Annotated in this window: 55 protein-coding genes, 4 tRNA genes and 1 pseudogene (1 of these 60 only partly in view); 40 read left to right on the forward strand and 20 right to left on the reverse strand. The window is 63.3% G+C overall.

Annotated elements, in window-relative coordinates; all coding sequences use genetic code 11:
- Positions 1-12: 12 nt before the first annotated feature.
- Both ACVWY1_RS22485 and ACVWY1_RS22490 read right to left on the reverse strand, forming a co-directional pair.
- Positions 13-89, reverse strand: a tRNA-Met gene (locus ACVWY1_RS22485).
- A 136-nt stretch (positions 90-225) separates the two neighbouring features.
- Positions 226-302 (reverse strand) — tRNA-Met (locus tag ACVWY1_RS22490).
- 210 nt (positions 303-512) lie between these two features.
- Here ACVWY1_RS22490 and dinB point away from each other — a divergent pair.
- Positions 513-1,571, forward strand: coding sequence for a DNA polymerase IV (dinB, locus tag ACVWY1_RS22495; protein WP_198754993.1), 1,059 nt, complete (start codon positions 513-515; stop codon positions 1,569-1,571).
- A 36-nt stretch (positions 1,572-1,607) separates the two neighbouring features.
- Here dinB and ACVWY1_RS22500 read toward each other — a convergent pair whose 3' ends face one another.
- The 3 genes from ACVWY1_RS22500 to ACVWY1_RS22510 all read right to left on the reverse strand — a co-directional run bounded on the left by ACVWY1_RS22500 (position 1,608) and on the right by ACVWY1_RS22510 (position 5,771).
- On the reverse strand, positions 1,608-2,561 hold the full coding sequence (locus ACVWY1_RS22500; protein WP_139673133.1) for a hypothetical protein: 954 nt from the start codon (positions 2,559-2,561) through the stop codon (positions 1,608-1,610).
- 21 nt (positions 2,562-2,582) lie between these two features.
- Positions 2,583-4,298, reverse strand: a complete 1,716-nt coding sequence (locus tag ACVWY1_RS22505; RefSeq protein WP_046856771.1) for a proline--tRNA ligase — start codon at positions 4,296-4,298, stop codon at positions 2,583-2,585.
- A 156-nt stretch (positions 4,299-4,454) separates the two neighbouring features.
- Positions 4,455-5,771, reverse strand: coding sequence for an OprD family porin (locus tag ACVWY1_RS22510; RefSeq protein WP_102681674.1), 1,317 nt, complete (start codon positions 5,769-5,771; stop codon positions 4,455-4,457).
- Between the two features lie 761 nt (positions 5,772-6,532).
- On the opposite strand from ACVWY1_RS22510, the gene ACVWY1_RS22515 reads away from it, so the two are divergent.
- Both ACVWY1_RS22515 and ACVWY1_RS22520 read left to right on the forward strand, forming a co-directional pair.
- On the forward strand, positions 6,533-6,952 hold the full coding sequence (locus tag ACVWY1_RS22515) for an HIT family protein (protein ID WP_102681675.1): 420 nt from the start codon (positions 6,533-6,535) through the stop codon (positions 6,950-6,952).
- A gap of 2 nt (positions 6,953-6,954) precedes the next feature.
- On the forward strand, positions 6,955-7,167 hold the full coding sequence (locus tag ACVWY1_RS22520; protein WP_258701081.1) for a SlyX family protein: 213 nt from the start codon (positions 6,955-6,957) through the stop codon (positions 7,165-7,167).
- 19 nt (positions 7,168-7,186) lie between these two features.
- On the opposite strand, the gene ACVWY1_RS22525 is transcribed toward ACVWY1_RS22520, so the two are convergent.
- Complete coding sequence (locus ACVWY1_RS22525; protein ID WP_023628702.1) at positions 7,187-7,780, reverse strand: cold-shock protein; 594 nt, start codon at positions 7,778-7,780, stop codon at positions 7,187-7,189.
- 280 nt (positions 7,781-8,060) lie between these two features.
- Here ACVWY1_RS22525 and ACVWY1_RS22530 point away from each other — a divergent pair, with 280 nt between their 5' ends.
- The 18 genes from ACVWY1_RS22530 to ACVWY1_RS22615 all read left to right on the forward strand — a co-directional run bounded on the left by ACVWY1_RS22530 (position 8,061) and on the right by ACVWY1_RS22615 (position 21,625).
- Positions 8,061-8,534 carry a Dps family protein gene (locus ACVWY1_RS22530; protein ID WP_028690591.1) on the forward strand — a complete coding sequence of 158 codons (474 nt, stop codon included), beginning with the start codon at positions 8,061-8,063 and terminating at the stop codon, positions 8,532-8,534.
- Positions 8,535-8,729: 195 nt separating this feature from the next.
- A complete protein-coding gene (locus tag ACVWY1_RS22535; protein ID WP_102681730.1) occupies positions 8,730-9,056 on the forward strand; it encodes a ribbon-helix-helix domain-containing protein in 327 nt (108 codons plus the stop codon).
- Positions 9,057-9,144: 88 nt separating this feature from the next.
- The gene (locus ACVWY1_RS22540) at positions 9,145-9,366 is read left to right on the forward strand and encodes an FmdB family zinc ribbon protein (protein ID WP_046856766.1); all 222 of its coding nucleotides are present in this window, start codon (positions 9,145-9,147) and stop codon (positions 9,364-9,366) included.
- A gap of 94 nt (positions 9,367-9,460) precedes the next feature.
- Positions 9,461-11,236: an aspartate--tRNA ligase gene (aspS, locus tag ACVWY1_RS22545; protein ID WP_046856765.1), complete on the forward strand. Its 1,776-nt coding sequence runs from the start codon at positions 9,461-9,463 to the stop codon at positions 11,234-11,236.
- Between the two features lie 93 nt (positions 11,237-11,329).
- Positions 11,330-12,082 (forward strand): YebC/PmpR family DNA-binding transcriptional regulator, encoded by a 753-nt coding sequence (locus ACVWY1_RS22550; protein WP_023628700.1) that lies wholly within the window; start codon positions 11,330-11,332, stop codon positions 12,080-12,082.
- Between the two features lie 133 nt (positions 12,083-12,215).
- The gene (ruvC, locus tag ACVWY1_RS22555; protein WP_023628699.1) at positions 12,216-12,740 is read left to right on the forward strand and encodes a crossover junction endodeoxyribonuclease RuvC; all 525 of its coding nucleotides are present in this window, start codon (positions 12,216-12,218) and stop codon (positions 12,738-12,740) included.
- A 108-nt stretch (positions 12,741-12,848) separates the two neighbouring features.
- Complete coding sequence (gene ruvA / locus ACVWY1_RS22560) at positions 12,849-13,466, forward strand: Holliday junction branch migration protein RuvA (protein ID WP_102681676.1); 618 nt, start codon at positions 12,849-12,851, stop codon at positions 13,464-13,466.
- Positions 13,463-14,509 (forward strand): Holliday junction branch migration DNA helicase RuvB, encoded by a 1,047-nt coding sequence (gene ruvB, locus ACVWY1_RS22565; RefSeq protein ID WP_023628697.1) that lies wholly within the window; start codon positions 13,463-13,465, stop codon positions 14,507-14,509. The genes ruvA and ruvB overlap by 4 nt, the downstream gene beginning before the upstream one ends.
- Before the next feature lie 125 nt (positions 14,510-14,634).
- Positions 14,635-15,087, forward strand: a complete 453-nt coding sequence (gene ybgC / locus ACVWY1_RS22570; protein ID WP_023628696.1) for a tol-pal system-associated acyl-CoA thioesterase — start codon at positions 14,635-14,637, stop codon at positions 15,085-15,087.
- A 2-nt stretch (positions 15,088-15,089) separates the two neighbouring features.
- Entirely contained in the window at positions 15,090-15,785 is a 696-nt protein-coding gene (gene tolQ / locus ACVWY1_RS22575) for a protein TolQ (RefSeq protein ID WP_023628695.1), read from the forward strand.
- A 14-nt stretch (positions 15,786-15,799) separates the two neighbouring features.
- Positions 15,800-16,252 carry a protein TolR gene (tolR, locus tag ACVWY1_RS22580; protein WP_023628694.1) on the forward strand — a complete coding sequence of 151 codons (453 nt, stop codon included), beginning with the start codon at positions 15,800-15,802 and terminating at the stop codon, positions 16,250-16,252.
- Complete coding sequence (tolA, locus tag ACVWY1_RS22585) at positions 16,252-17,328, forward strand: cell envelope integrity protein TolA (protein ID WP_139673124.1); 1,077 nt, start codon at positions 16,252-16,254, stop codon at positions 17,326-17,328. Before tolR ends, tolA begins: the two co-directional genes overlap by 1 nt.
- Positions 17,329-17,375: 47 nt before the next feature.
- Positions 17,376-18,626 carry a Tol-Pal system beta propeller repeat protein TolB gene (gene tolB, locus ACVWY1_RS22590; protein WP_046856761.1) on the forward strand — a complete coding sequence of 417 codons (1,251 nt, stop codon included), beginning with the start codon at positions 17,376-17,378 and terminating at the stop codon, positions 18,624-18,626.
- Between the two features lie 54 nt (positions 18,627-18,680).
- The gene (gene pal / locus ACVWY1_RS22595) at positions 18,681-19,178 is read left to right on the forward strand and encodes a peptidoglycan-associated lipoprotein Pal (protein ID WP_008090230.1); all 498 of its coding nucleotides are present in this window, start codon (positions 18,681-18,683) and stop codon (positions 19,176-19,178) included.
- 6 nt (positions 19,179-19,184) lie between these two features.
- Positions 19,185-19,994 (forward strand): tol-pal system protein YbgF, encoded by an 810-nt coding sequence (gene ybgF, locus ACVWY1_RS22600; RefSeq protein ID WP_023628691.1) that lies wholly within the window; start codon positions 19,185-19,187, stop codon positions 19,992-19,994.
- Positions 19,995-20,154: 160 nt separating this feature from the next.
- Positions 20,155-20,802 carry a 7-carboxy-7-deazaguanine synthase QueE gene (gene queE, locus ACVWY1_RS22605; protein ID WP_277503117.1) on the forward strand — a complete coding sequence of 216 codons (648 nt, stop codon included), beginning with the start codon at positions 20,155-20,157 and terminating at the stop codon, positions 20,800-20,802.
- A gap of 10 nt (positions 20,803-20,812) precedes the next feature.
- Entirely contained in the window at positions 20,813-21,487 is a 675-nt protein-coding gene (gene queC / locus ACVWY1_RS22610) for a 7-cyano-7-deazaguanine synthase QueC (RefSeq protein ID WP_457378781.1), read from the forward strand.
- A 62-nt stretch (positions 21,488-21,549) separates the two neighbouring features.
- Positions 21,550-21,625, forward strand: a tRNA-Lys gene (locus ACVWY1_RS22615).
- A gap of 72 nt (positions 21,626-21,697) precedes the next feature.
- Here the strand turns inward: ACVWY1_RS22615 and ACVWY1_RS22620 are convergent.
- The 6 genes and pseudogenes from ACVWY1_RS22620 to ACVWY1_RS22645 form a co-directional block, all read right to left on the reverse strand.
- Complete coding sequence (locus ACVWY1_RS22620) at positions 21,698-22,984, reverse strand: NAD(P)/FAD-dependent oxidoreductase (protein ID WP_457378782.1); 1,287 nt, start codon at positions 22,982-22,984, stop codon at positions 21,698-21,700.
- A gap of 53 nt (positions 22,985-23,037) precedes the next feature.
- Positions 23,038-24,591: an amino acid permease gene (locus ACVWY1_RS22625; RefSeq protein ID WP_457378783.1), complete on the reverse strand. Its 1,554-nt coding sequence runs from the start codon at positions 24,589-24,591 to the stop codon at positions 23,038-23,040.
- A 7-nt stretch (positions 24,592-24,598) separates the two neighbouring features.
- A complete protein-coding gene (locus tag ACVWY1_RS22630; protein WP_146022577.1) occupies positions 24,599-24,856 on the reverse strand; it encodes a hypothetical protein in 258 nt (85 codons plus the stop codon).
- Positions 24,857-25,147: 291 nt separating this feature from the next.
- Positions 25,148-25,903, reverse strand: coding sequence for a methyl-accepting chemotaxis protein (locus tag ACVWY1_RS22635; RefSeq protein WP_371926761.1), 756 nt, complete (start codon positions 25,901-25,903; stop codon positions 25,148-25,150).
- A gap of 102 nt (positions 25,904-26,005) precedes the next feature.
- Positions 26,006-27,274 (reverse strand): annotated as a pseudogene (locus ACVWY1_RS22640) (PDC sensor domain-containing protein); the annotation flags it as partial.
- 56 nt (positions 27,275-27,330) lie between these two features.
- The gene (locus ACVWY1_RS22645) at positions 27,331-28,683 is read right to left on the reverse strand and encodes an APC family permease (protein WP_457378784.1); all 1,353 of its coding nucleotides are present in this window, start codon (positions 28,681-28,683) and stop codon (positions 27,331-27,333) included.
- A gap of 425 nt (positions 28,684-29,108) precedes the next feature.
- On the opposite strand from ACVWY1_RS22645, the gene ACVWY1_RS22650 reads away from it, so the two are divergent.
- Positions 29,109-30,620 carry a YdgA family protein gene (locus ACVWY1_RS22650; protein WP_457378785.1) on the forward strand — a complete coding sequence of 504 codons (1,512 nt, stop codon included), beginning with the start codon at positions 29,109-29,111 and terminating at the stop codon, positions 30,618-30,620.
- A 244-nt stretch (positions 30,621-30,864) separates the two neighbouring features.
- Positions 30,865-31,923 (forward strand): quinolinate synthase NadA, encoded by a 1,059-nt coding sequence (gene nadA / locus ACVWY1_RS22655; protein ID WP_102681685.1) that lies wholly within the window; start codon positions 30,865-30,867, stop codon positions 31,921-31,923.
- Between the two features lie 59 nt (positions 31,924-31,982).
- Here the strand turns inward: nadA and ACVWY1_RS22660 are convergent, their stop codons facing one another.
- Entirely contained in the window at positions 31,983-33,419 is a 1,437-nt protein-coding gene (locus tag ACVWY1_RS22660; protein ID WP_046856749.1) for a M48 family metalloprotease, read from the reverse strand.
- 106 nt (positions 33,420-33,525) lie between these two features.
- Here ACVWY1_RS22660 and ACVWY1_RS22665 point away from each other — a divergent pair, with 106 nt between their 5' ends.
- Positions 33,526-33,765 carry a sulfurtransferase TusA family protein gene (locus ACVWY1_RS22665; protein ID WP_023630920.1) on the forward strand — a complete coding sequence of 80 codons (240 nt, stop codon included), beginning with the start codon at positions 33,526-33,528 and terminating at the stop codon, positions 33,763-33,765.
- Between the two features lie 163 nt (positions 33,766-33,928).
- Entirely contained in the window at positions 33,929-34,999 is a 1,071-nt protein-coding gene (locus tag ACVWY1_RS22670) for an AI-2E family transporter (protein WP_102681686.1), read from the forward strand.
- A 142-nt stretch (positions 35,000-35,141) separates the two neighbouring features.
- On the opposite strand, the gene ACVWY1_RS22675 is transcribed toward ACVWY1_RS22670, so the two are convergent.
- Together ACVWY1_RS22675 and ACVWY1_RS22680 are read right to left on the reverse strand one after the other, a co-directional pair.
- The gene (locus ACVWY1_RS22675; RefSeq protein ID WP_102681687.1) at positions 35,142-35,615 is read right to left on the reverse strand and encodes a peroxiredoxin; all 474 of its coding nucleotides are present in this window, start codon (positions 35,613-35,615) and stop codon (positions 35,142-35,144) included.
- A 10-nt stretch (positions 35,616-35,625) separates the two neighbouring features.
- Complete coding sequence (locus ACVWY1_RS22680) at positions 35,626-36,186, reverse strand: glycine cleavage system protein R (protein WP_038705592.1); 561 nt, start codon at positions 36,184-36,186, stop codon at positions 35,626-35,628.
- 260 nt (positions 36,187-36,446) lie between these two features.
- Between ACVWY1_RS22680 and dapA the strand changes: the two genes are divergently transcribed.
- The 7 genes from dapA to ACVWY1_RS22715 all read left to right on the forward strand — a co-directional run bounded on the left by dapA (position 36,447) and on the right by ACVWY1_RS22715 (position 41,096).
- Complete coding sequence (gene dapA, locus ACVWY1_RS22685) at positions 36,447-37,334, forward strand: 4-hydroxy-tetrahydrodipicolinate synthase (protein ID WP_457378786.1); 888 nt, start codon at positions 36,447-36,449, stop codon at positions 37,332-37,334.
- 17 nt (positions 37,335-37,351) lie between these two features.
- Positions 37,352-38,467, forward strand: a complete 1,116-nt coding sequence (gene bamC, locus ACVWY1_RS22690; RefSeq protein ID WP_102681689.1) for an outer membrane protein assembly factor BamC — start codon at positions 37,352-37,354, stop codon at positions 38,465-38,467.
- On the forward strand, positions 38,468-39,226 hold the full coding sequence (locus tag ACVWY1_RS22695; protein ID WP_046856745.1) for an MBL fold metallo-hydrolase: 759 nt from the start codon (positions 38,468-38,470) through the stop codon (positions 39,224-39,226). It begins immediately after the preceding gene.
- A 29-nt stretch (positions 39,227-39,255) separates the two neighbouring features.
- Positions 39,256-39,966, forward strand: a complete 711-nt coding sequence (gene purC, locus ACVWY1_RS22700; protein ID WP_016392503.1) for a phosphoribosylaminoimidazolesuccinocarboxamide synthase — start codon at positions 39,256-39,258, stop codon at positions 39,964-39,966.
- Between the two features lie 91 nt (positions 39,967-40,057).
- Positions 40,058-40,147, forward strand: a tRNA-Ser gene (locus ACVWY1_RS22705).
- A 215-nt stretch (positions 40,148-40,362) separates the two neighbouring features.
- Complete coding sequence (locus ACVWY1_RS22710; protein ID WP_028692998.1) at positions 40,363-40,842, forward strand: hypothetical protein; 480 nt, start codon at positions 40,363-40,365, stop codon at positions 40,840-40,842.
- Positions 40,843-40,853: 11 nt separating this feature from the next.
- Positions 40,854-41,096: a hypothetical protein gene (locus tag ACVWY1_RS22715; protein WP_102681691.1), complete on the forward strand. Its 243-nt coding sequence runs from the start codon at positions 40,854-40,856 to the stop codon at positions 41,094-41,096.
- Positions 41,097-41,163: 67 nt separating this feature from the next.
- Here ACVWY1_RS22715 and ACVWY1_RS22720 read toward each other — a convergent pair whose 3' ends face one another.
- Both ACVWY1_RS22720 and ACVWY1_RS22725 read right to left on the reverse strand, forming a co-directional pair.
- On the reverse strand, positions 41,164-41,454 hold the full coding sequence (locus ACVWY1_RS22720; protein ID WP_457378787.1) for a DUF3077 domain-containing protein: 291 nt from the start codon (positions 41,452-41,454) through the stop codon (positions 41,164-41,166).
- A 26-nt stretch (positions 41,455-41,480) separates the two neighbouring features.
- Complete coding sequence (locus ACVWY1_RS22725) at positions 41,481-41,717, reverse strand: hypothetical protein (RefSeq protein WP_102681693.1); 237 nt, start codon at positions 41,715-41,717, stop codon at positions 41,481-41,483.
- 491 nt (positions 41,718-42,208) lie between these two features.
- Between ACVWY1_RS22725 and ACVWY1_RS22730 the strand changes: the two genes are divergently transcribed.
- The 7 genes from ACVWY1_RS22730 to mqo all read left to right on the forward strand — a co-directional run bounded on the left by ACVWY1_RS22730 (position 42,209) and on the right by mqo (position 52,541).
- Complete coding sequence (locus ACVWY1_RS22730; RefSeq protein WP_023630554.1) at positions 42,209-42,400, forward strand: DUF4223 family protein; 192 nt, start codon at positions 42,209-42,211, stop codon at positions 42,398-42,400.
- Positions 42,401-42,773: 373 nt separating this feature from the next.
- Positions 42,774-44,591, forward strand: coding sequence for a hypothetical protein (locus ACVWY1_RS22735; protein ID WP_198754985.1), 1,818 nt, complete (start codon positions 42,774-42,776; stop codon positions 44,589-44,591).
- Between the two features lie 12 nt (positions 44,592-44,603).
- Positions 44,604-47,024: a hypothetical protein gene (locus tag ACVWY1_RS22740; protein WP_457378788.1), complete on the forward strand. Its 2,421-nt coding sequence runs from the start codon at positions 44,604-44,606 to the stop codon at positions 47,022-47,024.
- Positions 47,021-47,764, forward strand: a complete 744-nt coding sequence (locus ACVWY1_RS22745; protein ID WP_102681696.1) for a phytanoyl-CoA dioxygenase family protein — start codon at positions 47,021-47,023, stop codon at positions 47,762-47,764. The genes ACVWY1_RS22740 and ACVWY1_RS22745 overlap by 4 nt, the downstream gene beginning before the upstream one ends.
- Positions 47,761-48,927, forward strand: a complete 1,167-nt coding sequence (locus ACVWY1_RS22750) for a hypothetical protein (protein WP_457378789.1) — start codon at positions 47,761-47,763, stop codon at positions 48,925-48,927. The genes ACVWY1_RS22745 and ACVWY1_RS22750 overlap by 4 nt, the downstream gene beginning before the upstream one ends.
- A 34-nt stretch (positions 48,928-48,961) precedes the next feature.
- Complete coding sequence (locus ACVWY1_RS22755) at positions 48,962-50,650, forward strand: hypothetical protein (protein WP_457378790.1); 1,689 nt, start codon at positions 48,962-48,964, stop codon at positions 50,648-50,650.
- Between the two features lie 253 nt (positions 50,651-50,903).
- The gene (gene mqo, locus ACVWY1_RS22760) at positions 50,904-52,541 is read left to right on the forward strand and encodes a malate dehydrogenase (quinone) (RefSeq protein ID WP_102681699.1); all 1,638 of its coding nucleotides are present in this window, start codon (positions 50,904-50,906) and stop codon (positions 52,539-52,541) included.
- Between the two features lie 121 nt (positions 52,542-52,662).
- Here the strand turns inward: mqo and ACVWY1_RS22765 are convergent, their stop codons facing one another.
- The gene (locus tag ACVWY1_RS22765; protein ID WP_102681700.1) at positions 52,663-52,998 is read right to left on the reverse strand and encodes an ArsR/SmtB family transcription factor; all 336 of its coding nucleotides are present in this window, start codon (positions 52,996-52,998) and stop codon (positions 52,663-52,665) included.
- A 52-nt stretch (positions 52,999-53,050) separates the two neighbouring features.
- Here ACVWY1_RS22765 and xenA point away from each other — a divergent pair, with 52 nt between their 5' ends.
- Positions 53,051-54,142, forward strand: coding sequence for a xenobiotic reductase XenA (gene xenA / locus ACVWY1_RS22770; RefSeq protein ID WP_102681701.1), 1,092 nt, complete (start codon positions 53,051-53,053; stop codon positions 54,140-54,142).
- A 162-nt stretch (positions 54,143-54,304) separates the two neighbouring features.
- Here xenA and ACVWY1_RS22775 read toward each other — a convergent pair whose 3' ends face one another.
- Entirely contained in the window at positions 54,305-55,549 is a 1,245-nt protein-coding gene (locus ACVWY1_RS22775) for an NAD(P)/FAD-dependent oxidoreductase (protein ID WP_457378791.1), read from the reverse strand.
- 3 nt (positions 55,550-55,552) lie between these two features.
- Positions 55,553-55,812, reverse strand: partial view of an aldehyde dehydrogenase (NADP(+)) gene (locus ACVWY1_RS22780; RefSeq protein ID WP_457378792.1) — the 3' portion only. 1,318 nt of this gene lie beyond the right edge of the window; 260 of the gene's 1,578 nt are visible here — the last part of the coding sequence; the start codon falls outside the window, past its right edge; its stop codon occupies positions 55,553-55,555.

A 55,812-nucleotide genomic window follows, 5' to 3' on the forward strand; every position in this document is an offset into this window, starting at 1 on the left:
TTTTCTTGAATCTGGTTGCGGGAGCCGGATTTGAACCGACGACCTTCGGGTTATGAGCCCGACGAGCTACCAGGCTGCTCCATCCCGCGCCTGTGGAATCGAATTGTACGGATTTCCCTACCGTTGTCAAGCGTTACTGCTTGATTTTTCGTAGGTTTTTCTTTCGTTAGAAATATAGAGGCAATAAAAAAGGCCACTGCGTAAACAGTGGCCTTTTCTTGAATCTGGTTGCGGGAGCCGGATTTGAACCGACGACCTTCGGGTTATGAGCCCGACGAGCTACCAGGCTGCTCCATCCCGCGCCTGTGAGATCGAATTCTACGGATTTTCCTTTGGCTGTCAAGCATTTCCTCAAGAAAATCCTTTTTCGTTCAAACCCTTAGCGTGCCAGATCGCGCCGCAGCTCAGTGGCGACGGGGCTTGCAGGCCGATTGTCCGGTCCAGGCTGTCTCGTCCGTTGGCCATACGGTAATATCTGTATGAATTTACAGTAGTGGCTGTCATCCATGTCCTTGCGCAAGATCATCCACATTGATTGTGACTGCTTCTACGCCGCCATCGAGATGCGCGATGACCCACGCCTGGTCGGTCGCCCCATGGCCGTGGGTGGGCAGCCAGGTCAGCGTGGCGTGATCGCTACCTGTAACTACGAGGCGCGTGCCTACGGCGTGCGGTCGGCTATGGCATCGGGGCATGCGATGAAGCTGTGCCCCGACCTGGAAATCGTCAAGCCGCGTTTCGAGGCTTACCGTGAGGCGTCCCGGGAGATTCACGCGATCTTTCGCGACTACACCGAGCTGATCGAACCGCTGTCGCTGGACGAGGCTTACCTGGATGTCAGTGACAGCCAATGGTTTGCCGGCAGCGCCACGCGGATTGCCGAGGACATTCGCCGGCGGGTCGCCCAGCAACTGCATATCACGGTGTCCGCAGGTGTGGCGCCGAACAAGTTCCTGGCCAAGATCGCCAGCGATTGGCGCAAGCCCAATGGTTTGTTCGTCATTACCCCGGATCAGGTGGAGGAATTCGTTGCGCAGCTACCGGTGGCGCGCTTGCATGGGGTTGGCAAGGTGACTGCGGATAAGCTCTCGCGGTTGGGAATCGACACATGCCTGTCGCTGCGTGATTGGCCGCGGTTGGCATTGGTTCGCGAGTTCGGCAGCTTCGGCGAGCGCTTGTGGGGGCTGGCGCGGGGGATCGACGAGCGTGCGGTGCACAACGACAGTCGGCGGCAGTCGGTCAGCGTCGAGAACACCTACGATCATGATTTGCCCGACCTGAGCAGTTGCCTGGAGAAGCTGCCTGACCTGCTCGCCAGTCTGAATGAGCGGATTGCGCGCATGGATAGCAGCTATCGGCCCGACAAGCCTTTCGTCAAGGTCAAGTTCCATGACTTCAGCCAGACCACGCTGGAGCAGGCGGGGGCGGGGCGGGACCTGGAGAGTTACCGGCAGTTGCTCAGCCAGGCGTTTGCCCGGGGTGGCAAGCCGGTGCGGTTGCTGGGGGTGGGGGTGAGGCTGCGGGATCTGCGCGGGGCGCATGAGCAGTTGGAGTTGTTTCGGGACATATAAAGAAGAAGGGGCCACAGTTGGCCCCTCCTTTTGGTTTTACTGCACGCCCGGATCGGCAACCAGTCGCCCGGTGGCCTTGGTCAGTGCCTGCAGAAATTCCTGCTGCAGCTCCGGATCGTTGCGCGTGAGTTCGATCAGGCTCTGTTCCAGTTCGCTGGCTTCTTCTTCCAGGCCCAGCTCCGACAGGCGCTTGACCCGATGTACCCACTGGCCGACATCGTCGTCCTCGAGGTCATCGAAAATCAGCTCGTGGGCCTCGAGCAACTTGCCGCGCAAATTGCCGCTGACCAGCAGGCTGGCATCGCCTCGTACCTGGTTTTCCTCATCCACCACCTGCAGGTGCAGGGTGCCGATATGGTTGAGGTTCTGCTCGGAGAACGGGCTGTCGAGCAAGTTCAGGCGCAGTACGCCATGCTTGTCGGTGGTCAGCTCGTGGGTCATCTTGCCGGCCTTGACCTCGACCAGGCGCTCGTTCCAGGGCAGGCTGATGGACTCTTCGCGCTTGCCCTTCTCGACCTCGTCGATGCCCGCCAGGTTCTGCTGGGCACGGCCGTTGGACGGTACGTTCATGAACGGGTTGACGCCCGCCACGCCATAGCTCAGCCAGTCGTGGGTGATGCTGTCCGGCAGGTTGCCCAAGGCGAACACATTGGCCACATTGGCGCCGATGCCTGCCACCACGGCCACCGCGCCCAGCGGGATCTCGTAGACCTCCCGCCAGGGTTGGTAGGGGGTGTAGCGGTCGTAGCGGCGGGTCACTTCGAATTCGGTGACCTCGAAACGCTTGAGCTCATGAATGCGCACGCGTCGCTGCGGAAGCTCCATCACCTTCGGCTCGCCGACATCGATCTGCAGACTGTGCTCGAGCAGTTTGCGCTCGACGCGCTCCTCATGGTCGCTGCGCTGGGACATCTGGTTGGCGCAGCCGCCGAGGAACAGGGCGCCGCACAGTGCGGCGCCCCCCAGGGTGTAGGTACTTCGCTTGGACATGATCACTCGCGTAACGGGTTATCAGCGGCGGATGCGGGCCTGCAGGAAGGTCAGCACTTCATTGAGCGGCAGTGCCTGGGCCTCCGACTCGGTGCGGTGCTTGTATTCCAGGTTGCCATCGGCCAGGCCGCGGTCGCTGACGACGATGCGGTGGGGGATGCCGATCAGTTCCATGTCGGCGAACTTGATGCCGGGGCTGGTCTTCTTGTCGCGGTCGTCCAGCAGGACTTCGAAACCGGCGGCGGTCAGTTCGGCGTACAGCTTGTCGGTAGCTTCACGGACCACATCGGTTTCGTAGCGCAGCGGCACCAGGGCGATCTGGAACGGGGCCAGGGCGTCGTTCCAGATGATGCCCTTGTCGTCGTGGTTCTGCTCGATGGCGGCGGCGACCACACGGGACACGCCGATACCGTAGCAGCCCATCGACAGGACTACAGGCTTGCCGTTCTCACCCAGCACCTGGCACTTGAGCGCTTCGCTGTACTTGGTGCCGAGCTGGAAGATGTGGCCGACTTCGATGCCGCGCTTGATGACCAGGGTACCCTGGCCGTCCGGGCTCGGGTCGCCCTCGACCACGTTGCGCAGGTCGGCGACCTGCGGAACCGGCAGGTCGCGTTCCCAGTTCACGCCGAAGTAGTGCTTGTCGTCGATGTTGGCACCGATGCCGAAGTCGCTCATCAGGGCGACCGAGCGGTCGATGATGCACTCCAGCGGCAGATTCAGCGGGCCGAGGGAGCCTGCGCCGGCACCGATGGCGGCACGCAGTTCGGCGTCGGTGGCCATCACCAGCGGGTCGGCGACCTGCTCCAGCTTGGTGGCCTTGATTTCGTTGAGCTCGTGGTCGCCACGTACGATCAGCGCGACCAGCTTGCCTTCCTCGGCGCCATGCACGATCAGGGTCTTGACGGTCTTCTCGATCGCCAGGCCGAAGTTTTCCACCAGTTGCGCGATGGTCTTGGCGTCCGGGGTATCGACCAGGCGCAGCTCTTCGGTCGGCGCCGGACGCACGGTTTCGCGCGGAATGGCCTCGGCCTTCTCGATGTTGGCGGCGTAATCGGAGCTGTCGCTGAAGATCACGTCGTCTTCGCCGGAGGAGGCGAGCACGTGGAATTCGTGGGAATAGCTACCACCGATCGAGCCGGTGTCGGCCTGCACTGGACGGAAGTCCAGGCCCAGGCGGGTGAAGATGTTGGAGTACGCCAGGTGCATGCGGTCGTAGGTTTCCTGCAGGGAAGCCTGGTCGGCATGGAAGGAGTAGGCGTCCTTCATGATGAACTCGCGGCCGCGCATCAGGCCGAAGCGCGGGCGGATCTCGTCGCGGAACTTGGTCTGGATCTGGAACATGTTCAGCGGCAGCTGCTTGTAGCTGGACAGCTCGTTGCGCGCCAGATCGGTGATGACCTCTTCGTGGGTCGGGCCGACGCAGAATTCGCGCTGGTGGCGGTCTTTCAGGCGCAGCAGCTCGGGGCCGTACTGCTCCCAGCGGCCGGATTCCTGCCACAGTTCAGCCGGCTGGATGCTCGGCATCAGCACCTCGAGGGCGCCGGCGGCGGTCATTTCCTCGCGTACCACGGCTTCGACCTTGCGCATTACCCGCAGGCCCATCGGCAGCCAGGTGTACAGGCCGGAGGCCAGCTTGCGGATCATGCCGGCGCGCAGCATGAGCTGGTGGCTGATGACCACTGCATCGGCCGGGGTTTCTTTCTGGGTGGCGAGCAAATATTGACTGGTGCGCATGGTGAGCCGTGTCGATTGCCTGAATGTGAAATGACCCCGCATTGTACGGGGGCGAAACGAAAGCGTACAGAATGCAGCACTGGCGCGGTTCTGTCAGCCAAGAAAAAGCCCGGCGATCGCCGGGCTTCTTCATCTTTGGGCGTCGCAAACCTGGGTTTACAGGATGCTCAGCGGGTACTCGACGATCAGGCGCAGTTCGTCGATGGAGTTGGAGCCGTAGTACACGCCGTCCGCGGAGCGGTAGGTAGCTTGACGCACGCGCAGGCTCAGGTCCTTGGCCGGGCCGCTTTGCAGGACGTACTTGACGTCGATGTCGCGTTCCCATTCCTTGCCGTTGTCGGTGGTGCGGGTGGTAGCACCGGTACCACGAGCGTAACGGGTCATGAAGGTCAGGCCTGGGATGCCATACTCGGCGAAGTTCAGGTCGTAACGGGCCTGCCAGGATTTCTCGTCTTCGGCGTTGAAGTCGGAACGGGCGATGGAGTTGGCCAGGAACACGGTGCCGCCACCGTCGACGCCATAGGCGTAGTCACCGTCGCCGCTGACTTTCTGGTAGGCCAGGGTGAAGGTGTGGGCGCCGATGTTGTAGGCGGCCGAGAGGCTGGCGGCGATGTTGTCGAGCTCGTTGGTGCCATCCGATTTCGTTACGAAGGCGCCGGTGCGGTTTTCACCAATGGACTTGGTGTCATAGATGTTGAAGTCGAACACCAGGCCTTGCTTGTCGCTGATCGGCAATGCCCAGTTGACGTTGCCGTACCACTTGCGGAAGTGATCCTCGACGCGCGAATAGTAGAGGGTGGTACTCAGGCTGTCGGTAATCGCGTAGGTGCCACCGAAGACGTTTGCTTCGGTCAGGCCCGGGCGCTTCTCGCGCGCATCGTTGAGGCCGCCGATGCTGTCCTTGTAGCTTGCCGCCTGAGCATCGAGACGGGTGAAGTGACCGGCGTTCAGCTCCAGGCCCTTGATTTCCTTGCTGGTCAGCAGGAAACCTTCGGCAACTTCAGGCAGCAGGCGGCTGTCGTCGGTAGCAAAGACCGGCATGGCGGTGTACTGGCCGCCGTATTTCAGGACAGTGTCGGAAATACGGAATTTCACCGCGCCGTAGCCCTTGGAGTAATCGTCTTGCGAACGGCCGTCAGAGCCGGTGGGGAACAGGCCGGTGCCGGCACGGCCCTTGCCGCTGTCGACCTTGACGCCCAACAGGCCGATGGCGTCGACGCCGACGCCGACGGTGCCTTGGGTAAAGCCGGATTCGAAGGTGCCGTGGAAGCCCAGGCCTGTTTCTTCTACGCGGCTCTGGTCGCCGGCGGGGGCATTACGGAAGTCACGGCTGAAATACAGCATCCGGGTCTTGACGCTGAGCTTGCTGTCTTCGACGAAGCCCTTGGATTCATCCTGCGAAGAGGCGACAGCCATCTGCGAAGTCCCTGCCGCTACGGCCAGGGCGATCATGCTCCACTTCATCACGCGCATCGTGATTTGCTCCTTTGGTTTTTAGGAAGAGTACCGCCGCACCCAAGTGTTTTAGTTATAGGGCCGGCTCTTTCTTGTTATGTCGGCGAAAATGTATATCACGCGGACTATTCTTGGCGATATGGGCAGAAACAACCTTTCGGTAACTTTATGGCCATGTCGCTGTCAGTTGTCTCCATGTCGCAAATCACGCCTGTCATATAAAGGCGTACAACGCCAGCGCTGTCTCGAAACCGTCATTTTTGTATAAATACAAAGTACGGCTTGTGAAACTCCCTGGTTATCCGATGCCGCTGTTGTTATTTGTCGCATTCATCCTGCAGTGCAGGGAGCGTGCCGACTTGGCGAGTAACGAATGCAACAAGCATGCTCAAAATCACGAACCTTTGATGAAATTTTCACAAAGGCCCTGCCTGTAGCCGGAAAACCTCCGAAAACACGGGCTGCGACCGGTTTGGCGGCGGTTCACGGTGATCTCTGGCGTATGGGTGTGAAGCTGCCTTCCAAGTCAAGGTGTTACCGACGATTGTTTATCCTGGCTGTTTTATGTGACGGATGTGTGGTGGAGGTCTGACGAGCGGCATCATTTTGGTGCGAAAAGTAGCGCTGTGTTACCGAAGCGGGGCGTCGATGTTGTCATTCGCGTGCTACAAATGGCTCGAATCGACGTCGCCGGGTGTGGCAAATGCCGAAGCAGAGTATCCTTGCGCCCCTGTGCCCGGCCGGTTGGAAGGGCTGTATCGCTAGTAAGGAGGTTTGCCGTGTTCACCCTCGATTCGCGTCTGCAGGAGGATTCCCTGGTACTGGGCGACCTGCCACTGTGCCGCCTGCTGCTGAGCAAGGATGCCAACTACCCGTGGTTCATCCTGGTGCCGCGTCGCGCCGATATCACTGAAGTGTTCGAGCTCGAGGAAGCGGACCAGCAGCAGTTGTGGGTCGAGACGAGCGCCCTGGCCGAGGCGTTGAAGGATGCCTTTGCCGCCGACAAGATGAACGTCGCGGCCCTGGGCAATGTGGTCAGCCAGTTGCACATGCATGTGATCGTGCGTCAGCGTGGTGATGCCGCCTGGCCCGCCCCGGTCTGGGGCAAGGTGGCGGCCATCGGCTACACCCAGGAGCAGCTCGATGGTATTCGCCAGCAAGTGCGTGCGCTGCTGGGTGAGAGCTTCAAGGAGGCTTGAGGATGTCGCAGGAACTGGAAATGCGCATGATCGAGCTGGAGACCCGCCAGGCGTTTCAGGATGACAGCTTGCAGGCGCTCAATGATGTGGTTGTCGAGCAGAGCCGAGTGATCGAACGCCTGCAATTGCAGATGGCGGAGCTGATCAAACGCTACGAAGAGGTGGCCGGCCAGCAGGGCGGCGGGGAAGAGGAAGCGCCGCCGCCTCACTATTGAGCACGGCGGCGGCAAAGGGTCAGCGGCGCGCGACGGCGACCACGTCTTCAGCCTGCAGGCCTTTGTCGCGGTGCATCACCGAGAACTCCACGCGCTGGCCTTCGACCAGCACCCGGTGGCCTTCGCCGCGGATGGCGCGAAAGTGCACGAAGATATCGTCACCGGAGTCGCGGGAGATGAATCCGAAGCCCTTGGAGGTGTTGAACCACTTCACGGTACCGGTATCGCGCTGGCCGGCCTCCGTGGGATTGCCCTGGCTGGCGCGGGCCTTTCGCGTGCCGCGAACGAAGCCGGCCACCAGGTGCAGCACGCTGGCGAGGAAGGCGCAGGCCAGTGCTGGCAGGTTGCCAAGCTCCGGGCGGGCCAACAGGGTGAGGGTCTGCAGGACCACGGCCACGACCAGCAGGATACTGGTGGCGTGTTGCAGCTGTTGGCGCATGCCTTTGTAGTACTGCGGCAGTACGGGGGCAATCACCAGGTTGAGCAGGCCGAGCAGCGCCAGGTAGACAGCCTCGGGTTGCTGCAGGAAGGGTGTTGCGTCAGTTTTCAAGGTGGGTATGAGCGATAGCAGCAAAGCCGCCACGCCCGTCACCAGATGGACGATCTTGAACATTGGGTTTGGCTCACGTTGATAAGGCCGATCACAGGATGAGCTGGTCGCACGGTGCGCGTGAACTGTAGGCGCGAAAACGTGACGGGCCAGCCTATGCACCCGGCACTGACAATCCGCACGGGTGGCACACTGCCTATTTAACAGCAAAGACGGGGGCTTCTCAAACCGATTGGCGCCGACGGCTGTCCATGCAGCCTTGTGCCGCATGCGCCGGCGGGCAACTCTTGTTAGAGTGGTTGCTGCCCGCTTGATGATCAAGCCTTATGGAAAGGGGAGCTTCATGGCAATCGATATCGGTATCAGTGAAGAAGATCGCAAGTCCATCGTCGATGGGTTGTCCCGCCTGTTGTCGGATACCTATGTGCTGTATCTGAAAACCCATAACTTCCATTGGAACGTCACCGGTCCGTCGTTCCGCACCCTGCACCTGATGTTCGAGGAGCAATACAACGAACTGGCCCTGGCGGTCGACTCGATTGCCGAGCGCATCCGTGCCCTGGGCTTCCCGGCGCCGGGTTCCTATGCCTTTTATGCCCGCCACTCCTCGATCAAGGAAGAGGAGGGCGTGCCGCCTGCCGAAGAGATGATTCGCCAGCTGGTTCAGGGGCAGGAAGCCGTTGTGCGCACCGCTCGCAGCATCTTCCCGGTGGTGGACAAGGTCAGCGACGAGCCGACTGCCGACTTGCTGACCCAACGCATGCAGGTGCACGAAAAAACAGCATGGATGCTGCGCGTCTTGCTCGACGGGAACTGATTGCCGCTTGACCGTCGTTTGATCCAGCCAAGCCAGGCCCGATGCCTTCCCCGGTGTCGGGCCTGCACGTTTGCAGGGAAGGCTTTGCCGCTGCTATCGGCATGACCGGGTGGCGCTTCATGAAACACATGGATCCGTTCGCAGGGCGGGCGGGGTGTGGTTTCGAGATGATGGAGCGGTGCGGTGGACAATCCGATGTGTGGTATCGACGGCAATGCGAGGCACAGGCAGGGCGCGGGCAGCCCGCGGATCGATCCGTTCAGGCGGGACTTCGACATGGCGCAGGCGGGGCCTGTATCACGCTCGGTACGGCTCAACGGTTTCGCCACCTGCCTGCGTCTGGAGGTAGTTTATTGGCGCATCCTGGAGCGCATCGCCCAGGCCAACCGCTGCTCGGTGAGCGCGGTGCTGTCCTATGTGGACCGCGAGGTGCACCTGCGCCATGGCGGGGTGAGGAATTTCAGCGGGCTGGTCCGGGTGATCTGCGTCACCTGGTTGCAGGAAGCGCGGGACGTACACTGATCGCCGGGCTGCACAGCACTCCTTAACCATATATAATCCCGCTTTTTGCTGCCTTGGGCAGCGTGCGATGTGGTTGACGAGAGACGCCATGCCCCTTTACGACTATCAATGTGCATCCTGCGAACACCGCATGGAGGTGTTGCAGAAGATCAGTGCCGCGCCGCTGACCGATTGCCCGGCATGCCAGGCGCCGGCATTGAAGAAGCAGCTGTCGGTCCCCGGCTTCCGCCTGAGCGGCAACGGCTGGTACGAGACCGACTTCAAGACCGGGGCGAAAAAGAATCTGGCAGGCGGCGACAAGGCCGACTGAGTTGAATTGCACCGACCAGGTCTTGCAGTATTAGCCCCTTGGGCGGCCAAGACCTCCACCGAACATACGAATCACGAGAAGCGAAACCACGACCATGATGCGCAGCCATTATTGCGGCCAACTGAACGAGTCCCTGGACGGCCAGGAAGTCACCCTTTGCGGCTGGGTCCATCGTCGCCGCGACCACGGCGGGGTGATTTTCCTCGATATCCGTGACCGCGAAGGCATGGCCCAGGTGGTGTTCGATCCGGATCGCGCCGAAACCTTCGCCGCCGCCGACCGTGTGCGCAGCGAATACGTCGTGCAGATCACCGGCAAGGTACGCAAGCGCCCGGATGGCGCAGTGAACGCCAACATGGCCTCCGGCGCCATCGAGATCCTCGGTTACCAGCTGACCGTGCTCAACGAGGCCGAAACGCCGCCGTTCCCGCTGAACGAATACTCCGACGTGGGCGAGGAAACCCGCCTGCGCTACCGCTTCATCGACCTGCGTCGCCCGGAGATGGCCGACAAGCTGCGCCTGCGTTCGCGCATCACCAGCAGCATCCGTCGCTTCCTCGACGAGAACGGTTTCCTCGACGTCGAGACGCCGATTCTCACCCGTGCCACGCCGGAAGGCGCCCGTGACTACCTGGTACCGAGCCGTACCCACGCTGGCAGCTTCTTTGCCTTGCCGCAGTCGCCACAGCTGTTCAAGCAGTTGCTGATGGTCGCTGGCTTCGACCGCTACTACCAGATCGCCAAGTGCTTCCGCGACGAAGACCTGCGTGCCGACCGCCAGCCGGAATTCACCCAGATCGACATCGAGACCAGCTTCCTCGACGAGTCCGAGATCATGGGCCTCACCGAGAGCATGATCCGCAAGCTGTTCAAGGAAGTCCTGGATCTGGAGTTCGGTGACTTCCCGCACATGACCTACGAAGAGGCCATGCGCCGCTACGGCTCCGACAAGCCGGACCTGCGTATCCCGCTGGAGCTGATCGACGTTGCCGACCAGCTCAAGGATGTCGACTTCAAGGTCTTCGCCGGCCCCGCCAACGATCCGAAGTGCCGCGTCACTGCCCTGCGTCTGCCGGGCGGCGCCAGCATGCCGCGCAGCAAGATCGACGAGTACACCAAGTTCGTCGGCATCTACGGTGCCAAGGGCCTGGCCTACATCAAGGTCAACGAGCGCGCCAAGGGTGTCGAGGGTCTGCAGTCGCCGATCGTCAAGAACATCCCCGAGGCCAACCTCAACACCATCCTCGACCGCGTTGGCGCGGTCGATGGCGACATCGTGTTCTTCGGCGCCGACAAGGCCAAGATCGTCAGCGAAGCCCTGGGCGCGCTGCGTATCCGCCTGGGTCATGACTTCGAGCTGCTGACCTGCCAGTGGGCGCCGATGTGGGTCGTCGACTTCCCGATGTTCGAAGAGAACGAAGACGGCAGCTTCACCGCGCTGCACCACCCGTTCACCGCGCCGAAGTGCACCCCCGAGGAGCTGGAGGCCAATCCGGCCACCGCGCTGTCGCGTGCCTACGACATGGTGCTCAACGGCACCGAGCTGGGTGGCGGTTCGATCCGTATCCACCGCAAGGAAATGCAACAGGCGGTATTCCGCCTGCTGGGTATCGAGGCGGCGGAACAGGAAGAGAAGTTCGGCTTCCTGCTCGACGCCCTGAAGTTCGGCGCACCGCCTCACGGTGGCCTGGCCTTCGGCCTGGACCGCCTGGTCATGCTGATGACCGGCGCGCAGTCGATCCGTGAAGTGATCGCCTTCCCGAAAACCCAGAGCGCCGCGTGCGTCATGACCCAGGCCCCGGGCATGGTCGACGCCAAGGCCCTGCGCGAGCTGCACATCCGTCTGCGCGAGCAGACCAAGGTCGAGTAACCTCGACTACGGGCGCACGTGTTGCGCCCACGTATTCATGCGTTCCGCCCTTCGGGGCGGAACCTGTTTCTGTTTCAAGGATTTGGAGTCGTTATGGCCGGTCATTCCAAGTGGGCGAACATCAAGCACCGCAAAGAACGCCAGGATGCCAAGAGAGGCAAGATCTTCACCAAGTGGATTCGCGAACTGACCGTCGCTGCCAAGCAAGGTGGTGGTGATCCGGCGTCCAACCCGCGCCTGCGCCTGGCGCTGGACAAGGCCCTGGGTGCCAACATGAGCCGCGACATCATCGACCGCGCCGTGGCCCGCGGTGCCGGCACCAACGAAAGCGACAACGTCGAAGAGCTCAGCTACGAGGGTTACGGCCCGGGCGGCGTGGCGATCATGGTCGAAGCCATGACCGACAACCGTAACCGTACTGCCGCGGCCGTGCGGCATGCCTTCACCAAGTGCGGCGGCAACCTCGGTACCGACGGTTCGGTGGCCTACCTGTTCGAGCGCAAGGGGCAGATCAGCTTCGCTGCCGAGCTGAACGTGGACGAGGATGCGCTGATGGAAGCCGCGATGGAGGCCGATGCCGACGATGTGGTGGTCAACGACGACGGCTCCTTTGACGTGTTTACCTCGTTCAACAGTTTCTATGCCGTGCGCAATGCCCTGGAAGAGGCCGGCTTCAAGGCGTCCGACGCCGAGATCGTGATGCAGCCGACCACCAGCGCCGAGCTAGACCAGGACGGTGCGGAGAAGGTGCTCAAGCTGATCGACATGCTCGAGGACCTGGATGACGTGCAGAACGTCTACTCCAACGCACAGATCTCCGATGAGATCATGGAAACGCTGGGCTGATCGTTTCGGCTATCGGCTGTAGCGCGGGGCAAGCCCGCTCCCACAAGGCCTGCGCCAGATTGCGGTGTAGCCTTTGTGGGAGCGGGCTTGTCCCGCGATAAGGCCGGCAAATTCGCACACCTTTGTAGGCGCTATGACTCTCATTCTTGGTATCGACCCCGGCTCGCGCATCACCGGTTTTGGCGTGGTCCGCCAGACTGCCCGTGGCTGCGAGTACGTGGCGTCGGGCTGTATACGCACTGGCGGCGGTGAGCTGCACGAGCGTCTGCAGATCGTCTTTCGCGGTGTCAGCGAGATCATCCGCCAACATGAGCCGGTGACCATGGGCATCGAGCGGGTGTTCATGGCGCGCAACGCCGATTCGGCGCTCAAGCTTGGCCAGGCCCGGGGGGCAGCCATCGTCGCCGCCGCCGAGGCCGGCCTGGAGATCGCCGAATACACCGCCAGCCAGGTCAAGCAGGCCGTGGCCGGTACCGGCGGCGCCAACAAGGAGCAGGTGATGATGATGGTCATGCACCTGCTCAAGCTGACCCAGAAACCGCAGATCGATGCCTCCGACGCCCTGGCCATCGCCCTGTGCCATGCCCATACCCGCTCCAGCCTCATCCCCCACGGGTTGGCGACGGCTCGGCGTCGTGGCGGCCGCTTGCGTCTGTAACCGCTTCATGCGGTGATACACATTTTGTCCGGGTGAAGCACTTTCCCGGCGCATTTGCTGATAGGGTGGACCGGTTTTCGACCGGCACCCCAGAGGAAGGATCGGAACGTGATTGGACGTTTGCGTGGCACCCTGGCGGAAAAACAGCCGCCGCACCTGATTGTCGACATCAACGGCCTGGGCTACGAGCTCGAAGTGCCGATGACCACGCTGTACCGTCTGCCCAAGCTGGGCGAGACCGTCACCCTGCACACCCATCTGGTGGTGCGTGAAGACGCCCATCTGTTGTACGGCTTCTTCGAAAAGCGCGAACGCGAGCTGTTCCGCGAGCTGATCCGCCTCAACGGCGTTGGCCCGAAACTGGCGCTGGCGCTGATGTCGGGGCTCGAGGCCGACGAACTGGTGCGCTGCGTCCAGGCCCAGGATGCCTCGGCGTTGGTGCGGGTGCCCGGTGTTGGCAAGAAGACCGCCGAGCGCCTGCTGGTCGAGCTCAAGGATCGCTTCAAGGCCTGGGAAACCTCGCCCGCCATGTTCACCCTGGTGTCCGATGGCCCGGTGCCGGTGGCCAGTGCCTCCAATGCCGAGGCCGACGCGGTCAGCGCCCTGGTGTCGCTGGGCTACAAGCCGCAAGAGGCCAGCAAGGCGATTGCCGCCATCGAGGGCAAGGCCAACCTCAGCAGTGAGGAACTGATCCGTCGCAGCCTCAAAGGGATGATTACCAAGTGATCGAGACCGACCGCCTGATCGCCGCCTCCGGACGCGACCGCGAAGAGGTCCAGGATCGTGCGATCCGCCCGCTGAGTCTGGACGAATACATCGGCCAGCCGGTGGTGCGCGAGCAGATGTCGCTGTTCATCCAGGCCGCGCGCGGGCGCAGCGAGTCACTCGACCACACCCTGATCTTTGGTCCGCCGGGCTTGGGCAAGACCACGTTGGCCAACATCATCGCCCACGAGATGGGCGTGTCGGTGAAGAGCACCTCCGGCCCGATTCTCGAGCGGCCCGGCGACCTCGCGGCGATGCTGACCAATCTCGAGCCGCACGACGTGCTGTTCATCGACGAGATCCACCGCTTGTCGCCGGTGGTCGAGGAAGTGCTCTATCCGGCGATGGAGGATTTCCAGTTGGACATCATGATCGGCGAGGGCCCGGCCGCGCGCTCGATCAAGCTCGACCTGCCGCCGTTCACCCTGGTCGGCGCCACCACGCGTGCCGGCATGCTGACCAACCCGCTGCGTGATCGCTTCGGTATCGTCCAGCGCCTGGAGTTCTACAGCGACAGGGACCTGGCGACCATCGTCAGCCGTTCGGCCGGCATCCTCGGCTTGCCCATGGACGACAAGGGCGCATTCGAGATCGCCCGCCGGGCTCGTGGCACGCCACGGATCGCCAATCGCCTGCTGCGGCGGGTGCGCGACTTTGCCGAAGTGCGCGGCAAGGGTGAGATCACCAAGGCGGTCGCGGACATGGCGCTGAACCTGCTGGATGTCGACGAGCGTGGCTTCGATCACTCCGACCGGCGTCTGCTGCTGACCATGATCGAGAAGTTCGACGGTGGCCCGGTGGGGCTCGACAATATTGCCGCGGCGATCGGCGAGGAGCGCCACACCATCGAGGACGTGCTCGAGCCCTATCTCATCCAGCAGGGCTATATCATGCGTACCCCCCGTGGGCGCGTGGTCACCCGGCACGCCTACCTGCATTTCGGCCTGAACATTCCCGGGCGTTTCTGCGAGGGTGGGGAATATGCGGCGCAAGACGACGAATGACAGATCGAATCGGCATTTTCGTGGTCCTACCGCTGGCATGCTCTGGGCTCGCTGGCAATACGACATTATCGATGCAAAAACAGTTGCCGCAGCGGATTGGCAAGCACAGGAGTAAGCACTAGAGTATGCGCGCGCAAAATGGGCTGGAACCGTTCGCACACCGCTGTCGCGTCTATTACGAGGATACCGACGCCGGTGGCGTGGTGTATTACGTCAACTACCTCAAATTCATGGAGCGCGCGCGCACCGAGCGGCTGCGTCACCTGGGGTTCTCCCAGGCTCAGCTGGCGCAGGACAATTTGTTGTTCGTGGTCCATTCCAGCGAGGCGCGCTACCACGCGCCGGCCCGTCTGGACGACGAGTTGCGGGTAACCGCGCAAGTACTTGAATTGAATCGTGCCAGCCTGCGCTTCGTGCAGCAGGTGTGGCGAGCAAAGGATGAAGTGCTGCTCTGCGAAGGGCAGTTCCTGGTGGCCGCCGTGCGCGCCGACACTTTCAAACCCCGGGCCATTCCCCCAGAACTGCGCGACGCCTTCCTGGCGGACGGCACGGGTACTCAATCGAACGCAGGAGAATAAGCGTGGAAGCAAACGTCGTCGACCATACCTCCATGTGGAGCCTGGTCGCCAATGCCAGTGTCGTGGTTCAGCTGGTGATGCTGACCCTCGTGGCAGCCTCGGTGACCTCTTGGATCATGATCTTCCAGCGCAGCACCATGCTGCGCGCCGGTCGTCGTGCACTGGACGCTTTCGAAGAGCGCTTCTGGTCGGGCATCGACCTGTCCAAGCTGTACCGCCAGGCGGGCAGCAACCCAGACCCGGACTCGGGTGTCGAGCAGGTCTTCCGTGCCGGCTTCAAGGAATTCTCGCGCCTGCGCCAGCAACCAGGTGTCGACCCGGACGCGGTCATGGAAGGGGTAGGGCGTGCCATGCGCGTGGCCATCTCCCGCGAGGAAGAAAAGCTCGAGCAGAGCCTGCCGTTCCTGGCCACCGTCGGTTCCACCAGCCCGTACATCGGTCTGTTCGGTACCGTATGGGGCATCATGAACTCCTTCCGTGGCCTGGCCAGCGCCCAGCAGGCCACCCTGGCCACCGTGGCCCCGGGCATCGCCGAGGCGCTGATCGCCACTGCGATCGGCCTGTTCGCCGCGATCCCGGCTGTGATCGCCTACAACCGTTTTGCCGCGCGCAGTGAAGTGCTGATCGGGCGCTACTATACGTTCGCCGACGAGTTCCAGGCGATCCTGCACCGCAAAGTACACACCAGCGAAGAGTGATCAGGTAGAAACCCATGGCCCGAGTTCGCCACAAACGCAAGCCGGTCGCCGAGATGAACGTGGTGCCCTACATCGACGTGATGCTGGTGCTACTGGTTATCTTCATGGTGACAGCCCCGATGCTCAACCAGGGCGTGAAGGTGGACCTGCCCAAGGTTTCCAGCGAAGCCCTGCCGCAGGACAACAACGTCCAGGTCCTGACCATCTCGATCAAGGCCGACAAGACCTACTACTGGAACCTCGGCAGCGAAGTCGACACCGACAAACAGATGGACAAGGCCATGACCTTGCCGGAAATGACCAGCGCGGTGACCAAGATCATCGCCGCCGGTCGTGACCAGGGCAAGCAGACCCAGGTCTTCATCCGTGGCGACAAGGCTGTCGACTACGGTGCGGTGATGGGCGCCATGGGCGGGTTGCAGAAGGCCGGTGTCGGTAACGTTGGCCTGATTACCGAGGCGCCCTGATGCAACAGCGAGAGCCATCCGCCTCGGAAAGCTACTTCTGGCCCAGTGTCTGGGCCATTGCGCTGCACGTGCTGGTGTTCGGCATGCTGTTCGTCAGCTTCGCCATGACGCCCGAGCTGCCGCCCTCCAAGCCTATCGTCCAGGCCACGCTGTACCAGCTCAAGTCCAAGAGCCAGGCGACCACCCAGACCAATCAGAAGATTGCCGGGGAGGCCAAGAAGACCGCTTCGCGCCAGACCGAGGTCGAACAGCTGGAGCAGAAGAAGGTCGAGCAGGAGGCCGTGAAGGCCGCGGAACAAAAGAAAGCCGACGCCGCTCAAAAGGCCGAGGAGGCTCGCGAAGCCGCCGAGGCGAAGAAAGCAGACGACGCCGCCAAGGCCGCCGAGCAGAAGAAAGCCGCCGAGGCCAAGAAAGCCGAGGAAGCGAAGAAAGCTGCCGAGAAGCAGCAGGCCGACATCGCCAAGAAGAAGGCTGAGGAAGAAGCGAAGAAGAAGGCCGAGGAAGAAGCCAAGAAACAGGCTGCGGAAGAGGCGAAGAAGAAAGCCGCCGAAGACGCGAAGAAAAAAGCAGCCGAGGACGCCAAGAAGAAAGCGGCGGCCGAGGACGCGAAGAAGAAGGCAGCTGAAGAGGCCAAGAAAAAGGCCGCTGCAGACGCCCAGAAGAAAAAGGCACAGGAAGCGGCCCGCAAGGCGGCGGAAGACAAAAAGGCCCAGGCACTTGCCGAGCTGTTGTCCGACACCACCGAACGGCAGCAGGCGCTGGCCGACGAGCAGGGTGACCAGGTGGCCGGCGACTTCGACGACCTGATCCGCATGCGCGCGGCCGAAGGTTGGGCGCGTCCGCCATCCGCGCGCAAGGGCATGACGGTAGTTCTGCAGATCAACATGCTGCCGGACGGCACCCTCACCAATGTGAGTGTGGCCAAGTCCAGTGGCGACGGTCCGTTCGACAGCTCGGCCGTGGCCGCGGTGAAGAACATTGGTCGGTTGACCGAAATGCAGGGCTTGAAGCCGAACGAGTTCAATCCGTATCGTTCATTCAAGATGACATTTACACCTGAGGATCTAGCGTTGTGATTAAACGTCTGAGAGGACTCCTGGTCTTGCTCTGCTGCGTGGCAGGCATGGCGATGGCAGAGGAAAAGAACATCCTGGTCACCAGCGGTAGCGACCGGGCAACTCCCATTGCGGTAGTGCCGTTCGGTGTCCAGGGCGGCAGCGTGCTGCCGGAAGACATGGCCGATATCATCGGCAACGACCTGCGCAACTCCGGCTACTACGCGCCGATCCCGCGGCAGAACATGATCAGCCAGCCAAGCCAGGCCAGCGAAGTGATCTTCCGCGACTGGAAAGCGCTGGGCGCCCAGTACGTCATGGTCGGCAGCATCGTGCCGGCCGGTGGTCGCCTGCAGGTGCAGTACGCCCTGTTCAACGTCGCCACCGAGCAGCAGGTGCTGACCGGTAGCGTGGCCGGCGGCGTCGACCAACTGCGCGACATGTCGCACTACATCGCCGACCAGTCGTTCGAGAAGCTCACCGGCATCAAGGGTGCGTTTTCCACGCGCATGCTGTACGTGACCGCCGAGCGTTTCTCCACCAACAACACCCGTTACACCCTGCAGCGTTCGGACTACGACGGTGCCCGTGCAGTAACCCTGCTGCAGTCGCGTGAGCCGATCCTGTCGCCGCGCTTCGCACCCGATGGCAAGCGTATCGCCTATGTCTCGTTCGAGCAGAAGCGCCCGCGCATCTTCATCCAGCACATCGACACCGGTCGCCGCGAGCAGATCACCAACTTCGAAGGCCTGAACGGCGCGCCTGCCTGGTCGCCTGACGGCTCGCGCCTGGCATTCGTGCTGTCGAAGGACGGCAACCCGGACATCTATGTGATGAACGTGGCTTCGCGCCAGATCACCCGTGTCACCGCAGGCCCAGGCATCAATACCGAGCCGTTCTGGGGCAAGGATGGCAACACCCTGTACTTCACCTCCGACCGTGGCGGCAAGCCGCAGATCTACAAACAGTCGGTTGGTGGCGGTGGTGCCGAGCGCGTGACGTTCGTGGGTAACTACAACGCCAACCCGAAATTGTCGGCGGACGAAAAGACCCTGGTGATGATCCATCGCCAGCAAGGTTTCACCAACTTCAAGGTGGCCGCGCAGGACCTGCAACGTGGAAGTGTAAAGATTCTCTCCGAGACCAGTCTTGATGAGTCTCCCACTGTTGCGCCAAACGGCACCATGCTAATCTACGCCACCCGCCAGCAGGGCCGGGGAGTCTTGATGCTCGTGTCGCTTAACGGCCGCGTGAGGCTCCCACTTCCTACCGCTCAAGGCGAAGTCAGAGAACCGTCCTGGTCCCCTTACCTGAACTGATTGCGGCGTAACACGTTTTGCTTAACACACTGGGGTTTCATTAGGAGTTTCACGATGGAAATGCTGAAGTTTGGTAAATTCGCTGCGCTGGCTCTGGCCATGGCTGTAGCTGTAGGTTGCTCCTCGAAAGGCGGCGACAACGCTGGTGAAGGCGCTGTTGATCCGAACGCTGGCTACGGTGCCAACACTGGCGCTGTCGACGGCTCCCTGAGCGAAGAAGCCGCCCTGCGCGCAATCACCACCTTCTACTTCGAATACGACAGCTCGGACCTGAAGCCAGAAGCCATGCGCGCTCTGGACGTTCACGCCAAGGACCTGAAGTCCAACGGCAACCGCGTTGTCCTGGAAGGCAACACCGACGAGCGCGGCACCCGCGAGTACAACATGGCTCTGGGTGAGCGTCGTGCCAAGGCCGTTCAGCGCTACCTGGTTCTGCAGGGCGTTTCCCCTGCTCAGCTGGAACTGGTTTCCTACGGCGAAGAGCGTCCAGTTGCCACCGGCAACGACGAGCAGTCCTGGGCCCAGAACCGTCGCGTAGAACTGCGTAAGTAAGTTCCTATGCGTATGTGCCGTCGTGCTGTAACCGTTCTCGCACTCAGCCTGCCCCTTTCGGCGTGGGCTGCGGTTCCCGTAGTAGATGACAACGCGGGTGGCTATCCACCTGCGGGTTATGGCACGAGCGGCGCCTATGCCGGAGCAGGGGCTTCGGCCCCTGCTTCTGCAAATGGCCAGCTGTTCATGCAGCTGCAGCAGATGCAGGACCAGATTTCCCGCCAGCAAGGCATCATCGAAGAGCTGCAGAACGATGTGTCGCGCATGAAGCAGGAAAACCTCGAGCGCTACCAGGATCTCGACCGCCGCATCAGCAGCGGTGCCGCGCCTGCCGCGACTCCAGACAATTCTTCCACCGGTGGCGCGAACAGCGCAGCCACGGGTGCGGCCGCCGGCGCCAATGCCGCGCAGCCACCGGCCGCGAGCAGCGAGCCGGGCGATCCGGCGAAAGAGAAGCTGTATTACGACGCCGCTTTCGACCTGATCAAGCAGAAGGACTTCGACAAGGCCAGCCAGGCCTTCAACGCCTTCCTGCGTAAGTACCCCAACAGCCAGTACGCCGGCAATGCCCAGTACTGGCTCGGCGAGGTCAACCTGGCCAAGGGCGACCTGCAAGGTGCCAGCCAGGCGTTCGCCGAGGTGGGCCAGAAGTACCCGAAACACAGCAAGGTGCCGGATTCGCTGTACAAGCTGGCCGATGTCGAGCGCCGCATGGGCCACACCGACAAGGTCAAGGGTATCCTGCAGCAGGTCATCACCCAGTACCCCGGTACTTCCGCCGCGCAACTGGCGCAACGCGACCTGCAAAAGCTCTGAACGACCCGTTGAAGAAGAAACCCGCGCTTGTCGCGGGTTTTTTCGTTAGAATCACGGCCCTTTTTTCGTAAACACGCTGCCGCGGATAACGCTTTGTCGAGTCCGCGACAGTGCCTGACGGAGGCGGACAGCCTGTTTAGCTGTCACGCCCGTGGCGATCATGCAAGACACATTACGCATCACCGAAGTGTTTTACTCGTTGCAGGGTGAAACGCGAACGGCCGGGCTGCCCACGGTTTTCGTGCGCCTGACCGGTTGCCCCCTGCGCTGCCAGTACTGCGACAGTGCCTATGCCTTCAGTGGCGGCACTGTCCGCACCCTCGACTCCATCCTTGAACAGGTGGCCGGCTTCAAGCCGCGTTACGTCTGCGTGACCGGTGGCGAGCCACTGGCCCAGCCCAACGCGCTGCCTTTGTTGCAGCGCCTGTGCGACGCCGGTTACGACGTGTCGCTGGAAACCAGTGGCGCTCTCGATATCAGTGGCGTCGACACCCGGGTCAGCCGCGTGGTCGATCTCAAGACCCCAGGCTCCGAGGAGTCTCACCGCAATCGCTACGAGAACATCGAGCTCCTGACCGGCAACGACCAGGTCAAGTTCGTCATCTGTTCCCGCGAGGACTACGATTGGGCGGTTTCCAAGCTGATCCAGTACAACCTGGCCGAGCGCGCCGGTGAAGTGCTGTTTTCGCCCAGCCACCATCAGGTGAGCGCCACCGATCTGGCCGACTGGATCGTCGCCGACAACCTGCCCGTACGCTTCCAGCTGCAGCTGCACAAGCTGCTGTGGAACGACGAACCCGGACGTTGAGGAGAAAGACATGACTGACAAACGCGCGGTAATCCTGCTGTCCGGTGGCCTGGATTCGGCCACCGTGGTAGCCATGGCCAAGGCCGACGGCTACCAGTGCTACACCATGAGCTTCGACTATGGCCAGCGCCATCGCGCCGAGCTTAACGCCGCGGCACGGGTGGCTAGTGATCTGGGCGTGGTCGAGCACAAGGTGATCGGCCTGAACCTCGATGGCATCGGTGGCTCAGCGCTGACCGACAGCAGCATCGATGTACCCGAGGCGCCAAGCGAGGGGATTCCGGTCACCTACGTGCCGGCTCGCAACACCGTGTTCCTGTCCCTGGCCCTGGGCTGGGCGGAGGTGCTCGAAGCCCGTGACATCTTCATTGGTGTCAACGCCGTGGATTACTCCGGCTACCCTGACTGCCGCCCGGAATTCGTCGAGGCCTTCGAGCGTATGGCCAACCTGGCTACCAAGGCCGGCGTGGAAGGGCAGGGATTCCGTATCCAGGCGCCGCTGCAGAACCTGAGCAAGGCACAGATTGTCCAGGCGGGCATCGCCCGTGGCGTGGACCACAGCCTGACCGTTTCTTGCTACCAGGCCGACGACGACGGACGTGCCTGCGGCAAGTGCGACAGCTGCCGCTTGCGCGCCGACGGCTTCAAGGCGGCCGGCGTAGAGGATCCCACCCGGTATTTTTGAAAAAAAATTGCGATGGAGTGTTGATTTCCTCTGAGAAATCAGTAATATACGCGCCATCCAACGGGTCGTTAGCTCAGTTGGTAGAGCAGTTGGCTTTTAACCAATTGGTCGTAGGTTCGAATCCTACACGACCCACCATATGCAGTACGAAAAAGCCCGCCTTCATGGCGGGCTTTTTCATGCCTGTCGAAAAAGTGGCCTGACCCACTGTCAACGGTTCAGGCGCCGTGCATCGAACGCATCACGTGCCTGGTAGGCGGTGTAGGTGGCCTGCGCAGCCGCCAGGCCGGCCAGGCCGAAGGTGCGGTCGAGGCCGAACCGACTGAAACCGCTCGGGATCGGCAGGCGATGGGCAATGGCATCCGCCAGGACTTCGCCGGCGACCGTGGTCGGGGCCATGCCATGGCCGCCGAAACCGACCGCGTGCCAGATGCCGTTGTGGTCCTGGCCGATCTGCGCCATCTGGTGGCGTCCGTAGCTCATCAGGCCGCCCCAGGAGTACTCCAGTTCCACGTCCTCGAATTGCGGGTAGACGCTCGCCAGGTCGGCCTTGAGCAGCCTGGCGATGGCCTGCGGCCCGCGATCGAGAATGGAGATGCGTCCGCCCCAGAGGATCCGGCTGTCTTTCAGCGGGCGGTAATAATCGAAGGCGAAGCGTGTATCGTAGATGGCCGACTGGCAGTCGATGGCCTCCTGCAGGCGTGCGCCCAGTGGCGCAGTGGTCACCACGTAGGTGGCGATCGGCAGCACGGCGCGTTCGATCGGGGCGTAGACGCCGCGGGCATAGCCCCCTGCGCTGAACACCACCTGCTCGGCATGGACTTCGCCCTGGCCGGTGCGCACGATGTAGCCGCCTGCCTTCTTCTCGATACTGGTGACCGGCGACTGTTCGTAGATCGTCACCCCGGCCTGTGCGGCTGCCTGGGCGATGCCGCAGACATACTTGAGCGGGTGGAAGTGGAATGCGTTGCGCTCCAGCAACCCGCCGTAATAGCGCTCGGTCCTGAGCTGTTCCTTCAGTTCGCCGGGGGCGATGTATTCCCAGTCGACGCCATAGGCCTGCTTCATCAGCTGGCGCGGTTTCTCAAGGCGCGACGGGTCGTTGAACCAGTTGGCGAGGATCACACCCTGGTCGACCAGGTCGCAATCGATGGTGTATTTGCGGGTGCGTTCGCGGATCAGGCCGACGGCGTCGAGTGTCAATCGATACAGCTTGCGTGCCTCGTTGGCGCCCAACGCCGCCAGCAGATCGGCGTTGCCGAGGCTGTAGCCGCCGAAGACGAAGCCGCCGTTGCGTCCCGAGGCGCCATGGCCGATGCGTTGCGACTCGAGGAGTGTCACATCGCTCACCCCGCGCTCGGCAAGCCCTATCGCAGTCGACAGGCCGGCCAGGCCACCACCGAGGATGCAGACGCGGGTATCGGTGCGCCCGCTCTGGGCAGGGTAGAAGGTTCTGCTGGCGGTGGCTTCGTAGTAGGAGTCGAAGGTGCTGTTCATCAGGGTCCCGGAGCAGTGGTGGGCGGACCGGGGCGGGTCCGCCAATGGAGAGTTCAGGCGGGTTGCTGGCTGGCTGCGAGCGCATCGCCTGTGGGCTCTGCCTTGCTGCGTTCGGCTTTGCGAATCTCGATACTGGAGAAGTCCATTTCCCTGTAGCGCACCACCTTGGAGCCTGTGACCAGCTTGTGGCTGAACCAGACCACCACGAACAGCACCAGGCCGACGTAGGTGGCGAAGGCACCGACCCAGTCGATCTGCCCGCCGATGAACGCCTGGTAGTTCTGCCCGAGCATGACCACCATGCACAGGCCGAAGGCGAACAGCGGGCCGAACGGGAAGTATTTCGACACATACGGCAGTTTCGCCAGGTCATTGCCATTGAGCAGGTAGCCGCGGCGGAAGCGGTAATGGCTGATGGCGATGCCCAGCCAGGCGATGAAACCGAGCATGCCGGAGGTGTTCAGCAGCCACAGGTAGAGCTTGCCGGGGCTGAACAGGAAGCTCAGCAGGCACAGACCCGCGACCGCGGCGGTGGCCAGCAGCGCCCAGACCGGCGTGCCACTGCGGGTCACCCGGGCGAAGATGGCCGGCGCCTTGCGCTCCAGCGCCAGGCTGTAGAGCATGCGCGACGAGGCATACATGCCTGAGTTGCCGGCGGACAGCACCGAGGTCAGGATCACTGCGTTCATCACGGCGGCGGCGGCGAGCATGTCAGCCTTGGTAAAGATCAGGGTGAACGGACTGATGGTGACATCCGACAGGCCGTCCTTGAGCAGGCGCGGGTCGGTGTAGGGGATCAGCAGGCCGATCACGACAATGGTGAGTACGTAGAACAGCAGGATGCGCCAGAAGATCTGGCGCACGGCCTTGGGAATGTTGCGTCCCGGGTTTTCCGTTTCGCCAGCGGCGATGCCCACGAACTCGGTGCCCTGGAACGAGAAACCGACGATCATCGCCACGCCGATCAGCGCCGGCAGGCCGCCGGCAATGGGCGCGTCGCCGATCTGCCAGAGGTGGGCGCCACCGTCCTGGCCGCCTTCGAGGATGCCCAGCAGCATCAGCACACCCACGGCGATGAAGATGATGATGGTGATGACCTTGATCAGGGCGAACCAGAACTCCGCCTCGCCGAAGAAGCGCACCGAGGCGACATTGAGGGCGAACAGCAGCACCAGGAAGGCCGCACTCCAGATCACCCCGGGGGTGTCCGGGAACCAGTAGAGCATGATGATCTGTACGGCCACCAGGTCCACGGCGATGGTCACTGCCCAGGAGTACCAGTAGTTCCAGCCCAGGGCGAAGCCGAAGCTTTCTTCGACGTAGCGCGAGGCATAGGTGGAGAACGAGCCGCTGACCGGCATGCACGCGGCCATTTCGCCGAGGCTGGTCATCAGGAAGTAGACCATCAGGCCAATCACCGCGAAGGCCAGCAGTGCGCCGCCGGGGCCAGACTGGGCAATGGTGGCGCCGGAGGAGACGAACAGGCCGGTGCCGATGGAGCCGCCGATGGCGATCATGTTCAGGTGACGGCTGGTGAGGGTGCGCTTGAGGTGTCCGGAAGGTGGGGCTGCGGCAGTCAAACTTCCGTTGTTGTTCGAATGGGTCATAGGCAACCTATTGGATCTGCATTCGGGTGAGTTGTTGTTTTTGTTGTGAACTGACCACTTCCAGTTGCAGGTGACGGGCGCGGATGGGGCGCCGGTCGGCCAGCAGCTTCTCCAGTGCTGCGGCGGTGGCGATTGCATTGATTGAAATCAGTATTGGCGTTGAAAGGTGTTCGCAACAAACGACAATTAGTTGCCATATCATTCCATTTTGGAATGCTTGGTTTCGTCGTTTTGATCGTGTGGCAAAGTTGAAATTTGCACGCATTCATCTGGATTACCCATATTTACTGAGATGCGTCGACGTCATTGTGGAGTGTGAAATGGTCGTTTTGTAACTGTCATGAAATGTACGAAACAATATGGCGGAAATTTATTCATCATTGATGCAACAAAAAACCGATACCTGGCGTGGCCAGATATCGGTTTCGGAGGGTCATATCCCTTCAAGCGGAGGGATTGATGAAGGGGCAGCCTTGTCGTGAGCTGTCAGCCTCTGTCACGGCGGACCGTGCGGCTGCTGGCAGTCCGCTGTTGCTGTTTCATCCGGGGGGCGGATTCAAACCCGGAACTGCGCCATCAGTGCCTGCTGCTGGTTGGCCAGCCGGTTCAACGCCTGGCTGATGTGCGCCGATTCGTCGGCCTGCCCCGACAGCGACTCGGTCACGTCGCGGATGCCCGCCACGTTGCGGTTCACCTCTTCGGCCACTGCGCTCTGTTCCTCGGCGGCCGAGGCGATCTGCAGATTCATGTCGGTGATCACCGTCACCGCCTCGCCGATACGCTGCAGCGCTGGCAAGGTCTGTTCCATCTGCGCGGCACTGTCCTGGGCCTGGCGCTGGCCGGCCTGCATTGCCTCGACCACGTCCTGGGTGCCTTGCTGCAAACCTTCGATTACCTGGCGGATCTCCTCGACCGACACCTGGGTGCGCTGCGCCAGGTTGCGTACTTCGTCGGCGACCACCGCAAAGCCTCGCCCGGCTTCGCCGGCGCGGGCCGCTTCGATGGCGGCGTTGAGGGCCAGCAGGTTGGTCTGCTCGGCGATGGCGCGGATCACTTCAAGTACCGAGCCGATCTGTTCGCCACGGCTTTCCAGGGCGCGGGCTTCATCCATGGCCGCATCCATGCCGCCGGCAAGCTGGGCGATCGCTTCGCGGGTGGCGCCCACCCGCGCCAGGCCATCGCGGGTTGCCTGGTCGGCACCGCGTGCGGCCTGGGCGGCCTGTGCGGCGTTGTGGGCAACGTCATGGGCAGTGGCGCTCATTTCGTTTGCCGCCGTGGCCACCTGTTCGATTTCGCGGTGCTGTTGCTGCATGCCGTCGCTGGTCTGGCGGGCAATCAGCGCCGACTGGTCGGCAGTGCCGCGGGCTTCCTGCAGCGAACCCTTGAGCTGGGCGATCACCGGTTGCAGCTTGTCGAGGAAGCGGTTGAACCAACCGGTGAGCTGGCCCAGTTCGTCGTCGCGGGCGTAGTCCAGGCGCCGCGTCAGGTCGCCTTCACCGCTGGCGATGTCCTCCAGGCGGGCGGCCACGGCCAGGATTGGCCGGGTCACGCCGCGGGCGGTCAGCCACACCAGCAGCAGCCCCAGCACGGCGGCGCCCAGGCCGACCAGCAGGCTGACGAGGTTGGCCTGCTGGTTCTGGCTGTCCAGGCGCTGGTTGAGGGTGACGGCGGGGGCTTGCAGTACCTGCTCGGGCAGTTCGAGCAGCACCTGCCACGGTGCCGCCCCGGGAATTGGCGCAAAGGGTCGGGAAATACGCATGGTGCCTTGGTCCAGGCGCTCGACGGCCTGGCCGGCGCGCAGTGGTGCGGCCAGGGCCGCCGCGCTGGCACCGAAGGCCTGCTGCACGGTCTTGCTCAACTGGCCGGCATCCTGACTGTGGCCGGCGAGCAGGCCCGCAGGGCTGACGATGCTGACCTGGCCCTGGCCGTCGAACAGCTCCTGGCGGCCGGCCAGGCTCAATTGCTGCAGGTTGTCCAGGCCGATGTCCAGGCCGACCACGCCCACCACCTTGCCGTTTTCCTGCAGCGGCAGAGCAATGCTGGTCATCAGTACCTGATGACCGTTGACCTCGTCGAAATACGGGTCTAGCACGCACGCCTTGGCGGTTTCCAGCGGGCAGGTCAGCCAGCGGTTGTAGGGCGAACCGTTGGCGCCGATGCTGGTATCGGCGAGCATCGACTCGGGCATGGCCTCCGCTTCGAGGGTGCCAGTGCCGGGCTGCGACCAGTACAGCGAAAAACGCCCGCTGTCGTTGCTGCCGTTGTCGGCCTGGCCGACGAAGCGCGCGTCCTGCTGGTCCAGGGCGTTGGGTTGGAACACCAGGTACAGGCCGATCAGGTCGGCATTGCCGGCCAGTGCGGCACGGGCTTCGCGGCTGAGCTCATCGCGCAGGTCGGCGCCGCCACGGGCCTTGAGCGCCTGCACCAGGCGGGCGAAACCGTTGCCGTACTGGTAGGCGTCCATGAAGTAGCGCTGGATGCGCAAGGCCTGGGTTTCGCCGTGGGCCTGCAGGCGCAGGCGGGCACTGTGGTCGAGCAGTTCGGTGTTGGCCTGGAATACCTGCTCGGCGCTGCGCCGGGCCTGGGTGAGCGAGGTGGCCACCAGCAGGGCGACGATGGCCAGCAGGCACAGGCCGGCGAGCAGGGTGATCTTCCACTGGATGGAGAGACGGCGCTGCGACATGGGCTTTTCCTTCTCGGGCAAACACAACGCCCGCGGTCAGGCGGGCGTCGGTGGGGTCATTCGGCGATGCAGTTCGGTGGCGCAACCCTGAAGGCTTTGGTCAGCCAGGCCAGGTAGAGCATGCCAAGCAGGGCCCAGACTCCGCCGAACAGCAAGGAGTGTTCGTTCAGGTCCAGCCACAGCGAGACGATGATGCAGAAGCCTATCGTCGGCGCCACCAGATACTTGAGGTTGTTCGTCAGTCCCTTGTTCTGTCTCTCACGGATATAGCAGTGGTTGATCACCGAGAGGTTGACGAAACTGAACGCCACCAGCGCGCCGAAGTTGATCACCGAAGTGGCGGTGACCAGGTCGAAGAAGATCGCCGACAGCGAAATCAGGCCGACCACGGCGATGTTCAGCACCGGGGTCTTGTAGCGCGGGTGCAGGCGGGCGAACACCCCGGCCGGGATCACGTTGTCGCGGCCCATCACGTACAGCAGGCGCGACACGCTGGTCTGCGAGGCCAGGCCCGAGGCGATGGTGTTGATCACCGTGCAGGCGATGAACACCGACTGGAACAGCTTGCCGCCGACGTACAGGGCGATTTCCGGCAGGGCCGCTTCCTGGTCGTGGAAGCGCTGCATGGTCGGGAAGTAGGCCTGGATGAAGTAGGACACGCCGATGAACACCACGCCGCCGATCAGCGCCGTGAGGAAGATCGCCCGGGGGATGGTCTTGCCCGGGTCGCGGGTTTCCTCCGACAGGCAGGTCACTGCATCGAAGCCCAGGAACGAGAAGCACAGGATGGTCGCGCCAGCGGCCAGGGCGGCGAACTGGGTCTGGTCGTCGGCGAACGGTACCAGGCTCCAGGCCGTGCCCAGGCCTTCGCCATGGCCCAGGCCGCGCCAGCAGAGGTAGATGAACACCGAGATGATCGCCACCTGCACGGCGACGAACAGCAGGTTGAAGTGCGCCACCAGGTTGATGCTGCGCATGTTGATCAGGCTGATCAGGGTGACGAAGCCGACCACCCACACCCAGGCCGGCACTTCGGGGAACATTGCCGACAGGTAGAGCTTGGCCAGCAGCGCATTGACCATGGGCAGCAGCAGGTAGTCCAGTAGCGACGACCAGCCGACCAGGAAGCCCACGTGCGGGTTGATGGCGCGCTGGGTGTAGGTGTACGCCGAGCCCGACTGCGGGAAGCGCCGCACCAGGGTGCCGTAGCTCACGGCGGTGAACAGGATGCCGGCCAGGGCCAGGATGTAGGCGCTGGGCACGTGCCCGGCAGTGATCCCGGAGACGATGCCGAAGGTATCGAACACGGTCATCGGGGTGAGGTAGGCCAGGCCGATGATCACCACGTGCCAGAGGCGCAGGGACTTGCGGAACTGGGCATCGCCGGAAGCGCTGTGGTCAGGCTGCATGCGGGCGCTGCTCCTGTGTCGAAACAACGGGCACGGCGAGTGACGGGCACGACAAGGTCGAGCGGATGGGCTCCATGTTGTTCACCTTTTATGTTGGAGCTGCAGGGTGCGCGAAATAAACAACGATGGTCGTTTGAGTGTCAAGTTAAACATGACGGGTAGTCAGTTGGATGGAAGGTGAATCGGTTTTTTTGGCCGTTATGCACTGTTATTGGCCGATTGAGCGGATCGTAAGTCGATTTTGATGTTCGTAAAAATTGACATTGCTGTTGGCCAAGGCAGGCTGCCCTTGGGGTGTCGATAAACGAAATACCGCAAGCATTACCGCGCCGGCCGGGTGCCGATGGTATTCTTGCCACCCCGCGTGCCCTCGTTTCCGTGGTCCGCCCAATCGCCCTTCCTATGGACAGCAATCGGTTCTATTCATGAAGAAATCAGTAGGCATCCTTTCCGGCCTGGCGGTCGCCATCGCCGTCGCAACCACCGCTGGCGCCTGGTACACCGGCAAGCAACTGCCCGCGGAGCTGGAACGCTCCGTTGCCCGCGGCAACGAAGAGCTGAAGAAAGCCCTGGTCGGTAACGGCGGCAGCATGACCATCGAGCTGGTCTCGCTGGACCAGCACTTCTTCACCAGCACCGCGCACTACCGCCTGAAGGCCGAGAACGTGCAGCTCGGCGAGGCCGAGGCGCTGAACTTCCAGGTCGGCGTGACCGACCAGATCGAGCACGGCCCGTTCCCTTGGTCGCGGGTCAAGGCGTTCAAGCTGATGCCGGTCATGGCCACCAGCAACAGTGCTTTGGACAAGGATGACTTCACCGCAGGCTGGTTCACCGCCGCCGGCGACAAGGCACCGGTCACCGCCCAGGTCAGCCTCGGCTACAACGGCAGCGTCGACAGCGATATCCGCCTGGCGCCGGTGACGCTCAAGGAGGACGGCGGCAACGTCCTGGACTTCTCCGGCCTGCAGCTGCAACTGCGTGGTGACCGCGACGGCAAGGCGGTGGAGATCCACGGCAATGCCGAGCACCTGGAGTTGAACTTCGTCGATGAGCAACACGCGCCGGTGAAGATCCTGCTCAACGGCTTCAAGGCCGGCGGCAAGCTCCACGAAACCGCTCACGACATGGTCTATGTCGGCAACTTCGACCTGGCCCTGGCCGACACCCAGGTGACCTTCGGGCCGAAGCAGGAAGTGCTGGTGCTCAAGGGCCTGCAGCAGAACAACCTGTACAACGCCGAGGGCGAGGCCAAGGACAAGCTGGCCGGACGCCTGGAATACAAGGTTGCCGACATCAGCTATGCCGGGCGCAAGGTCGGCAGCGCGGAAATGGTCCTGACCATGAAGTCCATCGACATCGCGGCCATGCAGGCGCTGATGGAGTGGTACCAGACCCAGCTGCCGCAGATGCAGCAGGCAGCCGCCGAGGGCGAGGCGCCGACGTTGGACATGACCCCCGAGGAGCAGGCCAAGGTCCAGGGCGAGTTGCAGAAGCTGCTGGTGGCCAAGCCGCAGGTCGCGGTGGAGAAGCTGGCGTTCAAGACCGCCAATGGCGAGAGCCACTTCAACCTGGCGATGGACTTCGCCAGCCCGAGTTCGTTCGACCTGCCGCCTGACCAACTGGGCAAGCAGCTGCTGACCCAGCTGAAGGCCAAGCTCAGTGTCTCCAAGCCGATGGTCGGTGACCTGGCCACGTTGCAGGCGCTGCTCGACGGCGAGACCGACGCCCAGGCCATTGCCCAGCAGTCCAGCCAGGCTGGCGAGATGCTCGGCATGATGGCGCTGCAGAGCGGCATGGCCACGGTAGAGGGCACCGATGTGGTATCGAGCCTGCAGTACGCCGATGGCATGGTCGACTTCAACGGCAAGAAGATGACCGTCGAAGAGTTCGCCATGCTGATCAGCGGCCACCTGGCGGCGCTGCAGCCGCAGGGCTGAGCCCTCGGGCAGACCCGCTCCCATCATCGTGGGAGCGGCGATGCGGCGACCCGACTTGCTCCGCGACGGAGGGCTGCAAAAACCCCTTTTGCATCCTTCCGATTGCCTGTAGCCTTCGCGTCCGATAATAATCCGCGCCCGCAGAGGGGCCGAGACGCTGGCCGTCCGGCACCGCTAGCCGATCTGCCAGGGCCGGGTGATACACTCGACTGACGCGCTCAAGCGCCCTGCAGGTCCAGCGATCATGACCCAGATTTCCGAACGCCTGTTGGTCCAGGCGCACCTCGATGCCAAGCAGCCCAACCCGCTGACGCCCGCGCAGGAGGCCGAATACCGTGCGGCCATCGCCGCCGAGCTGAAGAAGCAGAACGCCGTGCTGGTGGCCCACTACTATTGCGACCCGGTGATCCAGGCCCTGGCCGAGGAAACCGGCGGCTGCGTGTCCGACTCGCTGGAAATGGCGCGCTTCGGCAAGAATCACCCCGCCGAGACCGTGGTGGTGGCGGGGGTGCGCTTCATGGGCGAGACGGCGAAGATCCTCACCCCGGAAAAACGCGTGCTGATGCCGACCCTGGAAGCGACCTGTTCCCTCGACCTGGGGTGCCCGGTCAAGGAATTCTCGGATTTCTGCGACCAGCATCCCGAGCGCACCGTGGTGGTCTACGCCAATACTTCCGCAGCAGTGAAAGCCCGCGCCGACTGGGTGGTGACCTCCAGCTGCGCGCTGGAAATCGTCGAAAGCCTGATGGACAACGGCGAGACCATCATCTGGGGCCCGGACCAGCACCTGGGTCGTTACATCCAGAAGCAGACTGGTGCCGACATGCTGCTGTGGGATGGCGCCTGCATCGTTCATGAAGAGTTCAAGTCGCGCCAGCTGGCCGACATGAAGGCGCTGTACCCGGACGCCGCGATCCTGGTGCACCCGGAGTCGCCGGAAGCGGTGATCGAGCTGGCCGACGCGGTAGGTTCCACCAGCCAGCTGATCAAGGCGGCGCAGACCCTGCCGAACAAGACCTTCATCGTCGCCACCGACCGCGGCATCTTCTACAAGATGCAGCAGCTGTGCCCGGACAAGGAATTCGTCGAGGCGCCGACCGCTGGCAACGGCGCGGCCTGCCGCAGTTGCGCGCACTGCCCGTGGATGGCCATGAACACCCTGGAGCGGGTGCTGGACTGTCTGCGCAATGGCAGCAACGAGATCTTCGTCGAGCCGGCGCTGATCCCCAAGGCGATCAAGCCGTTGAACCGCATGCTCGACTTCACCCAGGCGGCGCGGTTGAAGTTGTCCGGTAACGCCTGACCGGTTGCACAAACCATCGCGGGGCAAGTCGGGTCGCCGCGATGGTTTCTGGCTGTGTATCAGCGCCCCATCATCTCCTTGACCATGCGCTGCTGCTCCATGATCTCGCGCTGGCGCTGGTCGATCTGTGAAGCCAGCGGGAAGTTGCTGCCCGAGCGGCGCTTGGCGTAGTCGAGCTGCTGGATCGCCTGGTCGAAGTCGCCGACCAGGGTGAAGTATTCGGCGCGCGCGCGGTGCAGGCCGATAGTGTTGCCCGACAGCCCGCGCACTTCGGCCACGTCGTACCACACGTCCGGATCGTCCGGACGGTTCTTGACCAGGTCATCCAGCACCTTTTCCGCTTCGGCCGGCTTGTTCTGCTTGACCAGCAGGTCGGCGCGCACCTGTTTCAACGGGTAGTTGCCCGGGTACAGCGCCTGCATGCGCTGGGCGCGCTGCTGGGCGTCGGCCAGGCGGTTGTTGGTGATGTCCAGGTCGATCTGCGCCAGGTTGTAGGTGATGTCGTTGGGCGCCTTGGCCAGCAGCGGCTTGAGGTTCTCCCGCGCTTCGTTGAGCTGGCCGCCCTTGATCTGCGCCAGGGCCAGGCCGTAGCGGGCGGCATCCATGTTCGGGGTTTCGTCGAGCTGGGCGCGGAAACGCTTGGCGGCCATGCCCGGCGTGCCTTCGTAGGTGAGCTGCACGCGGGCGCGGATCAACTGGTAGCGCAGGCTATCTTCCACGCCGCCCTTGGGCGCCTGTTCGGCGCGGTTGCGGGTGTCGGCGATACGCGATTCGGTAACCGGGTGGGTCAGCAGGAATTCCGGCGGCTTGGCATCGTAGCGGTACTGGCGGGCCAGGCGCTCGAACATGCTGGGCATGTTGCGCGGATCGTAGCCGGCCTTTTCCAGGTTGAGGATGCCGAAACGGTCGGCTTCCTGTTCGTTCTGCCGGGAAAAGCGCCGCTGCTCCTGGATTGCCGCGGCCTGTGTGCCGGCGATCACGCCAATGCCGGCATCGCCGCCGCCGCCCGCCGCCAGCACGATACCGGCCAGCAAGGCCGCCATCATCGGCAGTTGCATGCGTTGCTGGGCCTCGACGCCGCGGGCGAAGTGGCGTTGCGACAAGTGCGCCAGTTCGTGGGCCAATACCGAGGCGTACTCGCCTTCGGTCTGGGCATTGAGGAACAGGCCGCCGTTGACCCCGACGATGCCACCGGGTGCGGCAAAGGCGTTGAGTTCCTTGCTGTCGATAAGGATGAACTCCAGGCGCCGGTCCTGCAGTTGGCTGGTCTCGGCCAGCTTGTACACGCTGGTCTCGACGAAGTCCTTGAGCTGTGGGTCGTTGAGCTGGTTCACCTGGCCGCGCAACAGGCTCAGCCAGGCGCGGCCGAGCTGGTGTTCCTGTTGTGGCGAGACGATCGCGGAGCTGGCGTCGCCCAGTGACGGCAGGTCGTCGGCGTGGCCGGGCAGGGCCAGCAGGCAGGCCAGCGTCAACAGGGTGGGGCGCAGTAGATTCATGCAGAAGCTCGCGTCGGTCAAAAGCCTTACTGTAGCCGGGTCGCGCGATGCCGACCAGTGGCGGTATCCTAGCGGCCTTCCCCATGCGGTCCTGGAGCGCTGCCCGATGAGTGACACCCCGACTTGTGACGCCGAGCTCGATGCCAGCGGTCTCAACTGTCCATTGCCGCTGCTCAAGGCGAAGATGGAGCTCAATCGCCTGGCCAGCGGCGCGGTGCTCAAGGTGCTCGCCACCGATGCCGGCTCGCAACGCGACTTCCGCACGTTCGCCCAATTGGCCGGTCATACGCTGCTGCATGAAACGGCCGAGGCCGGGGTCTACACCTACTGGCTGCGCAAGGCCTGATTCCCTTCATTAGGCTCTATACGAAAAGCCTTGATACTTGTTCATGCTGCGTTGAAAACAGCCTCGGAATGCTCATGTACTCTAGTACACTCCGCTTCCTCGGCTGTTTTCGCCTTGCCTGACCTGCGTCTCAAGGCTTTTCGTACAGAACCTAGGATCGTCAATGTTCAAAGTGCTTCGCGACTGGATGCAGCGCTACTTCTCCGACGAGGAGGCAGTGGTGCTGGCGGTCCTGCTGTTCCTGGCCTTCACCGTGGTGCTGACCCTGGGCGGCATGCTCGCGCCGGTGCTGGCGGGCATGGTCCTGGCGTTTCTCATGCAGGGGCTGGTCAATGCCCTGGAGCGCCTGAGGGTACCCACACGGCTGGCCGTCTGGCTGGTGTTCGCGCTGTTCATGGGCGCGCTGGCGGTGTTCATGCTGGTGCTGGTGCCGCTGCTCTGGCATCAGCTGATCACCTTGTTCAACGAGCTGCCCGGCATGCTCGGCAAGTGGCAGTCGCTGTTGCTGCTGTTGCCCGAGCGCTACCCGCACCTGGTGTCGGATGAGCAAGTGCTGCGCGCCATCGAGTCGGTGCGCGGCGAAATCGGCAAGTTCGGCCAATGGGCATTGACCTTCTCCTTGTCGAGCCTGCCGCTGCTGGTCAATGCCATGATCTACCTGGTGCTGGTGCCGATCCTGGTGTTCTTCTTCCTCAAGGATCGCGAGCTGATCGGGCGCTGGGTCAGTGGCTACCTGCCGCGTGAGCGCACGTTGCTCAACCGGGTGGGTGACGAGATGAACCGGCAGATCGCCAACTATATCCGTGGCAAGGGCATCGAGATCCTGATCTGCGGGATTGCCACCTATATTGCCTTCATCAGCCTGGGCCTCAACTATGCCGCCTTGCTGGCGCTGCTGGTGGGGCTGTCGGTGGTGGTGCCGTATGTCGGCGCGGTGGTGGTGACGGTGCCGGTGACCCTGATCGCGCTGTTCCAGTGGGGCTGGGGCGACCAGTTCATCTACCTGATGGCGGTGTACGCGATCATCCAGGCGCTCGATGGCAACGTGCTGGTACCGTTGCTGTTCTCCGAGGCGGTGAGCCTGCACCCGGTGGCGATCATCTGCGCGGTGCTGCTGTTCGGCGGGCTGTGGGGGTTCTGGGGGATCTTCTTCGCGATCCCGCTGGCGACGCTGTTCAAGGCGGTGCTGGATGCCTGGCCGAGGCAGGAAACGTCTGTGGCGCCGATGCTGTAATTGCTGGGGCCGCTTTGCGGCCCTTTCGCCGCGGTTCGTCGCCACGACAAGCCGGCTTCCACATGGATCGCTTTACCTGTGGGAGCCGGCTTGTCGTGGCGACGAACCGCGGCGAAGGGCTGCGCAGCAGCCCCATGCGTCCTTAAGCCTTGTTCAAGGCCTCGGCCGCAGCCAGTACCGCATCCACATGCCCGGGCACCTTCACCCCACGCCATTCCTGGCGCAGCACACCGTCCTTGTCGATCAGGAAGGTGCTGCGGTCCACGCCCAGGTATTCCTTGCCATACAGCTTCTTCAGCTTGATCACGTCGAACAGCTGGCACAGGGCCTCGTCCTTGTCGCTGATCAGCTCGAAGGGAAAGGCCTGCTTGGCCTTGAAGTTCTCATGGGACTTGATGCCATCGCGCGATACGCCGAACACCACGGTGTTGGCGGCCTGGAACGCCGCGTGCTGGTCGCGGAAACCCTGGCCTTCGGTGGTGCACCCCGGGGTGCTGTCCTTGGGGTAGAAGTACAGCACCACTTGCTGGCCTTTCAGTTCAGCCAGGCTGACGCTCTGGCCGCTGGTGGCCTGCACCTGGAAATCGGCGACGGGTTGGTCGATTGCTACGGCCATGGGAGCTTCCTTAGACAGGGTTCTGTGGACGCCACGGTTCGATCAGCGCGTCCAGGTTGAGGGCGTCGGCGAAGTCGAGGAACTGGTCGCGCAGCCAGCTGATCTGGGTGCCGGCTGGCAGGATCACGGTGAACTGGGCGTTGAGCATGCTGCTGCCGGTCTGCGGGGCGAGGTAGGTGTCGCAGGTCATGGCTTCGAGCTCGACGCGGTGGTCGAGGAAGAACTGGCACAGCTCGTTGATGATGTCCGGGCGATAGGCGGCGCTGACATAGGCCACGTAGGGCAGGGCCTGCGGGCGCACTTCCTGGTCGGCGCTGCGGACCACGTCCAGCGTCAGCCCGTGCTTCTTGCCCAGGCCTGGCAGGGTGGCCTCGAGGCGGGCCAGGGCATCCCAGCTGCCGCCGACCTGCAGCACCAGGGCGCTGGTTTCGCCGTGGCGCGACAGGCGCGAGGTGACCACCGCGCAGCGATTGTCGAAGGCCGCGCGGCTGAGGACGTTGGCCAGCTCCATGGGGTTGGGGCCCAGGGCGCTGATGACGAGGAATTGTTCGCGAACGGTGGGGGTGGACATGCAGCATTCCTAAAGCGATGAGCGGTCGGTACAGGACGGGGGCAAGCCTCCTTTTCCAGCAGGGCCCCGGCCGGTTTGGGCGGCTGTGGACGCAGGCGAGGAGCACTGTCGACGGCCCGGCGGGCCGCGCTGTACCGATCAAAGGATCAAGGGTAGCGAAAAGCGGCGCGAAGGGGAATGCTCCGCCCGCCTGCTTCGCTTGTGCAAGGCCGATGGCGCCAGTACCATTACCGCTCTCTTTTTCCGGCAGGAGCAATTACATGATTGCGGGCAGTATGGTGGCGTTGGTCACACCCATGGATGCACAAGGGCGTCTGGACTGGGGCAGCCTCGACAAACTTGTAGACTTCCACCTGGAAAATGGCACTCACGCGATCGTAGCTGTCGGTACCACCGGTGAATCCGCCACGCTGGACGTCGAAGAGCACATCCTGGTCATCAAGCACGTGGTCGAGCGGGTCAAGCACAGCAAGAAGCGGATCCCGGTAATTGCCGGTACCGGTGCCAACTCCACTGCCGAAGCCGTGCACCTGACCCAGAATGCCAAGAATGCCGGCGCCGACGCCTGCCTGCTCGTCGTGCCTTACTACAACAAGCCGACCCAGGAAGGCCTGTACCAGCACTTCAAGCACATCGCCGAAGCCGTCGACATCCCGCAGATCCTGTACAACGTACCCGGCCGCACCTCCTGCGACATGCAGGCCGACACCGTGATCCGCCTGTCGAAGGTCAAGAACATCATCGGTATCAAGGAAGCCACCGGCGACCTGGTCCGTGCCAAGGCCATCCTGGACGGCGTCGACAAGGACTTCATCGTCCTGTCCGGCGACGATCCGACCGCCGTCGAACTGATCCTGATGGGCGGCAAGGGCAACATCTCCGTCACCGCCAACGTCGCCCCGCGCGAAATGGCCGACCTGTGCGAGGCCGCCCTTGAGGGCAATGCCGAGAAGGCCCGCGCAATCAACGAAAAACTCATGCCGCTGCACAAGGACCTGTTCTGCGAAGCCAACCCGATCCCGGTGAAATGGGCGCTGGTTGAAATGGGCCTGATGCAACAAGGTATCCGCCTGCCGCTGACCTGGCTGAGCGAAGGCTGTCACGAAAAAGTCCGTACTGCCTTGCGCCAGTCCGGCGTACTGGTTTAATCGAGGAAGTACACCGCATGAAGCGACTGGCTGGTCTTTCCGCTCTCGCCCTGATCATTTCCAGCACCAGTGGGTGCGGCTGGCTGTGGGGCGAGGATGGCTATTTCCGCGACCGTGGCAGCGACTATCTGCAGGCGCAGCCTACCGCGCCGATGCAACTGCCGCCGGACGCCAGCAACGTCAAGCGCCTGGATCCGCTGTTGCCGATCCCGCGCAACGTGGCCGACGATCGCGCCAGCGGCGAGTTCGAGGTACCCCGTCCACAGCCGCTGTCGGCCACCGCCGACATCAGCGATTTCAGCCTGCAGCGCAGCGGCAACAGCCGTTGGGTACTGGCCCAGCGTTCGCCTGCCGAAGTCTGGCCGGTGACCCGCCAGTTCTTCGAGGACAACGGTTTCCGCATCGCTGAAGAGCGCCCGCAGACCGGTGAATTCAACACCACCTGGCAGCGCTTCGACGAGCTGTCGGCCTCCCTCGGCCAGCGCCTGGCCAGCACCTCCAGCAGCGCGGACAGCGAAGTCCGCGTGCGGGTGCGCATGGAGCCCGGCGTGCAGCGCAACACCTCCGAGGTGTATGTGGTCAGCGTTGAGCGCCCGGCCGGCAGCACTGCCGAGCCTGACTTCCCGTCCGCCTCCAGCAACACCGGCACCGACGCTCTGCTGGTCGACGAAATGCTCGCCAGCATGAACCGCAGCGCCGAGAAGGGCGGGTCCGTCTCGCTGCTGGCCGCGCGCGACTTCGATGCCCCAAGTCAGGTCAGCCTGAGCGAGGACGGCAGCGGCAACCCGGTGCTGTTCCTGGGTTCCGACCTGGACCGCGCCTGGTCCGGCGTCGGCCGTGCCCTGGAGCAGGGCGAGTGGCGCGTCGAGGACATCAACCGCAGCCTGGGCCTGTACTACATCAACCTGTCCGAGAAGCCTGACGACAAGCAGAAGGAGCCTGGCTTCTTCAGCCGCCTGTTCGGCAGCGAGCCGAGCAAGGAAGAGCGTGAAGCCCGCGCCGAGCGCTATCAGGTACGCCTGAGCAAGGTGGGTGAAAACGTCCAGGTGACCGTCGAGAAGAACATCAACACCGTGGCCCCGGCCGATGTCGCCCGCCGCGTGCTGAGCGCGATCCAGGACCACCTGGGCTAAGTGCGCTTCGCGGTTCTGGGAAGCGGCAGCCAGGGAAACGGCACGCTCATCGCCAGTGGTGACACGGTCATCCTGGTCGATTGCGGCTTTTCCCTGCGCGAGACCGAGCGGCGCCTGGCGCTGCTCGGGGTGTCGGCCACGCAGTTGAGCGCGGTGCTGGTGACCCATGAACATGCCGACCACGTGCATGGGGTGGGGCTGCTGTCGCGGCGCTACAATGTACCGGTCTACCTTAGCCAGGGCACCTTGCGCGGCATGCGCAAGCCGGTGGAGGTGGCCGGTTTTCTCGGTTGCGGCGATGTCGTGCAGATCGGCGATCTGCAGGTCAGCGCGGCACGGGTCGAGCATGATGCCTACGAGCCGTTGCAGTACGTGATCAGCGACGGTCGCCGCCGCTTCGGCATGCTCACCGACCTGGGCAGCTACGACGCGCAGTTGTTGGAGCGCTATCAGGGGCTCGATGCCCTGCTGATCGAAGCCAACCATTGCCGCGACCTGCTGGCCCGTGGGCATTACCCGCGCTTTCTCAAGCTGCGGGTCGGCGGCAGCCAGGGACATTTGAACAACCACCAGGCCGCGAGCCTGGTGGCCGAGTTGGGCTGGCAGAACCTGCAGCACCTGGTGCTGGCCCACCTCAGCAGCAAGAACAACCTGCCACATCTGGCCCGCCAGTGCTTCGTCGACGCCCTCGGGTGCGATCCGGACTGGCTCCAGGTGGCGAATCAGGATCAAGGGCTCGACTGGCGCCAAATCGCCTAGCCCACCTACTCAAGCAAGCGGAGCCCATCATGGAAAAACGCGACGAACTCTACCGCGGCAAGGCCAAATCGGTTTACCAGACCGACGACGCCGACCGCTTGATCCTGCTGTTCCGTAACGACACCTCGGCGTTCGACGGCAAGCGCATCGAACAACTCGACCGCAAGGGCATGGTGAACAACAAGTTCAACGCCTTCATCATGCAGAAACTCGAAGAAGCCGGCGTGCCGACCCAGTTCGACAAGCTGCTGGGCGACAACGAGTGCCTGGTGAAGAAGCTCGACATGATCCCGGTCGAATGTGTGGTGCGTAACTACGCCGCCGGTAGCCTGGTCAAACGCCTGGGCGTGGAGGAGGGCATCAAGCTGGAGCCGTCCACCTTCGAGCTGTTCCTGAAGAACGACGAGAAGGGCGACCCCTTCATCAACGAATCCCATGTTGTCGCTTTCGGCTGGGGCACCGCCGAACAACTGGTGGAGATGAAGAAGCTGTCGTTGAAGGTCAACGAAGTGCTGAGCAAGCTGTTCGACGACGCAGGCCTGCTGCTGGTCGACTTCAAGCTGGAGTTCGGCGTGTTCCACGGCCAGATCGTCCTGGGTGACGAGTTCAGCCCGGACGGCTGCCGCCTGTGGGACAAAGAGACCCGCAAGAAGATGGACAAGGACCGCTTCCGCCAGGGCCTGGGTGACGTGATCGAAGCCTATGAAGAAGTTGCCAAGCGCCTGGGCGTGCCGCTGTAAGCGGCGCGTTCACGCAAGCGCCTGATACCACGCGAATTTTTTTCAAAAAAGGTTTGCCAGAAACGAAATCGCTGGTATGATGCGCGCCATTGGAGAGATGCCGGAGTGGTCGAACGGGACGGATTCGAAATCCGTTGTACTGGCAACAGTACCTAGGGTTCAAATCCCTATCTCTCCGCCATACATGAGAAAGCCCCGAGATTAACGTCTCGGGGCTTTTTTCATTGTTCCTCTTTTTTGCAACGACTTCGTCAATAGCCGGTATTGGCGTCTGGGCATTGAGCGCGCAAAGGGCTGGAGGCAGCAGGAAAATCGCTGCTGGCAACCTGCCACGATTTGCAGCCGCACCACCTGTCGTAGAGAATCGCGACCTTTGTTTTCGTAAGGATGCGTGCAATGAAGTTCGAAGGGACTTTCCAATACATGGGCAATCACGGGATCGTCTTCAACGTCTCGCAGATCACCCTGACCGACAGCGAGCGCGGGCGTTTGCGCGAGCTGCATTTCGGCGAAGCTAAAAGCGCCCATTACGAGGTCAACAGCAAGGTTGTCGAGACGTACGACAGGATGCTGGCCAAAGGGCTGCCGTGCGTGATGAAGATCGGCATCTCCAAGCCGCTGACCCGGCAGCAGGGTGACACCCTCAACGCCCAGCGCACCAAGGTCGCCAACCTTGCCGCCTCGGCGTTTGCTGCGGCCGCCAGCTCTGTTGCATCGCCGTATGTTGGCGTGCCAGTGGGCGCTGGGGTGCGTGCCTATGCCAATGACGTCCTGCCCACCTACCATGCGGGCGATGTGCTGGTCAGCATCGAGGCGCAGGTCAATGGCGGCATCGGTCCGCAGCACTCCACTTCGACCCTGATCATCAAGACCTGAGGGAGGCGCCTGTGTCCGAAATTACCTATGCGGTCATCGCCCTGGTGCTTTATGGTCTGCTGGATCGGTTCCTCAGGCCCTACCCGCTGCGCAAGTGGCTGGGGGTGGCGCTGGTGGTGGTTGGTTTCGCCGGTTGCATCATTGTTAGCCAAGCCCGTTTGTTCGGGTTGGACCTGGGATTGCTGTCGGTCCTTGCCACCGGGTTGGGCGTGGGCCTGTTCGTGAGGCGACGGCGATTCGAGCAGGTTGGTTGATGCAATAAAGGTCTGTATCGATTTCTTTGCTGAAAGCCCCGTAGTTCGCGCTACGGGGCTTTTTGCATCACACAGAGGGGCTGTTGGTTACTGCGTGGGAGACATCTTGCGACAGTGCTTTGGCCATGCCGGTGAGATAGTGGGCGGCGGCTAACAAAGTAGGTGCGTTCTTCAGATCCTGAGTCAGCGCGATATCACTCAGAATGTAGGCACAGGTTATCAAGTGCGTGGATTGTTCCAGGGCATAGTCCATTGGGTGGCCCGCAACGACTTGGAACAGTGGAGTTTCGTTATCAATTTCACCGCTTTCGCCAAAGCTGCCGATGCCGGTGGTGGTGATGCGTTTGTCTTGAGTCATGCCGGTTCTCCTTTCTCAGGGCGCGATCAATGCCTTGCCTGTACGCGGCTCAGGGCCATTTCTACCAAGCTGCGTGCGCTGTCGATTTCGTGCACGGCGGTCAGGGCCATGACCTGGCCCGGCGGCTTGGTGTGGATCATGGCGGCGTGCTGGGCGGCGGTGAAGGCGCAGACGAGATACTCGGCGATCTGGACGAGCAGATCCTCGAGGGTATGAGGGGAGTCGGATGCTTGTAGCGGAGGGTCGGGGACAATTTTTATCATGGTAGTAACCTGAGCTATTTGGGGCGTCCACCACAAGCTGTCAAACCAATGGAGGCAGCTGTACGTAGGTTGACAGACCGAGGCTCAGGTTCCCGGCGCACACGAATGTGCCCCACGCACAACTGCCATGAAGCAGCCATTGCGTTCTGAGCTACGGCCTGTCAAAGCCGGTCGTTGAGTTGGCAACGACGGGTCGAGACTAGGTCGCAGATCGAGCAGCTGCAATGGCCTGAATGGGGAAAAAGTGTGCTTGGGAAATGGACTACAGGGAATCAGGAAAGTCTGATGAAAACCTGTAGGAAGCTGAAAGGAATTACCCGCCTGTAACGTTTTAGCAAGTAGTTCAACTCGCTTAGTTGCCGTGCCAACAACTTGTTAGTTGACCCTCGTCAACGAGTGCACCTGTACTAGTGCCTTTCATTCTCACCGCCATTTCCCGTATGATCCGCGCGCCATCCGTTTGATGGTGGATCATGGACTAAAGGATTTTTATGAAAAAGCTGATCAAAGCTACTGTCGCTGTTGCTGTCGTTTCGGGCGTTGCCCTGCTGTCCGGCTGCACCGGCCAGGTCTACAACCAGCCTAAGAACTGCTCGTACGACTACCTGTTCCACCCATCGGTTTCCATCTCCAAGATCATCGGCGGCTGCGGCCCGATCGATAAACTGCCTCAGCAGCAGTAATCCTGGAAATACCCTGATCGGGTTGTTCACAGCCTGATCCAAGACCCCCGACCATGGATGTGGCCGGGGGTTTTTATTTCTCGGGGCCGCCTTTTCTGGCAGTTCCACCCTGGGCACGCATTGGCAATTGAACGCTGCTGGCATATCGCCAACTGTTCCATTGCCATTCCCGGTCGCTCGCTATAGTGCATGACACCCTGACTGACAGCCTCAGGACGAGTCTGGATCCCCGACCATGGACGGCATACGGCCCGCATTTCGCTGCGTGTGCCGTCTGCACGCCTGCGCGCTCGCGCTCCTTTCTTCCTCCTTGGCCCGTCGAGTCTCAACCCGGCGCCCTGGCGCTGTTCGAAGGCAAGGGAGATGCATCGAGATGGCCACCTACCCCGTCCAGATCACCAACAACACCAACCTGGCGCTGGACATCTACACCACCCTCAACAAGAACCCCGCGACCGATCCGCCTTCCACCAATCCGGCGGACTATACCGCCGTGTACACCCTGCAAGGCTCGCTGGGCGCCAACCAGAGCACCACCTTGCCACTCACCGAGAGCCTGGCGCGGCTGGTGATCGTGCGCCAGAGCGACCAGTTTCCCTTGCTGGTGCAGGTGGCCAACGCCCTGTTGCCGGACTCGGAACAGGTGCGGGTCGGCAACCAGGATGTGACCACGGCCAACTCCGGTTGGGCGTTCTACCAGTCGTTCATCAGCCAGCCCTTCACTCCCACCGCCCTGGAATTCTGCGAACTGGTCAGCGATACCCCGGCCAACGCCCTCAACGACAAGGCCGCCTCTTTCTTCGCCGCCAATGGCTACCCTGGGGTGAGTTTCGCGCTGTTCTCGGCCCTGGGTTACTGGGCCAACAACCAGCTGTACGCCTATCCGGGCACCTACTACTGCTACGAGCCCCCCAGCGGCAACTCCATGGGCTTCATCCTGCCCACCACCCAGGTGGGCACGTTGACCATCGCCGACGGCAAGGCCAACTACAGCCCCAGCACGGGCGGCGGCAGTGCGCTGCAGTTCCAGTACGGCCAACTGACCAGCCCAGGTGCCGACGACAAGCACGGCTTCAACACCACCGGGTTCATCCGCGACCTGACCTGGGAAGGCAAGCCCGAAGTGATTACCTGGGCCTTTGTCGGTACCTGTGACGGCCAGCAGTTCATCGCCCAGTCCTACCAAAACCCGCAGTTGCCCTGGTACGCAGTCGCCTACGACATGGCCTATGGCGCGTTGTTCACCGTGCAGCTGGCGATGACCCTCGACGCCGCGATCAACCTGCTGGGCACCGTGGCCAACGGCATGCAGTGGCTGGCGCAGAATACCGGCAAGCTGATCAGCCGCATCCAGGACAGCCTCAACAGCACCGGTGACACCGCCGGCGCCGGGAGTGGCGTGGGCGACGCAGCCGATCCGGTCAACGTCGACGTGGACATCGACGTGGATATAGACGTCGATGTGGACGTGGATATCGACATCGACATCGATGTGGACGTGGACGTGGATATCGACATCGATATCGACGTCGATTTCATCGCGGTGGTGGATGTCGATGTAGACGTGGACATCGACGTGGACATCGATGTGGTGACCGACACCGAGACGGACATCGACATCGATGTCGACGTGGATATCGACACCGATGTGAACGTCGAGCCCGGCGCACTGATGAAGGTGGTCAATGGCGTCGGCAACTGGATCATGACCAAGGCCTTGCCGACCCTGATCGAAGGGGCGGTGATCTACGTCGCCTTCCAGAGCGTGGGCGCGATCTTCCAGGCCTGGAAGAACCAGGACGAGAAGGACATCGAGAACCTGCAACCGCGTCAGAGCACCGGGGTGGGCGTGCTGGTCAACTACATGCTGCAGGACGACAAGCCAGTGGCGGCTCGCTGGCAGACCTTCAGCCAGTATGTGGCCGAAGTGCAGGGCGATCCGAAGACCGTCGGGGTGACGATTTCCACGTTGCTGCAGACCGGCAACACCAAGGCCGACAACGACGCGGCCAACTGGCGCTGGTCCAGTGACGACGAGAACCAGGTGGTGGCGAGCATGGCGCCCTACACCGGCGATCAAGCCTACAAGGCCTTCGTGATACTCGGCAACGCCACCTACCAGGGCAAGCCGCTGCCGGTGAAGGTGGGGGCGAGTGTTGCGATGAAGTACCTGGCCGCGCAAGGCGCCTGAGGAGCGAACCGCATGAGCATGACGACCCGCAACAACCACGAACAGGTGCAAGCCACCCAATACCCGAGCGCCGAGGACCACCGCCGCCGCTGGCGGCGGCTGGCCCAGGCCATCGCGGCCAGGGCCGCGGACATCAGCGACGATCCGGCCCTGCTGGTCGCGCCGCAGCGCCCCGGCACCCTTGAGATCCTTGGCTCGGGCATCGAGGCCTCGGACTTCAGCCGCAGCGACGAGGCGCGGATCCTCGCCGCCGACCATGTGTTCTATTGCGTTGCCGACCCGGCCACCAAGATCTGGATCCTCTCGCAGCGTCCGGACGCTTTTGACCTGTACGTGCTCTACGACGACAGCAAACCGCGTTACCTGACTTACATGCAGATGACCGAGGCCATGCTGCATCACGTGCGCAACGGCGAGCATGTAGTGGCGATCTTCTATGGCCACCCCGGCGTATTCGTGCTGTCGACCCATCGCGCCGTGACCATCGCCCGCCGTGAAGGGCACCACGCCAGCATGCGTGCCGCAGTCAGCGCCCTCGACACCCTGTGTGCCGACCTGGGCGTGGACCCCAGCCAACCCGGCATGCAGATGTACGAAGCCACCGACATGCTGATCCGTCGCCGCCAGCCGGACCCGGGGCTGCACCTGGTGCTCTGGCAGGTCGGCCTGATCGGCGAGCTGGGCTACCGACGCCAGGGGTACCTGAACAGCAACTTCGCCGTGCTGCTCGACTACCTGGAGGCGCTCTACGGCCCGGAGCACCCGGTGATCAACTATGTCGGTTCGCGCTACCCGGGGATCGATCCGCTGATCGACCGGCAAACCCTGGCCAGCCTGCGCGATCCGCTGGCGCAATCGTGGGTGACCGGGATCTCCACCTTCTACCTGCCGCCGCGCACCGCAGGGCAGTCGGATCCGCAGATGCTCGAGCGGCTGGGGCTGATCCGCCCCGGCCAACCGGTGCGCGCCGCCAGTGATCCATTGCGGGTGATCGACCGCTACGACAAGCGTGAACGTCGTGCCTTCAGCGATTTCGCCCGCTTCGATGTGCCGGCCAGTTACCAGTGGCAGGCCGACACCGGTGCCGGACGTTTCATTCTTGCCTTGTCCGACGATGTCGAGTTGCGCCGGCAGTACCGCGACGACCCCCAGGCCGCGGTGCAGGCCTGGGGCGGGCTGGATGCCCGCGAACGGCATCTGCTGGGGCAACGCGACCCGGGTGCGGTGCAACTGGCAGCCAAGGGTGCCGATGCCCAGCGTCATCCCGGCAATCGTGAGGGGGTCGAGCACCTGCTGACCTATACCTCGGCCAGCAGCGCCTTGCACCGGGCGCTCAGCGCCGCCGCGCCGGGCGAACTGCGTGCTGTCGCCGCGGCTTGGTCGCGCAAGGCTGGCCTGAGCATCGACTGGCCGGGCATGAATGCCGAGCTCAATGCGCTGCTGCAGTCGAGCCTGGCGCCCTGGAGCGGCTTCTACCTCGACAGCAGTCGACGCATGAGCCTCTCGTTGTTCAGCCGCATGAAGAACGCCGGCCTGCGTGTCGACCTCGATGGCCAACCGCTGGTGGGCGTGCGCTATCAGTCGGGCGTGCTGACCTGGAGCGCCGAGGCCGGCAATGGCAGTTCCGGTTATCTGCAATCCGATCTCTCGGTGCAGGGCGGGCGCAGCTGGATCGGGCTGGTGTGGCCCGCTGGGGAACAGGCTGGGAGCGGCTACAAGGTGGCTTTGCGCGGGCAATCGCTGGCGCGTCCGGCATGCCTGGCGGTAGGGGATTATCGGGTCGCAGGGGAGGCGCTGCGCATCGTGCCCTCGGCCTCGGCGAGCCAAGGGGTTGATGTGTTGCGCGAGGGCCTGGCGTTGCCCGGCGAAGTACTGTTCAACGGGCGTGACACACGCATCGGTGAGCGACGCCTGGCACTGTCGACACGTCGTTTCGAGGACCTGGCGCAGTGGGCCCAGGGGGCTTACCGCCTGCGCCTGGTGCATGGTCGCCTGGCCGAGTTGCTGGCGTTGCGCCTGGGGCCCTACGGGCTGGAGATCGCTGGCAAGCCGGTAACCGCCGAATTTCGCGAGGGACGCATCCAGTGGCAGGGTGGCCCGCCGGCCGTGGAGTCCGGCCAGTTGGACGTGACCCTCGATCCGATCACGCTCAAGCCGCTGTTGCATGGCCAGGGCCGCAGCGCCGCGGGCAGCAAGGTGCAACTGCGCGGCATGGCCTTGATCGAGCCGCTGTGGATAGGCCAACTGCTCGAGCGGCCACGGTTGGGCTTGCCCGAGTGGGCCTGGCAGCACCTGGTGGCGGTGATGGTGGCGGCCAGCGACAAGGGCGGGATCTTCCTCTGGCATGGCTATGACCGTGCGCGCGGCAACCTGCGCCTGTTGCGCGAGGCGCTGGCGCGGTTGCGCCAGGATGAAATGGAGGATGCCGGATGAACATGCGCGTGCAGCCGTTGCTGGCCGGGGTGGATCGTGCCTGGCTGATGGCCGAGGCCGGTGCCCGGCCCCGGCGCAACCGTCTGGTTCTCGAATACGACACCCGGCGCTTTCCCTTCGCCGCGGCACTGACTCGGGACGTGTACAAGGTGCAGCGCCTGGACCGGCTGCACCTGTATCTGCGCCAGCACTACCTCGAACGTGGCCGCCCGGCGCGGCTGCGCCCAAGGGACAACCTGCTGCTCAGCGACATGATGGAGCGTCAGCCTGCCACGGCCGATTTCTGGACCCTCTACCACGCCTTCATGCTCCAGGTGCTGGCGCCGTTGGTGGGGCGTGGCATTTCCTATACCAGCCACCCGAAGCTGCGCGTGCACCTGGCCGGCACGCCCAGCGTGAGTTCGTTCCACCACGATATCTGCGTTACCGAGCGCATCGACCAGGTCAACTTCTGGATGCCGTTCACCGATGTCGAGGCTGGCGCCGCCCTGTGGCTGGAAAGCGACTATGGCAGTGCCGACTACAGCCCGGTCAGCCTGCGCTACGGCCAGGTGTTGATCTTCGATGGCGGCTACCTGGGGCATGGCTCGATGCGCAACGACAGCGAGCGTACCCGGGTCAGCCTGGACATGCGCTTCTCCTACAAGAAAGCCACCACCCGCGCCGAAGGGGTCGCCTTGCTCGACCACCTGGCCGGGATCCTCGCGCCTGACAGTGTCAGTGAAGGAGTACCGACATGAACAATCAAGCCTTGCAGAGCCTGCTCGATGGCCTGGTCGACCCCGGCTACGCCATCCGGCCGCCCAGGGCGGTGTCGCTGGTGCACTACGGCCCGGACGGGGTGAACGTCGCCACCCGGGGTCGGGCCGAGTACCACGCCCAGACCGATGGTGGCCTGGAGGTGCGCTACCGCTCGGTGGACGCCGGGGGCGCGCCGCATGCCGACAGCCACCTGCTGATCGATGACCAGGGGCGGGCGCGCTCCTCGATCACTCGCCTGCTCGATGACCAGGGCCAGGTGCGGCGCTCGGTGTTCGGCCAGTACGACGCCTTGCACCTCACTGCCGCCGGCACGCCGTCCCACGGCATGGCCACGCTGTCGGCGAACGATGCCCAGGGGCATCTCGTCCATCAGGCGCAGATGGCCTACGACGAGGAGTGCTATGCCAGCTACAGCACCCGCCAGTTCGATGCCGATGGCCGTCTGCTGGGACGCACCTGCGTGTCCTATGGGCAGGCGCAGATGGCCGGAACCCGGCTGACAGGAGGCATGCTCGCGGTAAACCATACCGATGGCCGCGGCACGCGGACCTACAGCGCCAGGTCCTACCTGGGGGCCACCGGCGTGCCTTACCAGGTGATCGGTACGCGCTATATAGAAGGCGGCAATGCCGTGCTGGAGCACATCAACTCCGACTACGGCGGCGTGCTGTTCGACGCCCGCCGCCAGGTCCATGGCGGCGAACTGGTGGTACGCACCTTTGCCGCCTGCGGCAAACCCCGTAGCGCCACGGCCCTGCGCTATCGCCAGGGGCAACTGGTGGGCCGGCAGCGGCTGGACCTGGAAGGCGTCATGAAGGTGGTCGGGCCTGCGCCGTTGCTCTGCTCCTTCGCCCCCTGGGCGCCCAACCGCGCCGCCGATCGCAGCAGTGTGCAACGGCGCCAGGACGGCAGCCTGTTGCAGCGGCGCGAAGACTGGTTCACCCAGCCGGGCAGCAGCGGAACGCCTCGCCGGACGCTGGTGACCCTGTATGCCCGCGACGGCCAGCGGGTGATCCGTGTGACCGACGTGGACTATGCCGGGGCGCAGTTCGACAGCCGTGGCCTGCCGGTCGGCGGCAGCATCCTGTCCACCCATTACCAGGCCGGGGTGCGCAGCACCACGGCGTGCATTGCGTATTGATGTGTCATTCACCGCAACCAGCAAGGAGAGCAACGTGAACACTGCCAATACCGCCAAACTGAGCACCGCCACGCAAATCAACGAGACCGTCAAGCTGAGCAACCAGTCCGGTGTCGATGTCGTGGTGCTCGACGCCCATGCCGCCAGCGGCACCAGCGAACAGGGCTACCTGCAGGACCTCAAGTTCCTGTCGATGGCCAGCGGCAACGTGCTGAAAAACGGTGCCAGCACCACGGCCACGCTGCATGACACCTATGTCAACAGCCAGCACCAGACCGCCGTATCGCATCTCTACAACCTGCTGGTGTCCAGGACCGACTCGCTGTTTCCGGTGATGACCGTGGGCGAGCAGCTCGACTTCAATACCGAGACCTACCCCGACATCAATATCACCGCAGCGGCGGCGAAGAACATGCAGACCGCCCTGACGTTCTGCCAGAACATCATGACCTCGCCTTCGTCGCAGATGTCGGCCAACTTCCAGTCGGCCATGAAGGATGCCTTCAGCAGCGGTTCGGTTGCCGATGGCAATGCCAAGATGGCGGCGTTCTTCAACCAGTACCCGACATTCGCCGGCCTGGACTTCCCCAGCTATGTCGCGGTCAGCACCTGGATGCGCGGCTTCGCCTATCTGTGGGGAATGAACGACCAGGGCAAGCCGGGCGCGACCTTCTACGTGTACTCGGCGGCCACCGGGCAGAATGCCAAGGGCGCGACTTCCGAGGGCACCATCACCTTCACCCGCAAGGCCAACGCGCCGTCGCCAGCCGACCCCAGCGACCGCCAGAGTGCCTATACCATCACCCTCACGTCCCAAGGCAGCAGCAAGACGCTGCAGTTCTCCAATGGCCAGCTGATCGACAGCAGCGGTGGCGCCATCACCCTGAACTGCACCTTCGGCTACAAGGGCACCTTCACCGGCAAGGATTCGGACACCACGGCGCTGACCCTGCTGGCCGGCACGATGCTGGGCAAGTCGGTGATCGCCATCCCGCTGGCGCCGGAGTCGGGCTGGGACAAGTTCTGGTCGAACCTGACCTTCGGCACCGTGTTCAAGTACTTCATGGAGGCCATGGGGCTGTGGATGGCCCTGGACTTCCTCAAGCAGAAACTGACCGCCAAGAACGACAAGCTGGCCGAGGACAAGGCCAACGAGAACGACGGCAAGGACCCCACCTCCGAGCAGGTACAGGACGCGCAGAGCGACGGGCAGCAGGTCGGCGACCAGGCCCGTGCCGACAACCAGGCACAGCTCGACAATGCCTCGGGCGACGTGCAGGCCGAGGTACCGAGCGAGGCGGATTTCTCCTCCTCGGTGTCCGAGGTGCGCGCCAGCGGCAGTTCGGCGTACAAGTCGGTGGCCAGCGACAATACTGGCGGGGCGATCGACAGTGCCGCCGAGCAGGTGAGCGACCTGGCCCAGATCGAGGTGACTGATCAGCTGGAAGAGGCTAACGACAATCTGCTCGAGGCCAAGGGGCAGCTCGAGGCCGGCGATATCTCGGGGGCCAACACCAACGTCACCACGGTCAACGAGCAGTTGCCGCAGATCGTCGAGGATATGGGCAACGCGGTGAATGAAGAACTCGCGGAGCAGGTCAAGGAGGCTGTGGAGGTACAGGCGGAAGCAACCGAGCTGTCGGAGGAGGTCAACGATACCGCCGAGGAAACCGAGGGCGGCACCGAGGAACCGTTCGAGGACGGTGTGTTCCCGGAAGTCTGAGGTAGCTCCGGGAAGCGCGGCCCACCCTGATGCGAAGTGCCGCATTGACAGGGTGGGTCGCGTTTGTTTGTGCTGGCAATTCGGTTACAATCCGTCAATCGTTTCAGCCTTGTCGGTCAATCCGACCAAAGGCTGGCACGTCCAATGTCTCTCTGGCTGCTGAACAATGATCACAACAAGCCTGCGCTGAAGAACATGGAATACCTGGGCCAGCCACAGGCCCACCCTCCGTTCTACTGACTGGAATCGATCAATGTTCAAGAAAGCTGGCAAGACCTTGCTGGGTCTGGCTGTCGCGGCGAGCTTCATGCAAGCGCACGCTGCCGACACCAAGAAAGTCGACGTGCTGCTGGTTGGCGGCGGCATCATGAGCTCCACCCTGGCTGTCTGGCTCAACGAGCTGGAGCCAAGCTGGTCGATGGAGATGGTCGAGCGCCTGGACGGCGTCGCCGAAGAAAGCTCCAACGGCTGGAACAACGCCGGTACCGGCCACTCCGCGCTGGCCGAGCTGAACTACACCCCGGAAGACAAAGACGGCAACGTCAACATCACCAAGGCCATCGAGATCAACGAGTCGTTCCAGATCTCCCGCCAGTTCTGGGCCTGGCAGGTACGCCAGGGCGTGCTGAAGAACCCGCACTCGTTCATCAACACCACCCCGCACATGAGCTTCGTCTGGGGCGATGACAACATCAAGTTCCTGAAGAAGCGCTACGACGCCCTGCAGGCCAGCCCGCTGTTCCGCCCGATGCAGTACTCCGAGGACCACGCGCAGATCGCCAAGTGGGTCCCGCTGATGATGGAAGGCCGTGACCCGAACCAGAAGCTGGCGGTCACCTGGACCCCGATCGGCACCGACGTCAACTTCGGCGAGATCACCCGCCAGTTCGTTGGCAGCCTGCAGACCAAAGAGAACTTCGACCTGAAGCTCTCCACCGAAGTGCAGGACATCACCCGCAACGAAGACGGCTCCTGGCACGTCGAGTACAAGAACCTGAAGGACGGTACCGAATCGGCCACCGACGCCAAGTTCCTGTTCATCGGCGCCGGTGGCGGCGCGCTGAAGCTGCTGCAGAAGTCGGGCATCCCGGAAGCCAAGGAATACGCAGGCTTCCCGGTAGGTGGCTCGTTCCTGGTGACCGAGAACCCGACCGTTGCCATGCAGCACATGGCCAAGGCCTACGGCATCGCCTCGACCGGCGCGCCACCCATGTCGGTACCGCACCTGGACACCCGCGTGCTGGACGGCAAGCGCGTGATCCTGTTCGGGCCATTCGCCACCTTCTCGACCAAGTTCCTGAAGAACGGCTCGTACCTGGACCTGCTGAGCAGCGCCACCACCCACAACGTCTGGCCGATGGCCCGCGTCGGCATCGACCAGTACCCGCTGGTCGAGTACCTCGCCGGCCAGCTGATGCAGTCCGACGACGACCGTTTCGCCGCCCTGCAGACCTACTTCCCGAACGCCAAGAAGGAAGACTGGAAGCTGTGGCAGGCCGGCCAGCGCGTGCAGATCATCAAGCGTGACGAAGAGAAGGGCGGCGTGCTGAAGCTGGGCACCGAGGTCGTGGCTTCCCAGGACCGCACCATCGCCGGCCTGCTGGGCGCCTCGCCAGGTGCCTCGACCGCCGCGCCGATCATGCTCAACGTGCTCGAAACCGTGTTCAAGGAGAAGGTCGCCACCCCTGAGTGGCAGGCCAAGATCAAGGAAATCGTGCCGAGCTACGGTACCAAGCTGAACGACTCGGCCGCTGCCACCCAGAAAGAGTGGGACTACACCGCCGAAGTGCTGCAGCTGGAGAAGCCGCCGGTGCTCGATCAGAGCGTCAAGACCACTGCCGCCCCAGGCGCACCGGTCGAGAGCAAGCCTGCGAACGACATGGCGCTGTAAGGCCCATGCTTGCCGGGCTTGCCCGGCAACACCAACCACGAGGATCGCCCCTGGCGGCCTCGTGGTTTTTTTGTGCCTGGACTATCGATGGAAACGGCTCCCGTCGGTGGCAGGCCGGGGTTCAACGCTGCTCGAGAATGCTGCCCAGCAACCCTGGAAAACGGCTTTCGAGCTCATCGCTGCGCAACGAGTTCATGTGCGTGGTACCGACATTGCGGGTGTACACCAGCCCCGAGTCACGCAGTACACGGAAGTGATGGGACATGCTCGACTTGGGCCGGCCGCCGTCCAGCTCGCCGCAGCTGGCTTCGGCGACGCCCGCCAGGCGGCGCACGATTTCCATGCGCACAGGGTCGCTCAAGGCGTAGAGCAGGCGCTCCAGCGTCAGGTCTTCGGGGTTGGGGTGGGTATAGGCTCGCATGGCCAACATGATAACGGGGGTTTCACAAATTGCCATAGTTCGAATATGATCGAACAATCGTATCCAACCCCGTCCCTGGAGTTAGCTCATGGCCGCATTGTTCGAACCCTATACCCTCAAAGACGTCACCCTGCGCAACCGCATCGCCATTCCGCCGATGTGCCAGTACATGGCCGAGGATGGCCTGATCAACGATTGGCACCACGTCCACCTGGCCGGGCTGGCCCGTGGTGGCGCCGGCCTGGTGGTGGTCGAGGCCACCGCGGTGTCCCCGGAAGGGCGCATCACCCCCGGCTGCGCCGGGATCTGGAACGACACCCAGGCCCAGGCGTTCGTGCCGGTGGTCAAGGCGATCAAGGCCGCCGGTTCCGTGCCGGGCATCCAGATCGCCCACGCCGGGCGCAAGGCCAGCGCCAACCGCCCCTGGGAAGGTGACGACCACATCGCCGCCGACGATGCCCGTGGATGGGACACCATCGCCCCATCCGCCATCGCCTTCGGCGCCCACCTGCCGAAAGTGCCGAAGGCCATGACCCTGGACGATATCGCCCGGGTCAAGCAGGACTTCGTCGATGCCGCACGCCGCGCCCGCGATGCCGGCTTCGAATGGATCGAACTGCACTTTGCCCACGGCTATCTGGGCCAGAGCTTCTTCTCCGAGCATTCCAACCAGCGCACCGATGCCTACGGCGGCAGCTTCGACAACCGCACGCGCTTCCTTTTGGAAACCCTGGCCGCCGTGCGTGAGGTGTGGCCGGAGAACCTGCCGCTGACCGCCCGCTTTGGCGTGCTGGAGTATGACGGCCGTGACGAGCAGACCCTGCAGGAATCCATCGAACTGGCGCGCCGGTTCAAGGCCGGTGGCCTGGACCTGCTGAGCGTCAGCGTTGGCTTCACCATTCCTGAGACCAACATCCCATGGGGGCCGGCGTTCATGGGCCCGATCGCCGAACGTGTGCGTCGCGAGGCCAAGCTGCCGGTGACCTCGGCCTGGGGTTTCGGCACCCCGGAGCTGGCCGAAGGCGCGTTGCAGGCCAACCAGTTGGACCTGGTGTCGGTGGGGCGTGCGCACCTGGCTGACCCGCACTGGCCGTATGCCGCTGCCAAGGCCCTGGGCGTGGAAAAGGCTTCGTGGACCTTGCCAGCGCCTTATGCGCACTGGCTCGAGCGTTATCGCTGAGTGAGGCAGGGGCTGCTTTGCAGCCCTTTCGCCGGCAAGCCGGCTCCCACAGTGATCGGCGCCATCCAGCGAGAACACCGTCTGACTGAGCCCAGCACCCTGTGGGAGCCGGCTTGTCGTGGCGACGAACCGCGGCGAATGGGCCGCGACGCGGCCCCCGTTTCAAAACCGGCTCAATCGGTAGGCCCCGATTTGCGGGCAGTCTTCGCCATTTACCAACCGCCCCATCCATTCCGCCGTCACCGCCGCTTGGGTCAACCCCAGGTGCTGGTGCCCGAACGCAAGCAACACCTTGCCATCGGCCACCCGGTCGATCACCGGCAGCGAATCCGGCAGCGAAGGCCGGAACCCCATCCACGGTGTCGCCCCCTCGGCATCCAGCTCGCGCCGGAACAAACCCTTGCTCAACCTGTGCAGTTGCCACGCCCGCTGCATGCTCGGCGGCGCCTCGAGCCCGGCGAACTCCACCGTGCCGGCCAGGCGCAGGCCGTCGGCCATGGGCGTCATGATGAACTTGCGCTCCAGCGAGGTGACGGCGAACGGCAGGCGCTGGTGCTCCGCCGGCAGCATCAGGTGGTAGCCGCGCTCAGTATCCAGGGGCACCCGCCGACCGGTCAGGGTGGCGGTGAGCTTGGCCGAGTGGGCGCCGGCGCTGATCAACACCTGGCTGGCCTCGAGGGGGCCCTGGTCGCTGGCAAGGCTGACGCCCTGGCCATGCACCCGGCCGCCACTGACCTCGGCGCGCAGAAAGCGTACGCCGCTGGCCCTGGCGGCGCTGAACAGTTCGCAGACCACTTGATAGGGGTCGAGGAAGTGACCGGTACGCGGGAAGAACAGGCCACCCAGGATCGATGGGCTCAACTGCGGCGCCGCCTCGCTCACCGCCTGTGCCGACCACAGGTCCACGGGTACGCCCTGTGCCTGCATGCGGGCGCGCAACGCCGCGAGGGCCTGGCGCGATTCATGGCGTTCGAACACCAGCAGCGACCCGTCTTCCTTGAGCAAGGGGCTGCGGTCGATGGAGGCGAGCAGCCGTTGCCAGGCGCCAAGGCTGTTTTCATTCAGCGCCCGAATGCCCGCCACGCTGCGCTGGAACGGCGCCGGGCGCAGGTTCAGCAGCAGCCGGGTGAACCAGGGCAGGGCGCGGGGCAGATACTTCCAGTCCAGGCGCAGCGGGCCCATCGGGTCCAGCAACATCGCCGGCAGGCGCTTGAGGATCGACAGGTCGGCGATGGGAAACACCTGCTCGGTGGCCAGATGCCCGGCATTGCCATACGAAGCGCCATGGCCCGGAGCCTGGTGATCGATCAGCAGCACCCGGCGGCCCTGGCGTGCCAGCTGCAGGGCGCAGGCGACGCCGACGATGCCGGCGCCGACCACGGCGATGTCCGTGTCAGTGGCGGTCATGGTTCAGGCTTCCCGCTGGCCATCGAGCAGCCGCCGCAGGTGCAGCGGATTGGCCTGCTGCAATGCACCGGGCAGCAGGGCGTCGGGGAAGTCCTGGTAGCACACCGGGCGCAGGAAACGCAGGATCGCCGCAGTGCCCACCGAGGTACTGCGGGCGTCCGAGGTGGCCGGGAACGGGCCGCCATGGACCATGGCGTCGCTGACCTCGACCCCAGTCGGCCAACCATTGACCAGGATCCGCCCGGCCTTGCGTTCGAGGGTCG

The sequence above is a fragment of the Pseudomonas sp. TE6288 genome (assembly GCF_054062095.1).

Bases quoted from the DNA above. Each gene is read 5' to 3' on its own strand.
- ACVWY1_RS22635 (WP_371926761.1), bottom strand. From the start codon at position 25,903: ATGCAGCAACAGCACCGCGAAATCGAACAGGTGGCCACGGCGGCAAAC.
- ACVWY1_RS22550 (WP_023628700.1), top strand. From the start codon at position 11,330: ATGGCCGGTCATTCCAAGTGGGCGAACATCAAGCACCGCAAAGAACGC.
- ACVWY1_RS22745 (WP_102681696.1), top strand. From the start codon at position 47,021: ATGAACATGCGCGTGCAGCCGTTGCTGGCCGGGGTGGATCGTGCCTGG.
- queC (WP_457378781.1), top strand. From the start codon at position 20,813: ATGACTGACAAACGCGCGGTAATCCTGCTGTCCGGTGGCCTGGATTCG.
- ACVWY1_RS22680 (WP_038705592.1), bottom strand. From the start codon at position 36,186: ATGTCCACCCCCACCGTTCGCGAACAATTCCTCGTCATCAGCGCCCTG.
- ybgC (WP_023628696.1), top strand. From the start codon at position 14,635: ATGCGCGCGCAAAATGGGCTGGAACCGTTCGCACACCGCTGTCGCGTC.
- ACVWY1_RS22750 (WP_457378789.1), top strand. From the start codon at position 47,761: ATGAACAATCAAGCCTTGCAGAGCCTGCTCGATGGCCTGGTCGACCCC.
- ACVWY1_RS22625 (WP_457378783.1), bottom strand. From the start codon at position 24,591: ATGACCCATTCGAACAACAACGGAAGTTTGACTGCCGCAGCCCCACCT.
- ACVWY1_RS22520 (WP_258701081.1), top strand. From the start codon at position 6,955: ATGTCGCAGGAACTGGAAATGCGCATGATCGAGCTGGAGACCCGCCAG.
- tolB (WP_046856761.1), top strand. From the start codon at position 17,376: ATGGCGATGGCAGAGGAAAAGAACATCCTGGTCACCAGCGGTAGCGAC.
- ACVWY1_RS22670 (WP_102681686.1), top strand. From the start codon at position 33,929: ATGTTCAAAGTGCTTCGCGACTGGATGCAGCGCTACTTCTCCGACGAG.
- mqo (WP_102681699.1), top strand. From the start codon at position 50,904: ATGTTCAAGAAAGCTGGCAAGACCTTGCTGGGTCTGGCTGTCGCGGCG.
- tolR (WP_023628694.1), top strand. From the start codon at position 15,800: ATGGCCCGAGTTCGCCACAAACGCAAGCCGGTCGCCGAGATGAACGTG.
- ACVWY1_RS22630 (WP_146022577.1), bottom strand. From the start codon at position 24,856: ATGCGTGCAAATTTCAACTTTGCCACACGATCAAAACGACGAAACCAA.
- ACVWY1_RS22775 (WP_457378791.1), bottom strand. From the start codon at position 55,549: ATGACCGCCACTGACACGGACATCGCCGTGGTCGGCGCCGGCATCGTC.
- ACVWY1_RS22620 (WP_457378782.1), bottom strand. From the start codon at position 22,984: ATGAACAGCACCTTCGACTCCTACTACGAAGCCACCGCCAGCAGAACC.
- ACVWY1_RS22525 (WP_023628702.1), bottom strand. From the start codon at position 7,780: ATGTTCAAGATCGTCCATCTGGTGACGGGCGTGGCGGCTTTGCTGCTA.
- ACVWY1_RS22740 (WP_457378788.1), top strand. From the start codon at position 44,604: ATGAGCATGACGACCCGCAACAACCACGAACAGGTGCAAGCCACCCAA.
- ACVWY1_RS22530 (WP_028690591.1), top strand. From the start codon at position 8,061: ATGGCAATCGATATCGGTATCAGTGAAGAAGATCGCAAGTCCATCGTC.
- ACVWY1_RS22720 (WP_457378787.1), bottom strand. From the start codon at position 41,454: ATGACTCAAGACAAACGCATCACCACCACCGGCATCGGCAGCTTTGGC.
- ACVWY1_RS22765 (WP_102681700.1), bottom strand. From the start codon at position 52,998: ATGGCAATTTGTGAAACCCCCGTTATCATGTTGGCCATGCGAGCCTAT.
- aspS (WP_046856765.1), top strand. From the start codon at position 9,461: ATGATGCGCAGCCATTATTGCGGCCAACTGAACGAGTCCCTGGACGGC.
- ACVWY1_RS22510 (WP_102681674.1), bottom strand. From the start codon at position 5,771: ATGCGCGTGATGAAGTGGAGCATGATCGCCCTGGCCGTAGCGGCAGGG.
- pal (WP_008090230.1), top strand. From the start codon at position 18,681: ATGGAAATGCTGAAGTTTGGTAAATTCGCTGCGCTGGCTCTGGCCATG.
- ACVWY1_RS22535 (WP_102681730.1), top strand. From the start codon at position 8,730: ATGTGTGGTATCGACGGCAATGCGAGGCACAGGCAGGGCGCGGGCAGC.
- nadA (WP_102681685.1), top strand. From the start codon at position 30,865: ATGACCCAGATTTCCGAACGCCTGTTGGTCCAGGCGCACCTCGATGCC.
- tolA (WP_139673124.1), top strand. From the start codon at position 16,252: ATGCAACAGCGAGAGCCATCCGCCTCGGAAAGCTACTTCTGGCCCAGT.
- ACVWY1_RS22725 (WP_102681693.1), bottom strand. From the start codon at position 41,717: ATGATAAAAATTGTCCCCGACCCTCCGCTACAAGCATCCGACTCCCCT.
- ACVWY1_RS22540 (WP_046856766.1), top strand. From the start codon at position 9,145: ATGCCCCTTTACGACTATCAATGTGCATCCTGCGAACACCGCATGGAG.
- queE (WP_277503117.1), top strand. From the start codon at position 20,155: ATGCAAGACACATTACGCATCACCGAAGTGTTTTACTCGTTGCAGGGT.
- ACVWY1_RS22660 (WP_046856749.1), bottom strand. From the start codon at position 33,419: ATGAATCTACTGCGCCCCACCCTGTTGACGCTGGCCTGCCTGCTGGCC.
- purC (WP_016392503.1), top strand. From the start codon at position 39,256: ATGGAAAAACGCGACGAACTCTACCGCGGCAAGGCCAAATCGGTTTAC.
- ACVWY1_RS22665 (WP_023630920.1), top strand. From the start codon at position 33,526: ATGAGTGACACCCCGACTTGTGACGCCGAGCTCGATGCCAGCGGTCTC.
- ACVWY1_RS22505 (WP_046856771.1), bottom strand. From the start codon at position 4,298: ATGCGCACCAGTCAATATTTGCTCGCCACCCAGAAAGAAACCCCGGCC.
- ybgF (WP_023628691.1), top strand. From the start codon at position 19,185: ATGCGTATGTGCCGTCGTGCTGTAACCGTTCTCGCACTCAGCCTGCCC.
- ACVWY1_RS22730 (WP_023630554.1), top strand. From the start codon at position 42,209: ATGAAAAAGCTGATCAAAGCTACTGTCGCTGTTGCTGTCGTTTCGGGC.
- xenA (WP_102681701.1), top strand. From the start codon at position 53,051: ATGGCCGCATTGTTCGAACCCTATACCCTCAAAGACGTCACCCTGCGC.
- ACVWY1_RS22645 (WP_457378784.1), bottom strand. From the start codon at position 28,683: ATGCAGCCTGACCACAGCGCTTCCGGCGATGCCCAGTTCCGCAAGTCC.
- dapA (WP_457378786.1), top strand. From the start codon at position 36,447: ATGATTGCGGGCAGTATGGTGGCGTTGGTCACACCCATGGATGCACAA.
- ACVWY1_RS22650 (WP_457378785.1), top strand. From the start codon at position 29,109: ATGAAGAAATCAGTAGGCATCCTTTCCGGCCTGGCGGTCGCCATCGCC.
- ACVWY1_RS22735 (WP_198754985.1), top strand. From the start codon at position 42,774: ATGGCCACCTACCCCGTCCAGATCACCAACAACACCAACCTGGCGCTG.
- ACVWY1_RS22675 (WP_102681687.1), bottom strand. From the start codon at position 35,615: ATGGCCGTAGCAATCGACCAACCCGTCGCCGATTTCCAGGTGCAGGCC.
- ruvC (WP_023628699.1), top strand. From the start codon at position 12,216: ATGACTCTCATTCTTGGTATCGACCCCGGCTCGCGCATCACCGGTTTT.
- ACVWY1_RS22710 (WP_028692998.1), top strand. From the start codon at position 40,363: ATGAAGTTCGAAGGGACTTTCCAATACATGGGCAATCACGGGATCGTC.
- ACVWY1_RS22500 (WP_139673133.1), bottom strand. From the start codon at position 2,561: ATGTCCAAGCGAAGTACCTACACCCTGGGGGGCGCCGCACTGTGCGGC.
- bamC (WP_102681689.1), top strand. From the start codon at position 37,352: ATGAAGCGACTGGCTGGTCTTTCCGCTCTCGCCCTGATCATTTCCAGC.